43 protein-coding genes and 1 rRNA gene are annotated in these 47965 nt (G+C 37.6%); 23 read left to right on the top strand and 21 right to left on the bottom strand.

Features of this window, described 5'->3' with window-relative positions:
- The first annotated feature begins 88 nt into the window (after window positions 1–88).
- Genes thrA through thrC form a run of 3 tightly spaced genes read left to right on the top strand, consistent with a single transcriptional unit; the run spans window position 89 to window position 4832 of the window.
- Window positions 89–2536: a bifunctional aspartate kinase/homoserine dehydrogenase I gene (gene thrA / locus ACN0TV_RS10920; RefSeq protein WP_417362945.1), complete on the top strand. Its 2448-nt coding sequence runs from the start codon at window positions 89–91 to the stop codon at window positions 2534–2536.
- A gap of 18 nt (window positions 2537–2554) precedes the next feature.
- A complete protein-coding gene (locus tag ACN0TV_RS10925; protein WP_417362946.1) occupies window positions 2555–3478 on the top strand; it encodes a homoserine kinase in 924 nt (307 codons plus the stop codon).
- Window positions 3479–3527: 49 nt separating this feature from the next.
- Window positions 3528–4832 (top strand): threonine synthase, encoded by a 1305-nt coding sequence (thrC, locus tag ACN0TV_RS10930; protein WP_417362947.1) that lies wholly within the window; start codon window positions 3528–3530, stop codon window positions 4830–4832.
- 88 nt (window positions 4833–4920) lie between these two features.
- On the opposite strand, the gene ACN0TV_RS10935 is transcribed toward thrC, so the two are convergent.
- Entirely contained in the window at window positions 4921–6003 is a 1083-nt protein-coding gene (locus ACN0TV_RS10935; RefSeq protein ID WP_417362948.1) for a Gfo/Idh/MocA family protein, read from the bottom strand.
- 113 nt (window positions 6004–6116) lie between these two features.
- On the opposite strand from ACN0TV_RS10935, the gene gcvT reads away from it, so the two are divergent.
- Both gcvT and ACN0TV_RS10945 read left to right on the top strand, forming a co-directional pair.
- A complete protein-coding gene (gene gcvT, locus ACN0TV_RS10940) occupies window positions 6117–7205 on the top strand; it encodes a glycine cleavage system aminomethyltransferase GcvT (RefSeq protein ID WP_417362949.1) in 1089 nt (362 codons plus the stop codon).
- 41 nt (window positions 7206–7246) lie between these two features.
- A complete protein-coding gene (locus ACN0TV_RS10945; RefSeq protein ID WP_417362950.1) occupies window positions 7247–8059 on the top strand; it encodes a sugar nucleotide-binding protein in 813 nt (270 codons plus the stop codon).
- Between the two features lie 32 nt (window positions 8060–8091).
- Here the strand turns inward: ACN0TV_RS10945 and ACN0TV_RS10950 are convergent, their stop codons facing one another.
- The 9 genes from ACN0TV_RS10950 to ACN0TV_RS10990 form a co-directional block, all read right to left on the bottom strand.
- Window positions 8092–10068, bottom strand: coding sequence for a protein-disulfide reductase DsbD family protein (locus ACN0TV_RS10950; protein WP_417362951.1), 1977 nt, complete (start codon window positions 10066–10068; stop codon window positions 8092–8094).
- Window positions 10061–11377: a tRNA lysidine(34) synthetase TilS gene (gene tilS / locus ACN0TV_RS10955; RefSeq protein WP_417362952.1), complete on the bottom strand. Its 1317-nt coding sequence runs from the start codon at window positions 11375–11377 to the stop codon at window positions 10061–10063. Before tilS ends, ACN0TV_RS10950 begins: the two co-directional genes overlap by 8 nt.
- Before the next feature lie 14 nt (window positions 11378–11391).
- On the bottom strand, window positions 11392–13053 hold the full coding sequence (gene recN / locus ACN0TV_RS10960; RefSeq protein ID WP_417362953.1) for a DNA repair protein RecN: 1662 nt from the start codon (window positions 13051–13053) through the stop codon (window positions 11392–11394).
- 116 nt (window positions 13054–13169) lie between these two features.
- Window positions 13170–14060 carry a DUF4835 family protein gene (locus tag ACN0TV_RS10965; protein WP_417362992.1) on the bottom strand — a complete coding sequence of 297 codons (891 nt, stop codon included), beginning with the start codon at window positions 14058–14060 and terminating at the stop codon, window positions 13170–13172.
- Window positions 14053–15264 carry a bifunctional phosphopantothenoylcysteine decarboxylase/phosphopantothenate--cysteine ligase CoaBC gene (gene coaBC, locus ACN0TV_RS10970; protein WP_417362954.1) on the bottom strand — a complete coding sequence of 404 codons (1212 nt, stop codon included), beginning with the start codon at window positions 15262–15264 and terminating at the stop codon, window positions 14053–14055. Before coaBC ends, ACN0TV_RS10965 begins: the two co-directional genes overlap by 8 nt.
- A gap of 3 nt (window positions 15265–15267) precedes the next feature.
- Complete coding sequence (locus ACN0TV_RS10975) at window positions 15268–15591, bottom strand: DNA-directed RNA polymerase subunit omega (protein WP_417362955.1); 324 nt, start codon at window positions 15589–15591, stop codon at window positions 15268–15270.
- Window positions 15592–15600: 9 nt separating this feature from the next.
- A complete protein-coding gene (locus ACN0TV_RS10980) occupies window positions 15601–16434 on the bottom strand; it encodes an outer membrane protein assembly factor BamD (protein WP_417362956.1) in 834 nt (277 codons plus the stop codon).
- Between the two features lie 169 nt (window positions 16435–16603).
- Window positions 16604–17488 (bottom strand): 4-hydroxy-tetrahydrodipicolinate synthase, encoded by an 885-nt coding sequence (gene dapA / locus ACN0TV_RS10985; protein WP_417362957.1) that lies wholly within the window; start codon window positions 17486–17488, stop codon window positions 16604–16606.
- A 2-nt stretch (window positions 17489–17490) separates the two neighbouring features.
- Window positions 17491–18012 (bottom strand): DUF6913 domain-containing protein, encoded by a 522-nt coding sequence (locus ACN0TV_RS10990; protein ID WP_417362958.1) that lies wholly within the window; start codon window positions 18010–18012, stop codon window positions 17491–17493.
- Window positions 18013–18079: 67 nt separating this feature from the next.
- On the opposite strand from ACN0TV_RS10990, the gene ACN0TV_RS10995 reads away from it, so the two are divergent.
- Both ACN0TV_RS10995 and ACN0TV_RS11000 read left to right on the top strand, forming a co-directional pair.
- A complete protein-coding gene (locus ACN0TV_RS10995) occupies window positions 18080–18847 on the top strand; it encodes a 5'-nucleotidase C-terminal domain-containing protein (RefSeq protein ID WP_417362959.1) in 768 nt (255 codons plus the stop codon).
- Between the two features lie 7 nt (window positions 18848–18854).
- On the top strand, window positions 18855–19757 hold the full coding sequence (locus ACN0TV_RS11000) for a bifunctional metallophosphatase/5'-nucleotidase (protein ID WP_417362960.1): 903 nt from the start codon (window positions 18855–18857) through the stop codon (window positions 19755–19757).
- Window positions 19758–19773: 16 nt separating this feature from the next.
- Here the strand turns inward: ACN0TV_RS11000 and ligA are convergent, their stop codons facing one another.
- From ligA to ACN0TV_RS11015, 3 genes are all read right to left on the bottom strand, one after another.
- Window positions 19774–21768 (bottom strand): NAD-dependent DNA ligase LigA, encoded by a 1995-nt coding sequence (gene ligA / locus ACN0TV_RS11005; RefSeq protein WP_417362961.1) that lies wholly within the window; start codon window positions 21766–21768, stop codon window positions 19774–19776.
- A gap of 119 nt (window positions 21769–21887) precedes the next feature.
- Window positions 21888–22754: a peptide chain release factor N(5)-glutamine methyltransferase gene (prmC, locus tag ACN0TV_RS11010; protein ID WP_417362962.1), complete on the bottom strand. Its 867-nt coding sequence runs from the start codon at window positions 22752–22754 to the stop codon at window positions 21888–21890.
- Between the two features lie 12 nt (window positions 22755–22766).
- A complete protein-coding gene (locus ACN0TV_RS11015; RefSeq protein WP_417362963.1) occupies window positions 22767–23246 on the bottom strand; it encodes a GNAT family N-acetyltransferase in 480 nt (159 codons plus the stop codon).
- A 49-nt stretch (window positions 23247–23295) separates the two neighbouring features.
- Between ACN0TV_RS11015 and ribD the strand changes: the two genes are divergently transcribed.
- Complete coding sequence (gene ribD / locus ACN0TV_RS11020) at window positions 23296–24369, top strand: bifunctional diaminohydroxyphosphoribosylaminopyrimidine deaminase/5-amino-6-(5-phosphoribosylamino)uracil reductase RibD (protein ID WP_417362964.1); 1074 nt, start codon at window positions 23296–23298, stop codon at window positions 24367–24369.
- A 186-nt stretch (window positions 24370–24555) separates the two neighbouring features.
- Window positions 24556–25170, top strand: a complete 615-nt coding sequence (locus ACN0TV_RS11025; protein WP_417362965.1) for an IMPACT family protein — start codon at window positions 24556–24558, stop codon at window positions 25168–25170.
- A 5-nt stretch (window positions 25171–25175) separates the two neighbouring features.
- On the opposite strand, the gene ACN0TV_RS11030 is transcribed toward ACN0TV_RS11025, so the two are convergent.
- Window positions 25176–25571 carry an acyl-CoA thioesterase gene (locus tag ACN0TV_RS11030; RefSeq protein WP_417362966.1) on the bottom strand — a complete coding sequence of 132 codons (396 nt, stop codon included), beginning with the start codon at window positions 25569–25571 and terminating at the stop codon, window positions 25176–25178.
- Between the two features lie 200 nt (window positions 25572–25771).
- Here ACN0TV_RS11030 and dnaA point away from each other — a divergent pair, with 200 nt between their 5' ends.
- Genes dnaA through ACN0TV_RS11045 form a run of 3 tightly spaced genes read left to right on the top strand, consistent with a single transcriptional unit; the run spans window position 25772 to window position 28414 of the window.
- Entirely contained in the window at window positions 25772–27202 is a 1431-nt protein-coding gene (gene dnaA / locus ACN0TV_RS11035) for a chromosomal replication initiator protein DnaA (protein WP_417362967.1), read from the top strand.
- A complete protein-coding gene (locus ACN0TV_RS11040) occupies window positions 27199–27663 on the top strand; it encodes a low molecular weight protein-tyrosine-phosphatase (protein WP_417362968.1) in 465 nt (154 codons plus the stop codon). Before dnaA ends, ACN0TV_RS11040 begins: the two co-directional genes overlap by 4 nt.
- Before the next feature lie 28 nt (window positions 27664–27691).
- Window positions 27692–28414, top strand: a complete 723-nt coding sequence (locus ACN0TV_RS11045; RefSeq protein WP_417362969.1) for an SAM-dependent methyltransferase — start codon at window positions 27692–27694, stop codon at window positions 28412–28414.
- Between the two features lie 83 nt (window positions 28415–28497).
- Here ACN0TV_RS11045 and ACN0TV_RS11050 read toward each other — a convergent pair whose 3' ends face one another.
- The 4 genes from ACN0TV_RS11050 to dapF all read right to left on the bottom strand — a co-directional run bounded on the left by ACN0TV_RS11050 (window position 28498) and on the right by dapF (window position 31611).
- A complete protein-coding gene (locus ACN0TV_RS11050; protein WP_417362970.1) occupies window positions 28498–29148 on the bottom strand; it encodes a peptidoglycan-binding protein LysM in 651 nt (216 codons plus the stop codon).
- Window positions 29149–29267: 119 nt separating this feature from the next.
- A complete protein-coding gene (gene mltG / locus ACN0TV_RS11055) occupies window positions 29268–30311 on the bottom strand; it encodes an endolytic transglycosylase MltG (RefSeq protein WP_417362971.1) in 1044 nt (347 codons plus the stop codon).
- Window positions 30311–30835: a GNAT family N-acetyltransferase gene (locus tag ACN0TV_RS11060; protein ID WP_417362972.1), complete on the bottom strand. Its 525-nt coding sequence runs from the start codon at window positions 30833–30835 to the stop codon at window positions 30311–30313. The genes mltG and ACN0TV_RS11060 overlap by 1 nt, the downstream gene beginning before the upstream one ends.
- A complete protein-coding gene (dapF, locus tag ACN0TV_RS11065) occupies window positions 30835–31611 on the bottom strand; it encodes a diaminopimelate epimerase (RefSeq protein ID WP_417362973.1) in 777 nt (258 codons plus the stop codon). The genes ACN0TV_RS11060 and dapF overlap by 1 nt, the downstream gene beginning before the upstream one ends.
- Window positions 31612–31824: 213 nt before the next feature.
- Between dapF and ACN0TV_RS11070 the strand changes: the two genes are divergently transcribed.
- The 11 genes from ACN0TV_RS11070 to ACN0TV_RS11120 all read left to right on the top strand — a co-directional run bounded on the left by ACN0TV_RS11070 (window position 31825) and on the right by ACN0TV_RS11120 (window position 45045).
- Window positions 31825–33231 carry a trypsin-like peptidase domain-containing protein gene (locus tag ACN0TV_RS11070; protein ID WP_417362974.1) on the top strand — a complete coding sequence of 469 codons (1407 nt, stop codon included), beginning with the start codon at window positions 31825–31827 and terminating at the stop codon, window positions 33229–33231.
- Between the two features lie 132 nt (window positions 33232–33363).
- A complete protein-coding gene (locus tag ACN0TV_RS11075) occupies window positions 33364–34815 on the top strand; it encodes a glyceraldehyde-3-phosphate dehydrogenase (protein WP_417362975.1) in 1452 nt (483 codons plus the stop codon).
- Between the two features lie 382 nt (window positions 34816–35197).
- On the top strand, window positions 35198–35812 hold the full coding sequence (locus ACN0TV_RS11080; protein WP_417362976.1) for a tRNA (guanine-N1)-methyltransferase: 615 nt from the start codon (window positions 35198–35200) through the stop codon (window positions 35810–35812).
- 120 nt (window positions 35813–35932) lie between these two features.
- Window positions 35933–36619, top strand: a complete 687-nt coding sequence (gene trmD, locus ACN0TV_RS11085; protein WP_417362977.1) for a tRNA (guanosine(37)-N1)-methyltransferase TrmD — start codon at window positions 35933–35935, stop codon at window positions 36617–36619.
- A gap of 107 nt (window positions 36620–36726) precedes the next feature.
- Window positions 36727–37077, top strand: a complete 351-nt coding sequence (gene rplS / locus ACN0TV_RS11090) for a 50S ribosomal protein L19 (protein WP_417362978.1) — start codon at window positions 36727–36729, stop codon at window positions 37075–37077.
- Between the two features lie 699 nt (window positions 37078–37776).
- On the top strand, window positions 37777–40002 hold the full coding sequence (locus ACN0TV_RS11095) for an NADP-dependent isocitrate dehydrogenase (protein WP_417362979.1): 2226 nt from the start codon (window positions 37777–37779) through the stop codon (window positions 40000–40002).
- A 94-nt stretch (window positions 40003–40096) separates the two neighbouring features.
- Window positions 40097–42469 carry a TonB-dependent receptor gene (locus ACN0TV_RS11100; protein ID WP_417362980.1) on the top strand — a complete coding sequence of 791 codons (2373 nt, stop codon included), beginning with the start codon at window positions 40097–40099 and terminating at the stop codon, window positions 42467–42469.
- 1 nt (window position 42470) lies between these two features.
- The gene (locus ACN0TV_RS11105; RefSeq protein ID WP_417362981.1) at window positions 42471–43283 is read left to right on the top strand and encodes a DUF4249 domain-containing protein; all 813 of its coding nucleotides are present in this window, start codon (window positions 42471–42473) and stop codon (window positions 43281–43283) included.
- A gap of 242 nt (window positions 43284–43525) precedes the next feature.
- Entirely contained in the window at window positions 43526–43855 is a 330-nt protein-coding gene (locus ACN0TV_RS11110; protein ID WP_417362982.1) for a hypothetical protein, read from the top strand.
- 139 nt (window positions 43856–43994) lie between these two features.
- Window positions 43995–44810 carry an N-acetylmuramic acid 6-phosphate etherase gene (gene murQ, locus ACN0TV_RS11115; RefSeq protein ID WP_417362983.1) on the top strand — a complete coding sequence of 272 codons (816 nt, stop codon included), beginning with the start codon at window positions 43995–43997 and terminating at the stop codon, window positions 44808–44810.
- Window positions 44803–45045, top strand: coding sequence for a DUF6095 family protein (locus ACN0TV_RS11120; protein ID WP_417362984.1), 243 nt, complete (start codon window positions 44803–44805; stop codon window positions 45043–45045). The genes murQ and ACN0TV_RS11120 overlap by 8 nt, the downstream gene beginning before the upstream one ends.
- A 118-nt stretch (window positions 45046–45163) precedes the next feature.
- On the opposite strand, the gene ACN0TV_RS11125 is transcribed toward ACN0TV_RS11120, so the two are convergent.
- The 3 genes from ACN0TV_RS11125 to rrf all read right to left on the bottom strand — a co-directional run bounded on the left by ACN0TV_RS11125 (window position 45164) and on the right by rrf (window position 47913).
- A complete protein-coding gene (locus ACN0TV_RS11125; protein ID WP_417362985.1) occupies window positions 45164–45763 on the bottom strand; it encodes a 3-keto-disaccharide hydrolase in 600 nt (199 codons plus the stop codon).
- 124 nt (window positions 45764–45887) lie between these two features.
- On the bottom strand, window positions 45888–47681 hold the full coding sequence (locus ACN0TV_RS11130; protein WP_417362986.1) for a serine hydrolase domain-containing protein: 1794 nt from the start codon (window positions 47679–47681) through the stop codon (window positions 45888–45890).
- Window positions 47682–47805: 124 nt separating this feature from the next.
- Window positions 47806–47913, bottom strand: a 5S ribosomal RNA gene (gene rrf, locus ACN0TV_RS11135).
- Between the last annotated feature and the right edge of the window lie 52 nt (window positions 47914–47965).

The raw sequence follows: 47965 nt of genomic DNA on the forward strand, positions 1-47965 counted from the left end.
TCTAATTCATTTCATATCGTCCGTAGTCTTTTTTGTTTGATATTTAAACAAAAACAAAACCAATTACTTATTTGTAATCAATTTTCCCATGAAAGTATTAAAGTTTGGCGGCTCTTCGGTCGCTAGTTCAGATCGTATAAAAAAAGTAAAAGAGATTGTATCTCAAGCTTCACAAAAGCAAAAAATTGTTGTGGTGGTTTCTGCATTCGGAGGGGTTACCGACCTATTAGTAAAAGCCTCATTACTTGCAGCTGCCCAGGATGAGGAGTACAAGGAGATTCTTCATGAAATCGAACAACGACACCTAAACGCTATAGCGGAGCTCATTGATATCAATAGACAAAGCGGTGTTATTAGCACTGTAAAACGTGACTTAAATGTGCTTGAAACCCTTTTGGAGGGTGCTTACTTGATCGGTGAGAGCACTCCAAAATTACTCGATAAAATTGTTGGATACGGTGAGCTGCTATCCTCTTATATCATCAGTGAATATTTTATAAACGAAAATATCGACTGTGTTCATAAGGACAGCCGTCAACTGATAAAAACAGATACATGTTTTGGCAAGTCTCATGTGGACTTCAAAACAACCAATGCCCTTTGTGAAAATTATTTCGGTACCGTAACCTATAGCGTTATAGTGACTCCAGGGTTTATTGCCTCTTCAACAGATGGAAACTCAACCACTCTTGGACGTGGAGGATCAGATTATACAGCGGCAATATATGCAGCTGCTTCAGGAGCCGAAAAACTAGAAATATGGACTGATGTCAGTGGCATGTTTACAGCGAATCCGAAGCTGGTTAAACAAGCCTTTACCATCCCTAGTATTTCGTATCAAGAAGCCATGGAGCTTTCTCACTTTGGAGCCAAGGTCTTATACCCACCAACAATTCAACCGGCCTTATCTAAAAAGATACCAATTCATATAAAAAACACATTTTCACCGGAGGATGACGGCACGCTGATTTCTTCAGAAACTGAGGATAAGCCAAATGCCGTTCGAGGAATAAGCCATATTGAAAAAATATCGCTGCTTTCTCTTGAAGGTTCCGGTATGGTCGGTATACCTGGAATATCGAAACGATTTTTCGAAGTACTCTCTCATGCTGATGTTAGTGTAGTATTCATCACACAAGCCTCTTCAGAGCACTCGATATGTATTGGTGTTTCTTCTCAAGATGCGGCCAAGGCTAAAGAAGCCCTTGATTCTGCATTTGAATACGAAATAAGCCTTAAGAAAATCAATCCTGTAAGTGTGGAAGACGACCTAGCGATAATCGCATTGGTCGGTGATCATATGAAGAGCCACCAAGGACTTAGTGGCCGTATGTTTAGTGCCCTAGGAAAAAACAATGTCAACATCAGAGCAATTGCTCAAGGAGCTTCTGAAAGAAATATTTCAGCCGTTATTGATAAAGAGGATGTGAAAAAAGCCTTGAATACCTTGCACGAGCAATTTTTCGAAGACCACATCAAACAACTCAACTTGTTTGTCATGGGGGTTGGTAATGTCGGAGAGAAGTTTCTGGACCAAATCCACACCCAAAGAAAATACCTCAAAAAGCAATTAAAATTAAATATTCGAGTCGTTGGAATCTCCAACTCTAGAAAGATGGCTTTTGATGATGGCGGACTTGATTTAACAAATTGGAAATCCCAATTGGATGCCGGTGAGGACACTGGACTTGACGCCTTTTATGATAGGGTCAAAACCATGAATTTACGCAACAGTATCTTTGTGGATAATACTGCCAATGAAAACGTTGCTCAAACCTATGGGAAATATCTCAGCGATAGCATCTCTGTGGTTACCTGTAATAAAATTGCAGCTTCTTCTCCTTATGAAAAGTATATTGAACTCAAAGAGCTTTCCAGACGCTACAATGCTCCTTTCCTTTTTGAAACAAATGTAGGTGCAGGTTTACCGATTATAGACACCTTAAAACACCTCATTGCATCTGGGGATAAAATCACCAAAATTCAGGCGGTACTTTCAGGTAGTTTAAACTTTGTTTTCAATAATTTTGATCTAGAGACTCCGTTTGACCAGGTGGTGAAACAAGCCCAAGATGAAGGTTATACTGAACCCGATCCAAAAATAGACCTCAGTGGTATCGATGTGATGCGCAAAATTTTAATTTTAGCTCGTGAAAGTGGGAATGAGTTGGATATAGAACAAATTGAAAACGAAGCATTTTTACCACAGGAAAGTTTAAACACTACCAATGTTGAAGATTTCTACAAATCACTTGTGGAACATAAAGCTCATTTTGATAAGATCTATAACCAAGCCTCAGAAAAGAATTGTCGCTTAAAGTATGTTGCACAGTTCGAAGATGGTAAAGCAAAGGTAGGACTACAAGAAATACCAAAGGATCATCCATTTTACAACCTGGAAGGAAAAGATAATATCGTATTGTTTTTCACCCAGCGTTATAATGAGCAACCGTTACTGATCAAGGGTGCAGGTGCAGGTGCAGAAGTTACAGCTTCCGGAATTTTTGCAGATATCATCCGTATCGGGAACTTTTAATTTCTATATACCATTAAAATGAACGAGATAAAATTATTTTGTCCAGCAACTATAGCCAATGTATCCTGTGGATTCGATGTATTAGGGCTTTGTTTAGAAAGTACCGGTGACCAAATGCTCATTCGAAAAGTGAGTACACCTGGAGTTCGAATCACAAAGATTGAAGGACAACAACTTCCTTTAGAAGCAGAGAAGAATGTTGCAGGAGTTGCAGCACTAGCATTACTCAAAGATTTGGATCTTGATTTTGGTTTTGAAATTGAAATCATCAAAATAATTAAACCAGGAAGCGGTATTGGAAGTAGTGCCGCAAGCGCAGCAGGAGCTGTGTTTGGAATTAATAAGTTGCTAGGTATGCCTTTCAATCCTACACAATTAGTTGGATTTGCCATTCAGGGTGAGGCCCTAGCAAGTGGTACAGCTCATGCCGATAATGTGGCTCCTGCCCTATTAGGTGGCTTTACCTTGGTAAAAGGCTATACACCATTGGAAGTTATAAAGCTAAATACACCAAAGCAACTTTTTGCTACAGTTATACATCCTCAGATTGAGGTGAAAACCGCAGATGCCCGTTCGGTTTTAAAGCAGTCTATTCCGCTGAAAAAAGCAATTGTTCAGTGGGGAAATTTAGCGGGTCTTGTTAGTGCACTGTACACTGAAGACTACGAGCTACTATCGCGTTGCCTACATGATGAGATTATTGAACCTATGAGAAGTCCACTCATACCTGGATTTCACAAAGTCAAGGAGGCTGTCAATAAGGCAGGAGCACTTGGAAGTGGAATTTCTGGTTCTGGCCCTTCTATATTTGCACTCTCCAAAGGAAAGGCAATGGCAGAAAAGGTAGCAGTAGCGATGGGGGATGTTTACAAGGATTTTGGGGTGGATTATGACCTTCACATCTCTGGCATCAATACAGAGGGTGTAAAAGTTTTATCATAACAGCCATCGTATAATCTGAGAATTAAAAAATCAAAAGCTTAAAAAGAAGATGAAATATTATAGTCTAAACCAATCAAAAGATACCGCAAGCACCAGTTTCGAACAAGCTGTTGTTCAAGGGATCGCACCAGATAAAGGTCTCTATTTTCCAAATGAAATAAAACCACTGGATCCTTCCTTTATCCAAAACATAGAACAGTATTCTAATCAAGAAATCGCCTTTAAGGTGATCCAACAATTTGTCAATGGAGAAATCCCAGATGAGGAATTAAAAAACATCATCGCTGAAACCTTGTGTTTCGATTTCCCTACAGTTGCTGTTGAAAACAATGTGTATGCTCTAGAGCTTTTCCACGGACCGACTATGGCCTTTAAAGATGTAGGAGCTCGTTTTATGGCGCGTTGTTTAGGTTACTTTAATAAAAACAAACAGGACCAACAGGTTACCGTTTTGGTTGCCACCTCCGGAGATACTGGAGGAGCCGTTGCCAGCGGATTCCTTGGCGTTAAAGGTGTAGATGTCGTTATCCTATACCCTAGTGGAAAAGTGAGCGATATACAAGAAAAACAGCTAACCACTTTGGATCAAAACATCGTCGCCTTGGAGGTTGATGGAGTCTTTGACGATTGTCAAGATATGGTGAAAACTGCTTTTTTAGATTCAGCATTAAAAGGTCAGAATCTTACTTCAGCAAATTCTATCAACGTAGCGCGATGGCTTCCACAAATGTTCTACTTTTTCTTTGCATACAAACAACTAAAAGGCAAACATAAGGATCTCGTATTTTCTGTTCCAAGTGGAAACTTTGGAAACATATGTGCCGGAATCATGGCTCATAAACTTGGTTTACCTGTAAAGCATTTTATCGCAGCAACCAACATTAATGACACTGTACCTGTGTACATGGACACACAGAAATACCAGCCAAAAGCTTCGAAACAAACCATTTCAAATGCTATGGATGTTGGAAATCCAAGTAACTTTGTGAGGATTCAAAACCTATTTGACAATGATTTTAAAGCCTTGTCAGCGATGTTCTCCTCTCAAAGCTATACTGATGCTCAAACTGTTGAAGCACTTCAAGAAATCTATAAAAATTCTGGCTATATTGCAGATCCACATGGCGCAGTTGGTTACTTAGGATTTAAGAAGTATCAAAAATCCAATCCAAGGGATACAGGGGTATTTTTAGAAACCGCTCATCCGGTGAAGTTTTTAGACACTGTAGAAGAGGCCTTGGAAATTGAATTACCAATTCCAGATCAGATTAAATCAGTGATCGACAAGAAAAAAACAAGTCTTAAAATTTCCTCTTACGAGGATCTAAAAGCCTATTTGAATTCAAGAGGTTAAGCAAATAATTTACTTGTGAAAAACAGCGTGCGGGAATACACTATAAACTATTCCCGCATGCTGTTTTATGCCCTCACTTATTTTTATTCTATAAGTAAACCGTCTTTCCGCTTTTTACCGACTCATCACAAGCCAACACTACTTCCAAACTGCTCACGGCATCTTGGAGATGGTCAGACAAGTCTACATCATTTCTGATGGCATCTAAGAAATATAACTGTTCACGCATACACAATTCTAAGTGATCGGGCTCATCTTTGAAATGTATCCACTGATCCTCTTGTGTAAATTCATTTGAAGCATCTACTTCCGCATGGTGTATTTTTAAGCTTTCGGTTTTGGTATGACGATCGACGGAGTCAGTGGCACCCTGTTCCGTGGCGGAAGCTGACACAATGGAAACACTTCCCTTTGGCCCTATTACATCTTTTATAAAATGTGCCGTCTCACTGATCATTGGCCCCCATCCTGCCTCATACCATCCAATTGATCCATCTTCAAAGGTAATTTGTAGTTGACCGTAATTGTAATTGTCTGGTGAAATTTCATCCGTAAGCCGTGCCCCTATTGCAGAGACTTGTTTGGGCTTAGAACGCACCATTTGACACATCACATCAATATAATGTACCCCGCAATCCACTATCGGACTCAGACTTTTCATAAGATTTTTGTGAACATCCCACATATAGCCATGGCTTTGTTGATTTAAATTCATCCGCATCACTAAAGGTTTACCAAGTCCTTGAGCCACATCTATAAATTTCTGCCAACAAGGATGTTGTCTCAAAATATATCCGATAACAAGCTTTTTACCCGACTTATTAGCAGCCTCTACCAAAGCTTTTGCCCCCTGGACTGTAGTAGCGATTGGTTTTTCTAAAAACACCTCGCATCCGGCATCAAACGCCGCCAAGGCATATTCTTGGTGCGTATCGGGATAGGTAGAAATACAAACGGCATCAGGCTTTGATTCTTTCAATGCTACTTTATAAGAATCAAAGACAGGATAATTAGCCTTAAGTTGTTTGTTTAATTCGTGTTTACTGTCTCCTCTTGCAACCAGCCCACAGATTTCAAAATCATTTTTTAATTGATCATATGCCATAGCATGAGAAGCTCCCATATTACCACAGCCTACTATCAGTATTCTAATTCTATCATTTTTCATCATTGGTCATGTATTAAGTGTCTTTATTATTCCTCCTTTATTTTTTACCTCACTATATTTAAATAATTTTGTAGTTATAAGTAAACAGACTAGCAATTTTTTTAAATATACTAAAAATGAACAATACTGCTTTAACAAATGTCCATATTCAGTTGGGTGCAAAGATGGTGCCTTTTGCAGGATACAATATGCCAGTACAGTACGAAGGAGTTACTGCTGAACATGAAAACGTAAGAAAAAATGTAGGCGTTTTTGACGTGAGCCATATGGGCGAATTTCTTGTCTCTGGACCAAATGCTTTTGCACTACTACAAAAAGTATGTAGCAACGACATCGCCAAACTAGAAATTGGAAAGGCTCAGTACAATTACCTACCAAATAAACAAGGTGGTATCGTTGATGATTTGATTGTCTATCAGATCAAAGAAGAACAGTATCTATTGGTTGTTAATGCTTCCAACATTGACAAAGACTGGGAATGGATCTCTGGGTACAATAAAGAGTTTGGTGCTGAAATGAAAAATATATCTGATGCGTATTCTTTATTGGCCATCCAAGGACCTAAAGCTATAGAAGCTATGCAATCCCTTACAGATATTGATTTATCTGCCATCAAATTTTACCACTTTGAAGTTGGACCATTCGCAGGTATTCCTAATGTGATTATTTCTGCAACAGGATACACTGGAAGTGGTGGCTTTGAAGTTTATTGTAAAAATGAAGACGTAGGTCAACTTTGGGATAAAGTTTTTGAAGCGGGAAAAGACTTTGGTATCAAACCTATTGGATTAGCTGCTAGAGATACACTTCGTTTAGAGATGGGATATTGTCTTTACGGAAATGATATCGATGATACAACCTCACCGTTAGAAGCTGGTTTAGGCTGGGTAACTAAATTCACTAAGGATTTTGTAGCTTCAGATATCCTTAAAACACAAAAAGAAAACGGCTTAGCGAATAAACTTGTAGGATTCGAACTTCAGGAAAGAGGAATTCCTAGAACCGGTTACGATATTACCGATATGGAAGGAAATGTCATTGGAAGAGTCACCAGTGGCACCATGGCACCTTCATTAGGTACTGGTATTGGAATGGGATATGTTCCTGTAGCCTATGCTGTGCCAGGAAGTGCAGTTGGAATTCAGATTCGAAAGAATCAGGTTCCTGCTACGGTTGTTAAACTTCCTTTTTATAAAAATAAATAGGTCAAGTCTGAGTTCTCTTAATACCGATGAAAGAAAGATATTTGAAAAAGATTTTAATATTAGGAGCTAGTGGTTTTATAGGAGGTTCACTTTACAGAGAGCTCTGCTCCTATTTTGACACCTATGGAACTTATCATACGGGAAAGATTTATGCTAATAACAAGCATTTCTTTCCCTTTGATATGCAAAATGACGATCTTATAGAAATTCTCTCAAGGGTTCGACCCGATGTGATTATTTCTGCGCTGCGCGGTGAATTTGAATCTCAAATTGACACCCATATTGATGTTCTGGATTATTGTAGAGCGAGCAATAGCAAGATCATTTTTTTATCCTCGGCAAATGTATTTGATGCCTTTAGTAACTTTCCGTCTTACGAGTTTGATAAAACGCTTTCCATGAGCACCTATGGGAAGTTTAAAATCAAAATTGAAACTGCGCTAATGCAATTGCCTGAAAAGAATTATGTAATCGCGAGATTGCCTATGGTATTTGGGAGCCAATCTCCACGGATCAAAGAACTCAAATATCACCTCCAACAGGACAAGGCCTATGAGGTCTTTCCTGACTTGGTTATGAATGTGACAAACATTGCTATACTGACCAAGCAAATCCACTATATCATTAATAGGGATAAGAGAGGTATATTCCACCTTGGAAGTTCTGATCTAGTGCATCACAATGAATTCATAGAAGACATCATCAAAGTATTAGGCTACCAGAAACCACTGTTGAAAAACGTTTACACCTCAAATTTTGATCGGTTTTTAGCGGTTCTTCCTAAGGACAATAAACTTCCAAAACATCTCAATTTTGGTCATATTGAAGTGATCAATGAAATGAACATCATTTAAACTGCCAATTGATTCTTAACGGGTCCTCAGTATTACTTATCCTGAGACTCCGCAAATTTCTTCAACCCATCTTGTAGCCACTGATAATAAGTAATCGCATCGGTATATTTTTGAGGACTGCTCAACAACTCATAGTCTGATGACATTTGAATGTAATATGGCTGAGAAGCAGTTTTAAAATTAATGGTTTGAAAGGTTGCCCATTTATCACCAATAGTCTTAATACTTTTTACCCGACCATTTTCCAACTCAAAGTTAAATTGATCACCTTCTTCCAATTCCTTTCTATCATCCACATAAAGTGAAATTAAAACATACTCTTCATTGAGAAGGTTAAAGATCTCAGGCTCACTCCAAACATTCTCCTCCATCTTACGACAATTCACACACGCCCATCCAGTGAAATCTAGTAGAATAGGCTTATTATGCTCTTTCGCATAGGCCAAACCTTCATCAAAATCCTTAAAGCAAGTAAGGCCTAGTGGACAATCACTTTCCTTTTCATAGATACTATAGAAAACAGGTGGTGGAAAGCCGCTTAGTAGTTTTAAATTTGACTGTGAGGTATTGAATAATCCCGGAATTAAATAGATAACAAAACCAATTACGGCAAAACCAAAAATAAACCTGTAAAAACTCAGTTTTTTACGTGGTCCATCATGCGGGAAACGGATAAGTCCGAAAACATATAAGGCCATGAGTATAAATATCACGATCCAAATTCCGATAAACACTTCACGTTTTAAGATTCCCCAATGCTCTACCAAATCGGCATTTGAAAGGAATTTAAAGGCCATGGCTAATTCCAAGAATCCTAAAATAACCTTGGTGGTGGTCATCCATCCTCCAGACCTCGGCAATGATTTTAGCATGTTAGGAAACAGTGCAAACAGTGCAAATGGCAAGGCCAAAGCCACACCAAAACCTGTCATACCAACGGTAAGCTGAGTAGCTCCTCCGTCATTAGACAAGGAACCTGCCAAGAGTGATCCCAAAATAGGACCGGTACAAGAGAAGGAGACTATAGCTAAGGTTAAAGCCATAAAAAATATCCCTATGACTCCACCAGCACCAGAGGCGCTATCCATTTTATTTCCCCAAGAATGTGGAAGTGTTAACTCAAAATATCCAAAGAAAGAAAACGCAAAGACCACAAAAATGATAAAGAAAGTAACGTTCAACCACACATTCGTTGATATGTTATTTAAGATCTCAGGAGCAATGGAATCCAAGAAATGGAATGGCACACTAAGCGCCATGTATATACCAACAATAAATGCTCCGTAAAGTATCGCATTGGAAACCCCTTTGCTTTTGTTACTACTCTGTTTGGTAAAAAAAGAAACAGTCAAGGGTATCATCGGGAACACACAGGGGGTAAGCAAGGCGATGAGTCCTCCTAAAAATCCTAGTACGAAAAGATTAAATAAACCTTTGCCCTGAGCGTCCTCACTATGCTTATTTGCCTTTAGTAAATCAGTATTGGTAAGGGGGATTTCTAAATTTTGTGCTAGATCCAAGCTCTTAGCATCAACAACCTTATCGATAATAACAGCACTTCCATCCAAAGAAAAACCTAAGTCATATTGATCGAAAATACATTGCTTATCATCACATGCCTGGTAAGATACGTCCCCAATAACTGTTTTGAGTCCAGGATTAAGCAGCTTAATTTTTTGCTTAAAAATGGCCTTATCAGCGAAATAAGATAGTTCCTGTTCGAAAATTTTATCCATTTCCGTAATAGGTTTACCTTCCTCTATAGCACCCATACGCTCAAAATCCACTCCCTCTCCTTGAAAGTTGAAAGTTGTGGGAATGATGGCGGGTTCTTCGTCTTGCGGCTGACTTACAGCATAGAGATGCCAATTTAGTTTAATCTCAGCTTCGACGATTAAGGTATAAGTAGAATCTGAAATACGTTCAACTGAAGTATTCCATTGTACTTGATTTTGGCCAAAAATAAAATTTGTGACAAATAGTAGTAGTACAGCTATTAAATTACGCATGTAGGGATGTTATTTTTAATATTTCTGTTGTTGTTTCTGTTATCTTAAAACGATCGTCTGCACGAGCGCCAACAATCCAAATGATTTCATTGTCACCATTGCAGAGCAACCATTGATTTTCTTTTTCCAATAAAGAAAACTTTTCATCTTTGAAATACTTACTGAGCTTTTTCTTCCCTAGCATTCCAAATGGGTAAAAATAGTCACCATTTTGTCGTTTGCGAAGTATAAGCGGAAACTTTAACTTTTCTTTATCAACTAAGACTTCATCCTTAGATATCTCCGTTTTTAATTCAGTATGTTCAATATGAAGTTGGATGGGATAGTTTATGCTCTCCTGCTCCTGCGTTATGGTATATTCATACTCCAATGTATTGGATTCCAATGGGACCAATAACAATTGCTCCCGATTTCGAATCAATCGATGACTGTCAGAAATAAGTTGTTTTCCGGAAAGCGTGTCTAGGAGCTGCAATAGCTCTACTCCATTTTTAAAACCAAATGGTTTAAAAAGTTCGTATAAAAAGGCAGTCAAGGGGACAAGCTCCATCAGCTTGATTACGGGTATTTCAATAACTCCATTATTTTCAGAAAACAGTTGATCTCGCTTTTGATCAACCGTAGTTTTCACAATGCTGTTGGATTGATTTAAATGCTGCAGTGACTTGGTGAAATTCTCCAAGAAATCTGGCTTCATCTGCTTGATTAACGGAATGATATCATGTCGGTATTTATTTCTGATGTATTTAGACTCAGCGTTGCTGCTATCCTCACGCCACATTATCTGATGCGCCTTAGCGTACTGAACGATTTCAGATCTCGAAAAAGGTAGTAGTGGTCGAACAATATAATCATTGATCTCAGGAATACCTGTCAATCCTTCTAACCCACTAGCCCTACCAAGATTGATCAAGAAGGTTTCTAAATTGTCATCAGCGTGATGTGCGGTGAGTAAGTACGAAAACCCGAGTTCCTGCTTTTGCTGTAGAAACCAATCATAACGCAGATCCCTAGCTGCCATCTGAATGGATACCTTAGCCTCTTGAGCATGGGTTTTTGTGTCGAAGTTGATGGTGTGAAAATCAACGCCATAAGTTTTACATAACGCTGTTATAAATTGTAGATCCTGCAAACTCTCTTGACCTCTTAATTGAAAATTACAATGCAATACACTACAATTGAGTTTTATATTACGACACAGATCTAAGAGCACCACGCTATCGATACCCCCACTTACCGCAAGGGCAATAGGTGTATTGAATAAAAAAGGAAGCTTGCGTTCAATATGAGTTTTAAAGCGCTGTTGCATCCTACAAAGTTATGCTAATTTCGTTTGATCAGCAATTCGTTGGCATGCGCTCTTGCCGATGAACTAATATCTTTACCTCCGAGCATTTCAGCAATTTCAACTACACGTTGCTCTTGGTCTAATTTCTTCATCTGTGAAGTGGTAATACCTTGGATTTCCTCCTTATAAACCTTGTAGTGCTGATCGCCTTTAGCGGCTACCTGAGGAAGGTGAGTTATGGTAAAAACCTGCATGGTCTTACTCATTTGATACATGATATCCGCCATTTTGTTTGACACCTCGCCGGATACACCAGTATCGATCTCATCAAACATTATGGTGGGCAGATGCATATATTGTGCTAAGAGTGCTTTAATAGCCAGCATGATACGAGATAATTCCCCGCCTGAGGCTGCTTTTTTAAGTTCATTGAACTGTCCTCCTTTATTGGCAGAAAATAAGAATGACAAGCTATCCTTACCATGAGCTAGATAGTGCTCTGTCGGAATTACTTCAATATTGAATTGGGCATTGGGCATTCCCAAGCTACCCAGGGTGTCTTCCAAGTGTTTTTTGAGCGGTGGAATACCACGAGCTCGTTTTTTATGCAAATCTAGAGCAACCTTGTCCAAGGCCTCTTCCATAGTCATAAGCTTCAATTGCAGGGCTTTGATATCATTTTCAAGATTCTCAGTTTTTGAAACTTGTAGCTCTAGTTGCTCTTGTAGATCAATGAGTTCTGTAACCTCTAAAGCATTGTGTTTCTTCTGAAGATTATAGATCAATTGAAGTCGTTCATTCACCTTTTCCAATTCCGCAGGATCGGCTTCTAGATTTTCCTCCAGTGATTGTACTTCGCCATAGACATCATCAAGTTCTATTAAAACAGATTCGATTCTGTCTGACAAATCTTTGTAGGATTTGCCAAAGTCGCCCAAGCGATTGAAATTATTCTTGAGTTCTGTAAGGCTCGGCAATATTCCCATTTGCTCTCCACCTAATAACTGTAACCCCTGACCAACTTTAGTTGAGATTTCCTCAACATTATTCAATTGTTCGAAGCTAGCTTCTAAGTCGGTAAGCATCCCCGGCTTTAATTTCGCTGCCTTTAATTCTTCCAATAAAAATGAATTGTAATCGTAATCCTTATCAGCCTGCTGCTGAAACTCAATCAAGGATTTTAATTCCTTTTTAAGCACCAAATAATCCGCAAGTTTAGCCCGGTACAGACTTAGTTCTTGGCTTACATCACCAATGGCATCAATAACTTGAAACTGAAAGTCATTATCGGTTAGTTTTAAAGTCTGATGTTGTGAGTGAATATCGATAAGCCGCTCCCCCAGGGAAGACAATACATCTAGCGTAACAGGAGTGTCATTTACAAAAGCTCTAGATTTTCCACTCGGCAAAATTTCTCTTCGAATAATTGTTTGCTTCTCAAAATCCAGATCTTGCTGTTTAAAAAATTCTTCGAGATTGTAATTTTCAATGGCAAAGCTGGCTTCAATTACACATTTTTCTTCTGCATTTTTAATACTACTGAGATCGGCTCTTTTGCCCAACACCAATGACAATCCTCCTAAAAGTATAGATTTTCCAGCACCAGTCTCTCCAGTAATGGAAATTAGTCCTTTGTCAAAATCTACATTAAGATGATCGATTAAGGCGTAGTTCTTTATGATCAGATTTGTTAACAATACAATTTAATTTTTAGCATCCCAAAGGTAATTTTTATTTTGGAAGCAAACTAAGAATTTAAAAGCTGAAAAGCTAAAAGTTATCAAACCCACAGTAGTGATTCCTACTAAAACATTTAATACTTAATGCGACTCCAGGTTTTAGAGTACAATGGAGCCATGCTGTTAAGGTTTTCTTTTAATTCAGCAATTTTCACTTTAGGACCTCCCGAGAAAACATTGGCTATTTCTTCTGATTTGGCATCAAAGAACGCCTGTAAAACAAATGAGTTCGGACGGGTATTGTTGAGTTTATCCAGCAAGGCCATAGAATTCAAAATATTATCCTTGGCCGTTTGAGGTTCTGAAACCAACAAATCCATACCTAGACGATGATAATCATAGAGTGCCATACGATACTCCCTAAAAGTGTTTGAGAGTAAGTTGTCCACCAATTCCCATCGAGATCTATTCCCATCGGTTTGTTTCCATCCACTAAAACCACTTCCTTGACTTAAGTTTACGATTGCCTGTGCCTGTTCATAATATGGGCTTCCACCTTCTTTAGAGAACGTATCAGCATCAATACCTAGGATGATATAGACATAGTATGAGACCACAGCCGTCAGATTGCTCTCAAAAACATTTGGATTAAAATAAAGAGGAGCAAACTCTACATACTTAAAGGTAAACTGCTTGTCCTGATAATTAAACACAGGAGATTGATATGTAGAATTAAACACAGGTCGATTCGATTGAATTTGAATGGTGCCGCTAAAAGTACTGTTGTCATATTGCGTAATGGTCACCATCATACTACATTCAATGCGCTCATTTGCATTAAAATTACCATTGGTCCATTGTGTTTTATTTACATAGTCGTTCAGTGACTTTTGGAGTGTTGTAAAAATCTGCTTATTGGTTTGATTGACCTGATCGGAATTAACAATGACGGTACAGTTCAATTCCTGGCTATAGGTAAAGCTTAAGCAGGCACATAGTAGTAAGGTTAGGATTCGTTTAAGCATCAAGTCTGGATCGTATCTCATTAAAAATATCGATTGCCACTTCCGCTTTTGATTTTAATGGAAAAGCAATTCGATTTAACTTCTTATCTATAAATGTAACCTTATTTGTTGATTTACCAAAACCGGCACCTGTATCATTTAAAGAATTTAAAACTATGGCATCCAAGTTTTTTCTTTGAAGTTTTGATACTGCATTATCAATTTCATTCTCAGTTTCTAATGCAAATCCTACTAAAAATTGTCGCTCTTTTATCAGCCCCAGAGAGGCCAATATATCGCTAGTGGGTACTAGATCAATATGTAATGTAGCAGTTTTCTTTTTTATTTTTTGATCTGCAACCTCAGCAGGTTTGTAATCTGCTACTGCGGCAGCCAAAATAGCGATATCCACCTGGTTAAAAACCTGATGTGCTGCGTTGTACATCTCTTCTGCACTTTGAACGCGTACCAGTTTAACTAAGGAGTGGTTTAAAGTCAATGCTGTAGGCCCAGCCACTAAAAAGACCTCAGCACCCAATTTTGCAGCATGTTCAGCTAATGCAAATCCCATACGGCCACTAGAGTGGTTTCCAATGAAACGCACCGGATCGATGGCCTCATATGTTGGTCCTGCAGTAATTAAAACCCTTTTGCCATAAAGAGGCAGGGTTGATTGCAATTGATTTTCAACAAGAGAAACAATAGACTCTGGCTCCGCCATCCTTCCCTGACCTACTAATCCACTAGCAAGTTCACCGTTTTCGGCAGGAATGATAAAGTTCCCTCTTGCGATTAGCGTGCTTATATTTTCTTGGGTAGTTGGGTGACTATACATGTCTAAATCCATTGCAGGTGCAATAAACACAGGACAAGTTGCAGATAAATAGGTCGCTAATAAAAAGTTATCAGAGTTGCCCGTGGCCATCTTTGACATCGTATTAGCTGTAGTCGGAGCAATGATCATAAGGTCAGCCCACAATCCCAAATCCACGTGATTGTTCCACATCGCATTCTCCTGTTTAGGATCAGTAAATGAAGAATACACCTTGTTTTTAGACAACGTAGAAAGCGTTAAAGGAGTAACGAATTCTTTCGAATTTTCCGTCATTACCACTTTAACGCTTGCTCCGGCCTTGATGAGTAAACGCACCAAAAAAGCCGATTTGTATGCGGCTATTCCTCCTGATATTCCAAGTAAAACTTTTTTGCCGCTAAGTATGGACATGCCCTACTCTTTTTCTGTATTTCTATAATAAATTTTGTCGTTCAACCACTCTTCAATTGCAATAGCATGTGGTTTTGGAAGTCTTTCATAAAACTTAGAAACTTCGATTTGTTCCTTGTTTTCAAAAATCTCCTCCAAGCTATCAGTATAGGTTGCAAACTCCTCCAACTTCTCTATCAACTCCTTTTTGATATCACCATTAATTTGGTTGGCGCGTTTAGCAACTATTGAAATAGCCTCATAAATATTATCTGTAGGTACATCCAACTCATTTCTATCATATGTAATGGTAGAAATAGGTGCTTCAGAGTTTCTCAATTCGCTCATAATTTTTATTTAATTATTTACTGTGTATTTTTCTAGTAATTCTTCTAATTCAGTAGCATCTTCAACTAAATCGCTATTCATTTTATCAGATCTACTGATATATTTCGATTCAGGATATTCACTTTTAAAAGCATTGTATGCTTCATTGGCATTTTCGATACGCTCTTTTTTCTTATTATAAACACTATTGATAGCTAGATTATATCGAGCCAAGTAATCGTAAAACATAGCGTCTTCCTTGTATAAAGAACCTGGAAAGTTCTCAAAAAAGGTTTCGAAGGACTTTATGGAAGCATTGTAATCAGAAATTCTATTGTACTGTTTTGCAATCTCAAATGACTTTTTCTCCAACTTCCCTCTAAGGGCCTCCATCATCTTATTTGCCTCGTCTAAAAAAGCAGACTCTGAATAGGTATTGATAAAAATCTGTAACCTATCGATGGCCTTTTGAGTTTCCCCTTGTTCTAAACTATATCTTGGAGAAGTCAAATACTGACTCTTAGCCCCCATAAACGCAGCCTCTTCAGCTTTATCACTACGTGGATACGATTTGGTAAATCTCTCAAATTGATAAGCCGCTAGGTAATAGTCTTTAGACTGATAATATGAGTTGGCATAAAAAAACTGCAAACGCTCTCCCTGAGGTTTTCCAACATATTGCGGAACGATCTGCTCATAGATTCTGATAGCCCGTTTATAGTCACCTTCATTGTACAACTTCTCAGCCATGTCATATTTCTTTTTGACATCACTATCTTTTAGCACCTTTTGGTATTCACTACATCCACTCAGTAGAACTAATGCAAAAAACGCTAAATAAGTAAATCTCCACTTTTTAATCATTCGGCAAAATTAGTTAATTATCTTAAATATTAAAAACATTTTTACATCCCCAATGTAAGGCAGTAAAATAGATTAAAAGAAGACTGTCTTATATTTTATCAATTTTTTAACGCAATACAGCAAAAAACCCGATCGCAATGCCGGGTTATTCTATTTTTATATCCTCAAATTATACGGTTTGCGAAACATTAATAGAGTTTGCAATTCGCTGTTTTAAATCCGCGGTGGCCTCAACTAACGGCAGCCTTACGACATCACTACAAAGTCCTAAATATTCAAAAACAGCCTTTATGCCTGCAGGGTTTCCTTGCTCGAATATAAGTTCGATGATATCCATTAATTGGAAATGCAAGTGATTTGCTTGATCCAAATCTCCTCTCAGTCCGTGTCTAACCATAGTTGAGAACGCTTTTGGTAAGCCCTGTCCGATTACAGAGATCACCCCTGAACCTCCAGCCAAAACCATAGGTAGGGTGAGCATATCATCTCCAGAGATCACCAAAAAACCTTTAGGTTTATTTTTTATAAGTTTCATCGCTTGAACAATATCTCCGGCAGCTTCCTTGATACCGATGATATTCTCAAATTCATTTGCCAAACGAATTACTGTAGTAGGAAGCATATTTGAACTCGTCCTTCCTGGAACATTATAAAGTATAACTGGTAACGGTGAACTCTCAGCTATCGCTTTAAAATGTCTATAAATCCCCTCCTGAGTTGGCTTATTATAATAAGGAGAAACTGACAATATTGCATCAAAGACGCTTAAGTCCTCTGAGTGAAGCTCATGAACAACCTCTGCAGTATTATTACCGCCAACACCTAAAACTATAGGTAATCTCCCAGCATTTGCACTGACAATAGTTTGCTTGACAAGCTGTTTTTCTTCCTTGCTTAGGGTTGCGGACTCTGCTGTGGTCCCCAGCACTACTAAATATTCGACACCGCCATCAATTACATGATTTACAATAGCGCTTAACGCCTGTACATCTACACTCGAGTCTGACCTAAAAGGTGTGACTAGTGCTACTCCTGTCCCAAGAAATTTTGACATAATCATAATCGTTTTAATATGTTAAGGTATTTGACCAACTCTTTTGAAAACTGGTCATAATCCTTTTCATTAACCTTCAATACCAAGTTGTTAACATTCTCACTTCCTTCCGTTATACCAACTTTAAGCTCACTTTTACACAAGGTGGATACATATTTTAAAAACAAATTAGGCGTGCTGTAATAGTTTATGGCAATATCATAAGGTCGATCTAAAAACGCTTGTATATCTTCCTGTTTGACCTTCCCATTAATTCCAAAGGAATTCTGGGAGAACACTGGAATCATATAATTGACATTTTTATAAATTCTGTCGACATATCCCGCTATAAAAATATTATCATTACTAATGCGAATAGCCTTGGCAATATCCATTAATGGTTTGTAATCCACCAGGGTGTCGTAATTAATAATAATAGCCAATGAACGTACAGCTCCTGCGTCTCCACCATAATTAGCTGGTTTTAAGTTGGATGCTTTAATTGCTTTTTTTATAGAATTTTCTTTAAGACCCTTAAAAATCATGTACAATTCCTTTATTTTTGTAAAGGTAAAACTTTATAGTCTTAACGCGGTAAAATTAAAGAATCTTATGCGTATAAAAACACAACATTTTGTTATATTTACAACTTTCATGCTTTGTATCTCTTGTCAACAAAAGGATCCTAAAATTCAAGAAATTCATGGAAGAGAGATCGCGATGGTCGATAGCATCCCCGAAATTGACAGTATCAAAAAGTTTATTACACCCTATAGAACACACATTAAAGAAGTTTTAGATACGCCCTTATCGTATGCACCTAAGACAATGCAAAAGTCTGATGGAGCACTGAATTCGTCCATTGGCAATTTTATTGCTGATCTCACCTATGAAGTTTCCAACCCTGTTTTTGAAAAGCGAACAGGAAAAACAATTGATTTTGCTCTATTAAATCACGGTGGTATACGGTCAATCATATCTCAAGGAGTAGTGAGTCGAAGGACGGCCTATCAGGTGATGCCATTTGAGAATAGAGTTTTAATTCTGGAAATCAGTGGTGAAAAACTTATGGAGCTCTTAATTTATTTAGCCGAATCAAAAACTGCTCACCCAATTAGCAAACAATTACAACTACAACTCAAGGCTAACGGGGATATTGCCATGGCTACTATAAACAACCAGGCTATTGATGTAACTAAAAATTACTTTGTGGTAACTTCAGATTTTTTAGCAAATGGTGGTGACCACATGAACTTCTTTAAGAATCCCATTAGCACTACTGATATTGACTATTTGCTAAGAAATGAAATCATTGATTATTTTACGAAAATTGACACCATACGGGCCGCTGTAGACCAACGATTCACTCAACTTAAATAATTCCTCCATGAAAAGAAGATCCTTCCTTCAACAAACTCTTGCAAGCTCTATTTTTGTTAGTGCCGCTGGGTTATCTCTATCCTCTTGCTCGACAGATCAAAAAAAGCACATTACCATTCTTCACACCAATGATGTGCACAGTCATATAGATCCCTTTCCTGCTACTCACTCCAGAAATCCAAACCAAGGTGGTGTTGCGAGAAGAGCTCATCTTATAGAACAGGTTCGTATCGAAAATCCAAACACCTTGCTTTTTGATGCTGGGGATATTTTTCAGGGTACACCCTATTTTAATTTTTACGGGGGTGAAATAGAGTTTAAGTTGATGAGTATGCTGAAATACGATGCCACTACATTAGGAAATCACGATTTTGACAATGGTATTGACGGCTTGTACGGCCAATTACCCAATGCCAATTTTAAAATCCTTAATGCCAATTACGATTTTACAAATACAATAATGGATGGGCATGTAAAGCCGTATTCCATTTATGAAAAGGCAGGAATTAAGATCGGAGTGTTTGGATTAGGTATTGAACTGGAAGGTCTTGTTAACAAGCCTCTATATAAAGAAACTAGATATTTAGATCCTATTGAGCGCGCACAAGATATTTCCAGTGAATTGAAAAATCAAAATTGTGATCTCATTGTATGCCTTTCACATTTAGGTTATCAATACGAGGATAATAAAGTATCCGATATTGTACTAGCAAAGAACACTGAAAACATCGATCTTATCATCGGCGGACACACCCATACCTTTTTGGATAAACCGGTTATTGAAACCAACAGACAAGGACACAAGGTACTGATCAACCAAGTAGGCTGTTATGGACTTTACTTAGGTAGAATCGATTTCTACTTTGAGAATAGCTCAAATGAATCTGAGGGTGTAAGTATCAGTGTCTAACAGGAATTAAATAGCCTTATACCATCTCTAAAAACATGTCCTCGGTGATTATTTTAACGCCGAGGGCATCAGCTTTGTCCCTTTTACTTGGCCCCATTTTATCACCGGCAACCACATAGGATGTTTTTGAAGATATCGAGGAAGACACCTTCCCTCCATTTTTCTCGATTAATTCTTTGAGTTCAGTTCTTGATACTTTTTCAAACACACCTGAGACGACAAAAGTAAGCCCTTTTAAGGCTTCACTACTATCCTCCAATTGCGCTGCGGAAATTTCAAGTTGCAATCCGTAGCTCTTAAGGCGATTTATGATCTCGATATTCTGACTATTTTCAAAAAACTCCACAACACTTTCTGCTATCCGTATTCCGATTTCATCAACTTGTATTAAAGTATCTACTGATGCTTCCGCAAGGGTGTCAATGGATTTAAATTCTCTCGCTAACTTTTTCGCAACAGTCTGACCGACAAACCGTATTCCCAAGGCAAAAAGTACACGTTCAAACGGAATTTCCTTGGATCTTTCAATGCCTTGAATTAAATTATCAGCCGATTTTTCGGCCATTCGTTCTAAGGGAATTACTTGTCCTTTGGTCAAGGTATATAAATCAGCGTAATTTGAGACCAAGCCTTCAGCTACTAAAAGTGCGACAGTTTCAGCTCCTAATCCTTCAATATCCATAGCATTTCTGGAGATAAAATGCTGAATACGTCCAGCGATTTGCGGTTGACACCCTGAACTATTTGGACAGTAGTGTTGCGCCTCTCCTTGCTGGCGGATCAGTTGGGTATCACACTCAGGGCAGCGATCAATATAAACTACTGGCTGCGCTCCTATTGGACGTCTGTTGAGATCTACACCAACAATTTTTGGAATAATTTCACCCCCTTTTTCAACATATACGTAATCCCCGATACGAACATCGAGTTTCTCGATCTGATCGGCATTGTGTAAGGAGGCTCTTTTTACGGTCGTTCCGGCGAGTAATACGGGTTCTAAATTGGCTACCGGGGTAATCGCACCGGTACGTCCCACTTGGTAGCTTATACTAGCTAATATTGTCGAAACCTGTTCGGCTTTAAACTTATAAGCCATCGCCCACCTCGGCGCTTTGGCCGTATACCCTAATTCTTCTTGTTGATCAAAGTTATTGACCTTTATGACAACACCGTCAATCTCATAAGGTAATTCATGACGATGTACCTCCCAATAATTTACAAAATCCATAACCTCATTGGTGTTCTTACATAGACGCGCCTGCGGGGGGACTTTAAAACCCCACGCCTTAGCCTTTTGAAGACTCTCATACTGGCTCTGTACGCTAAGATTTGTTCCTACAATGTTATATAACAAACACTCTAATGGGCGCTTAGCAACCTCACTACTATCTTGTAATTTAAGGCTGCCACTAGCAGTATTTCTAGGATTCATATAAGGTACCTCACCAGCCTCTAAACGCTCTTGGTTCATTTTTTCAAACCCTTCAAAAGGGAGTACTATTTCACCTCGAATATCAAATCGTTCAGGGTAGTCTCCTTTTAATTTCAAGGGAACAGATCGAATGGTTCTGATATTATTAGTAACCTCATCCCCTTGAACTCCATCACCCCTAGTAACCGCACGCACCAAGATTCCATTTTCATAAGTCAAACTTATCGAAGCTCCGTCGTATTTTAATTCACAGGTAAAGGCTATGGCCTCATCTCCCATAATACGTTTAATTCGTCCTTCCCAATCCTCTAGATCTTCTTTTGAATAAGAATTATCCAAAGAATACATTCTAAAGTTGTGTTTTACAGTATTGAAGTTTTTGGTCACCATACCCCCCACTCGCACTGTGGGTGAATTCGGGTCGTAATATTCAGGATGTTCCGCTTCTAATTTCTGTAGGGCTTTAAGCTTCATATCAAACTCATAATCCGTAATTTCAGGGGCATCCAGCACATAATATTTGTAATTATGTTGGCTGAGTTGCTCACGAAGCGAAGTAATTTCCTTTTGAATATCCATATATAAAAACAGTTAATTAGAGGTTTTAAACAAAGGTAAGAGTTGCCCGTTTATTTTTTAAAATTTAATTCAATTTCCTGAATCAAATCTTTTGAAAATAGTGATGAGATACGTTAATCTTAAAGAACAGCTCTGAGCATTCGATCATTCTTAAAGACATCTCTATAGACTTCAACTTCCTTAAATCCAGCTTCAAGCACCAAAGCTCTGGTCTGTGGTCCCAGGTACTGATTGATTTCAAAATAAAGCCTTCCTTTTTCTTTCAAATGTCCAGCTGCAAGCTTGGTGATTTGCTCATAAAACATCAAAGGATTTTGATCTGAGACATATAAAGCACTATCAGGTTCATAGTTTAAGACGTTGTTTTTCATTGCTTTTTTTTCGCTCTCTCGTACATATGGAGGATTAGAAACAATGACATCAAATTGATCCACTTTGGTGAACAGATTGGAAAGTAAAGAGGCTTTTAAAATATCAATCTCACCAAATTTAACGACTACTTGGTTATTAATGGCATTTTCATTGGCCACTGCCAGTGCCTGTTGTGAGATATCTATCGCATATAGTTCCGCTTGCTTGAGATACTTGGCTAAACTAATAGGAATACAGCCTGTGCCAGTTCCAATATCCAGTATTCGTAGTGGAGTTGGGTGTGATTTGTAGTCTTCTATAATCATAGCAACGAGTTCTTCCGTTTCCGGACGAGGAATCAAGGTATGTTCATTAACCATAAACTCCATACCATAAAAATAACCTTTACCTAAAATCTGTTGAATCGGTTTTTCTAGCTGAAGTTCAGAAAGTGCTTTTTCAAATAACGGTAATTTTTCAGGATCTACCCCCTGGGTTACGCCAGAAATTACTTCAAAGGGTTTTAGCCCTAAATATTGCTCACATATCCAATTAAAAAAATTTCGGATCTCTTCTTTAGAGTACAAATCTCCCAAAACCTCCACATACCGCTCCCTGAGCTCTGCTAAATTCATGATTTTATATTTTTAATTCAATGCTTTGATCAACCAAACCTCACAGGAACAATGACCTGTATTACCCATGGGACGATCCAGTGGAGTAAACCCTACTTTTTTATATAAATTTTGGGCTGCTGTCATGGTTTCCATGGTTTCAATATAACAATAGGCATATTCCATGGATTTCGCGTGTGTTAAACATTCTTGAATGAGTTTAAGACCGAATCCCTTCCCTCTGATTTGCGGCAAGAAATACATCTTTTGTAATTCACAAATATTTTTTTCACCTCCCTGAAGATGCGAAATACCGGCACCTCCAACTATAACTCCATCATCCTCAATTACAAGATATACATCCCTATCGCTACTGTATGCTGTGTAAAGATCCTCAAGCGCTTTATCTTGGTAGGCTGTTCCTGTGGTGGGTATTTCCACCTCCAAAATCACCTGTCTAACAATGTCTGCCATTGCAGCCGCATCCTTTGGTTGAATTTCTCTTATTATCATTAGGTCTCAACTGTTAATTAATAGTATTTTTGCCATATACTATTGGGGCATGAAGATACATGAAATCTATATAAAAAGAGCTATTCAACTTGCTAAAAATGGACTGGGAAACACCTACCCTAACCCCATGGTTGGTTGTGTTATTGTGGCCAATAATAAAATTATCGGAGAAGGTTTCACCAGCCCCGCTGGTCAGAACCATGCCGAGGTCAATGCCATTGAAAGCGTAAAAGACAAATCACTACTTAAAGTAGCAACACTTTATGTCACCCTTGAACCATGCTCTCACTATGGAAAAACCCCTCCATGTGCAGATCTCATCGTCAACAGTAAAATTCCAACAGTGGTTATTGGAACCATGGACACCAATGTAGAAGTCTCTGGAAGAGGTGTTCAAAAATTATCTGCTGCTGGTATTGATGTCATATTGGGTACTTTGGAAGAGCAGTGTGTTGCCCTGAACAAAAGATTTTTTAGCGTTCAGGAGAAAAAAAGGCCTTTTATCATTTTAAAATGGGCACAGACATCTGATTTATATATTAGTCCTGACAAAACTCAAGGAGAGCCCGCTCCTTTTTGGATCACCAATGTGTACTCTCGTCAACTTGTCCATAAATGGCGAACTGAAGAACAAGCCATTTTAGTAGGCACCCAAACGGTGATCAGTGATAACCCAAAGCTAAGTGCCCGAGATTGGAAAGGGAATCACCCTATTCGAATTGTATTGGATGCGAATCTCCGCACACCAAGACAGCTACACCTCTGGGATGACTCTATCCCTACGATTTTTATCACCTCGGCGAATCAAGTATCGCCCAAAGAACTATACACCCAAACAAGCTTTGAACCAATTGACTTTAGTAAACATATCGCTGAGCAAATTATAACAATTCTATACAAACATAAAATCCAAAGTGTCCTTATTGAAGGAGGAACTAAAACCTTGCAAACATTTATTAACAGTGGGCTATGGGATGAAGCTAGAGTTTTCACCAGCATTGAAAATCTTGGTAAAGGAACAAAAGCACCCGTACTACAAAATTACAAATCTAGCTTACAATTCAAGCTCAATCAGGATACTGTGAACTACTACGAGCCCTTGGCGAGGGAAGACACTTTATGAGTTGATACTTCTCAACGCATTGAAATCTAGAACCAAACCTCTAATGCCTAATAATTACAGCGTCATAAACCCTTTGGATCATCACTAAAATAAATGTATCTTATCAAATTTATATGTTCATTTTTTTTTCGCAGGCATCAGAATAGAAGTGTCTAACTTTTACCTTAAGTTTGTAAAAAATCAATTTTGGACGATCAATATAGAACCATAGAAAAGCCAACAGAGGAAGTACTTTTTAAAGATAAAGGCAGCAAATTCTATGGTTACGCGTTTCCAATACAATCGGAAGATGATGCAAAAATATATGTCGAAGAATTAAAAAAACTCCATAACAGTGCGCGTCACCACTGTTATGCATGGCAACTAGGTTATCACAAGGACAAGATTCAATACCGCGTAAATGATGATGGCGAGCCCTCCAATACTGCCGGGGCCCCAATACATGGTCAAATATTGTCTTTTGGCTTGACTGATGTTTTTATTGTGGTAGTTCGTTACTTTGGAGGTGTAAAATTAGGTGTTGGAGGACTTATAAATGCCTACCGCACTACAGCACAAATGGCTCTAGAACAGGCTAGCATCATAGAGAAGACCATTGATGTGCATTTTAGACTATTATTTGAGTACAAACACATGAACGAGGTCATGCGAGTTATTAAAGAAAAAAATCTAAACATACTGGATCAAAAAATGCATCTCTCCTGTGAAATCATCATCGGCATTCGGCAATCAAAAGCCGAGGATCTTAAGGCTGCCTTCGCCCCCCTTTATGAGGTAAAACTAAAAGATGTTGACAACTAAGATTACTATAATTTTTCCAATATGTATTTAGGGCATCGAATCGGTTTAAAAGTTGCACCGTCGATAAAAGCGAGAACTGTATTTGCCTCTGCAATGATTTCTTGATCCTGATTCCATATTCGATAATCAAACTCGATTTTCACTCCTGGAGTTTTGAGTAGATGAAGCTCTACTGTTAATAAGTCATCATAACGTGCTGACTTTTTATAATTTATCTGCAAAGAGACCACAGGCAGCATAACCCCACTATCTTCAAGCTCTTTATAAGAAATACCGAGTGCACGAAGCCATTCCACCCTTGCAATTTCTAAATATTGCGCATAATTGCCGTGATACACAACTCCCATTTTGTCGGTTTCGCTATATCTAACTCTAATGTTAATTTTATTTGTTTTCTCCATTAAAAAATGTATTTTACAACTGTTAAGAAAGTGCGATAAAATAGTTAACAATCATTATAAAAAAAAAGCACAAAATCAATAGACTTTCATTTTTTTTTTCAATAATTTGTTCACATATTTGTCTAATCTTTTAGGATAGTTAATTTCAGTGTTTCTAAAAACTATCAATCCTAATAAACTATTAAAAATATAACTGAATAATGAACGTAACTGCAGAATCTGTATGGGAAAATTGTCTACATTTCATAAAGGACAACATACAACCCCAAGCTTTTAAAACTTGGTTTGAGCCCATAAAATCTGTAAAGTTAACTGATAAGGCGCTAAGTATTCAGGTTCCGAGCAAATTTTTTTATGAATGGCTAGAGGAGCACTATGTAAAATTGTTAAAGGTTGCTCTGACTCGTGAATTAGGGGAAAATGCCAAATTGGTTTATGTGATTCGAATGGAAAACACCTACGGGAATAAACAACCATTCACTGAGAGCATCCCTAGCTCCAACAGGGCTAATATGCAACCTCAGGAATTAGATGTTCCAGTAAAGCACAAAAATCCAGAGCTAAAAAACCCCTTTGTGATTCCTGGAATACGGAACATCAAGATTGAGTCTCAATTAAATCCAAATTACAGTTTTGATAACTTTTTAGAAGGAGATTCCAATCGTCTTGCACGATCGGCAGGTATGGCCGTGGCAAATAAACCCGGAGGAACTTCCTTTAATCCATTACTCATCTTTGGGGGTGTAGGACTTGGAAAAACGCACCTTGCCCACGCCATTGGTGTTGAGATTAAAGATAAATATCCAGAAAAAACAGTCTTGTATATTTCTGCAGAGAAATTTACACAACAATATATAGAGTCGGTAAAGAAGAATACTAGGAATGACTTCATTCACTTCTACCAACTCATCGACGTACTGATCATAGATGACGTTCAGTTTTTCTCCGGAAAATCTGGAACACAAGATGTCTTCTTCCACGTTTTTAATCACTTACACCAAAATGGAAAGCAAGTGATTCTAACCTCTGACAAGGCTCCTGTGGATATGCAAGACATCGAACAGCGTTTACTTTCACGTTTTAAGTGGGGACTATCAGCTGAGTTACAAAACCCAGATTATGAGACAAGAGTTTCCATTCTAAAGAATCGCCTTTACCGAGACGGTGTAGAAATGCCTGAAGAAATTGTAGATTGCATAGCGAGAAACATCAAATCAAACGTACGTGAACTTGAGGGTGCTATAATTTCTCTAATTGCACAATCCTCATTCAATAAGAAGGAGGTAACACTCGAATTGGCCAACCAGGTTGTTGATAAGTTTGTAAAGAATACCAAACGTGAAGTTTCAATTGATTATATTCAAAAAGTGATCTCAGATTACTTCCAGATGGATGTAGAAACCCTACAATCGAAGACAAGAAAACGCCATATTGTACAAGCAAGGCAATTAGCGATGTTCTTTGCAAAGAAGTACACCAAGGCTTCTCTTGCCAGTATTGGGTCACAGATTGGCAAACGCGATCACGCCACAGTATTACACGCCTGTAAAACGGTTGATAACTTAGCAGAAACTGATAAACAATTCAGGAAATATATCGACGATTTAAATCGAAAATTCGCCCAACAATGACACGTGTTTTAATGGTTTGTTTGGGAAATATATGTCGTTCCCCATTAGCCGAAGGCATTTTAAAATCAAAGGTAAACTCCAATAAAGTCACCGTAGAGTCTGCGGGTACCGCAGGCTACCACATAGGTAAGAGTCCAGATCCAAGATCCATTGCAACTGCTGCCAAATACAATATCGATATTACTGATCAACGTGCCAGACAATTTACAGTGGATGACTTTGATAAATTCGACCACATCTTTGCCATGGACAAGGAGAACTACAAGAATATCACAGCCTTGGCTAGGAACACATCTGACAGAGAAAAAGTATCACTAATGCTAGATATTTTAAACACCCCTAGAAACAAGGAGGTACCAGATCCGTATTACGGAGGTGACCAAGGTTTCGAACATGTTTATCAACTTTTAGACAAGGCCACCGACTTAGTAGTCGAAAAAGTGATACCACAATTAGATTAATCGTTAAGTCTACATAAATCGTATTGCCATGTCAACATCCAACTTATTTGGAAGATTATATCTCATCCCTACTACATTAGGTAACAATGACCCAATGGAAGTATTACCGATCTCGGTAAAACACTTGATAGACAGCACGGATTACTTTATCGTTGAAAATGAAAAAACGGTACGAAAGTTTATTAAAAAAATAAGTCCTGAGAAGTCTCAACAGAATCTCAAATTAGAAACGCTAAACAAACATACTGCCCCCGAGGCATTATTAAGCTATTTAAAGCCTTGTTTTGAAGGTTTTGACCTCGGAGTCATTTCTGAGGCGGGATGTCCAGGAGTAGCAGATCCTGGAGCTGAAATGGCGTCCCTAGCACATCAGAAAGGAATCCAGGTGGTTCCTATGGTTGGCCCTTCCTCTATTCTAATGGCACTTATGGCTAGCGGAATGAATGGACAGAGCTTTGCCTTTAACGGTTACCTTCCTATAGATAAGGCAGAAAAAAAGAAAGCGCTCAAACAATTGGAGAAACGCTCATCAGATTTAAATCAGTCGCAAATATTTATGGAAACTCCTTATAGAAATGACAAACTCCTAAAGGATTTGATTTCCATATTACAACCACAGACCCGGCTCACTGTAGCCGCTGACATCACCTTAGCAGATGAATTTATAAAAACCAAAACTATACAACAGTGGAAATCCTCGACAGTGGACTTGCACAAACGTCCTACAATTTTCGTCCTTCATTCAAACTAAATACAATCTCGCCAAATAATGAACAAAAAAAAAGCCTCGAAATTAATATCTCAAGGCTCCAGTTCTAATCGCTATATGCTATTTTATATCTTGGCTGCTTTTTCAGCTTTAATATGTGTAACATCATATCCAGCGAATTTCTTCATATAATACCGTATAGAGGCACCATTAGCATCCTCAAACCCACTGGCACCATGAGTACGCAAATAACGTTTCACATTTCCAGGGCCTGCAAGGTGAGCTGCTGCCAATATTCCTGATTCAGTAACTTTAACACCGTTGAATACCCGTCCAACGTACCATTTTATTCCTCTTCGCAATACCCATTTATTTCGTTCAAGATTAGTTATAAATGCACGCTCTTGAAGCTCAGGATCATTTAAAAAATCCGAATTGGAATGGATACCGATGGTGCGTAATGTAGAAGTTCCGAACTGATATTTCCCCATATAACCAAATTGATTAACGGTAAAATAATCACCTCTGGATTCTTTAAAGGCTAAAGCCTCTTTAAATCCGTTAAAAGATTTTCCTAAAAATGGAGGTTGTTCGAATTCTTTAATGGTTTGGTCTTCTTCCATTGACACAGTGTAGGCCAATAAACCAGTTACCTTATTCGCATCATGCAGCGTAACTTCTCGCTTTTGAATTGCAGAAAAGCCGAAACTTAGTATAAGTGTCAAAACTAAAACAGCTACTAAAACATTGAATTTTAATACTTGTTTTTTATTCATTATAACTAATTTCTTTAAGACTTACATCAACGTTTAGGATTGCTTAAAATTGAGCGGGCAAATATACGAAATTTTTAATAAACAGAAAATCAATACGTTAAAACTATCATAATTTAAAACTATCGCCTAATATCAGTGGAATTGAGCCACTTCACATAGCTTTGCTTGTTACGATTATGCTGGGATAAGGTTTTCGCGAATTTGTGATATCCGAACTTCTCAACATCCGCAACAAAATAAAGATAATCATTTTTTTCGTAATTTAATACAGCATCCACAGCTGAAATATCAGGCATAGCAATTGGTCCTGGTGGAACTCCAGAATATTTATAGGTATTATACGGAGAGTCCAATTCTAAATCTTTATATAAAACTCTTTTTATGATGGTATCAAAGTCCCCTGATTCCTTTTTAATCGCAAAAATAACTGTTGGATCTGCTTGAAGCAGCATGTTTTTATTCAGGCGATTCATGTATACTCCTGCCACCCGTGGACGTTCATCCACCTTAGCCGTCTCCTTATGCACAATTGAAGCTAGTGATACCACCTCTAAAGGCGTTAATCCTATTTCTTTAGCTTTAGCAACCCGCTGGTCATTCCAAAAACGCTTGTACTCCTTATACATACGATCTCTAAATTCTTGCGCAGAAGTATTCCAAAAGAACTCATAGCTATTGGGCACGTACATAGCCAGTGCTGTACCAAATTCAAAACCTTTAGCTTTTAAAAACTTAGCATCTTTAAATTCCGCTAATAATGATAAGCTATCAGCCTCGATCTGAGCTGAAATTCTTCCGGCAAGTCGCTCTAGTGTCTCTTGGTTGTTAAAAGATAATTGTATTGGAATATTTCTACTTCTAAGACTATTGATAATATCATTGTTATTCATCCCTTTCTCGATAGCATACTTCCCAGGCCTTACATTAGTGACATAGGATTTGCGTTTGGCTACAGCCAGAAAGGTGTTTTTATTTTCAAGTAATGGTTCCAATTGATCCAGAACAGCATTAAAGTTATCATTCGACCGTATATAGATAAAAGCTTTATCATTCTCAAAAGCCGTATTGGGAACAAAAACTGCATTATAAACAAAATAAGCAAAGGCCATGCCTGCAATGGCTCCTATTATAACAACGGCTAAAAGTATTTTTCTTATGTACATTAGTGATTGATCTTTTGATAAAGAATTTCATTTTGATATTTCCCAGAAGTATAGTGCCAATCTTTTTTAATTCCTATACGTTCAAAGCCCAAATTAGAGAACAGATAAATACTCGGCTCATTCTCCTGTGAAATATTAGCGTAGAGTTGGTGTAAATTCAAATGATTGAAGGCATAATCTATAAGAAGCGAGAGCGCTTCTTTTCCGATTCCTCTATTTCTATTGGCCTCTTCAAGTACAATGATACCTACTCCTGCTCTGTGGTGTTGAGGATTGAAGTCATATAAATCAATAAGTCCTAACAGATGGTCGTTGTAATCTGAAATAGCCAGTCGAAGTTGTTTAACCTCGAAGATGTCTTTATGACTATTGGCCAAATATTGTTTTAATATATACTTAGAGTATGGTGCTAGTGTCTCACTGACCTCCCATACATTTTCATCATTTTCCAAAGTGAATAGAAATTCGAGATCCTCTGGTTCCAGAGCTCTTAAATAAATATTTTTTCCTGATAAACTAATCATTACACCTTAATTATACCTTTAAAAACTTGAATAGCCGGTCCTACTAAATATATAGTAGTATAACCCGTTGCACTTTTTACAAAAGAAACATTTAAATCACCTCCCGGTGTTTTTAATTGTACCTGCTCTGAAGTTGTCATTCCTTTTTCATGCATCGCCAAGGCCACTGCAGTGACTCCTGTACCGCAAGATAAAGTTTCATCTTCCACACCTCTTTCATAGGTTCGAACATGAAATGTATTATCACCTAAGGGTTGTACAAAATTGATATTACTCCCTGCGCTTCCGTATTTTCCGTAGCGAAGTTTGGCACCTTCGACCTTGATATCGAGATCTTCCAATCCTTTAACCAGCTGAACATGATGCGGAGAACCTGTATTTAAAAAGCTATGTGTACTAAAACTATCAATTTTTTCCACGTCTTTCATGGCTAGACTCACCATACCATCATTAATTTTTGCTTGGTGTAAACCATCAACAGCATTAAAAGTACAGTTGTCTTGGACAATTCCTAAGAAATTAGCAAATGCCACTAAACAACGTCCTCCATTTCCACACATGGAACTTGGATTCCCATCGGAATTATAGTATACCATTTCAAAATCGAGATCTTGAGCGTCCTCCAAAAGGATAAGGCCGTCTGCACCTATTCCAAATTTACGATCACATAAAAAACGAACAAGATCCACGTTGTCCTTTGGAAAATCACCTTTGCGATTATCAATCATGATAAAGTCATTTCCTGTTCCCTGGTATTTATAAAAATTAACCTCCATATCCTCAATATAGTTCGTTCGTTTTGGTGAAGCAAATATTCAATTTCTCTTTAAACCATTAAAACAATTGTTAAAATTTAACATACTTCTAACGGAAAAACAAATATACGCTTTTAAGCCAGTTATAAGTATTGTTAAAGTGCGTTAAAGTTGTAAAGCCTAATTTTTTATAAAGTAATTTTAAATGTTAAATTTAATCATGAATCAATCGTAATGAAAAATTTTTTTACCCTTTTATTCGTATCTGTTTTAGGTGGAGCACTTACTTTAGGTATCTATAAAGTTGCTTTTGAGAGTGAAACTCCCCTACTGGAAAGTTCCAATAACAAAGCTAAATTTATTACTGCCAACTACACCCCTTCTGCCTCGAATAATATTGACGATGTCAGTTTTATCGAAGCGGCTAATAAAACGGTTCACGCCGTGGTTCACGTTAAGAATTTGACCCTAAGTAAGGGGCCAAGCACTCTTTTTGATTTCTTTTATGGCAACAGCGGACAACCACGTGCCCAAGTAGGTACAGGATCGGGAGTAATTATATCCCCTGACGGTTATATTGTTACTAACAATCACGTCATCGCAAATGCATCCAAACTTCAAGTAACCTTGAACAATAACAAATCCTATGCTGCTGAGCTCATAGGAGCAGATCCTGAGACGGATATAGCACTACTTAAAATTGAAGCAGATAATGACTTACCTTATCTGGCCTTTGGGGACTCAGACCAAATTCAACTTGGTGAGTGGGTATTGGCCGTGGGAAATCCATTCAATTTGACTTCCACTGTTACAGCAGGAATTATCAGTGCAAAAGCACGGGATCTAAATAGTCGAGATAATAACATTCAATCTTTTATTCAAACTGATGCTGCAGTAAACCCTGGTAATAGTGGTGGCGCATTAGTGAATACCCGTGGTGATTTAATTGGAATCAATACCGCAATCACTTCACAAACAGGATCCTATATTGGTTATTCCTTCGCCGTCCCTAGTAATATCGCAAAAAAAGTGGTGGATGACATTATGGAATTTGGGGATGTTCAAATGGGAAGTTTAGGTGTCCGTGTACAAGATTTAAGTACAGGACAGGGTCTTGTTGATGGAATAACAGAATCTGAAGGCGTACTCGTTGGTGAGGTCTTTAAAAAATCCGGTGCAGCTAGGGCCGGTATTAAGGCAGGAGATATCATCAAAGAAATCGACCATATAAAAATTAGTAAATTCTCAGATTTGATTGGTTATATACGCAGTAAAAGACCTAATGAAAAAGTGAATCTTCTCCTGCTAAGGGATGGCAAACCATTAAACAAGACAGTTGAATTACTAGACAACAGCTCTTATGTGTATACTATTGAAGAAATTGGAATTTCTGTCCAAGAACAAACAGAATCTATCAAGGATCTTTTTAAAGGACAAAATGGTGTGCTGATTTTTGACACCAACGCTTATAATAGTCAACTAGGATTGAAAGGAAAACTACTTATTGGCATAAATGATGAAAAGGTTAAAAATATTGAGGATGTCAAAAGTGCAGTAGCAAAGGCACAACGATCCGGTGTAATGACCCTAGTGTTTATCAATCAGAACGGCGAACGAGAGCGACTAATCTACCGCAATTAAAACATTTGATTTACATCTCTTAAAGAGCTTCATCGAAGAAGCTCTTTTTTTTAGCTATAATATTTTACGAAAACGTTTGAAATATATACTTTTGCCAACGTTAAGATATTTCAAACAAGCTAAAAAACAACAATGGTAACCACAACAAATTCGTATGAAAAAGAATTAGCTTTTCAGGCAGACCGCCGGAAAGCCAGCATCGAACTCATTAAAATCGTAAGCGATTTATGGTATGAAAATGCAATTGAATTAGTCTTATTCAGAAATCAGCTCATCGACCAAAGCGTTAGCAAGGTCATGACCTTATACAAATATGCTGGAGACTTTGTAAACAAACCCATGTCCATTTTTGAATCTGTAGATATTGCTCAAGCCATTAAGAATATGAATCTACCTCCTGCAAAAATTGATATAGGTAAGCTGACTTATGAATATCATATGAATGAAAATCATCTTTTTGATACCACTTCTTTTGTCATTGACAAACTTCGACATGCTAAAAACTCCAATGCCATTGAACCTAAAGACGTTGTATTATATGGATTTGGTCGCATCGGAAGGGTCCTGGCTAGGGAGCTTATGCAAAACACAGGCATGGGTTCACAATTGCGCTTAAGAGCCGTAGTTATTCGAGGTGAAATCGATAAAGAAGCACTACTTAAACGGGCATCCTTACTAGAACATGATTCTGTTCACGGCATGTTTCATGGTACCGTTGCCATCGATGAACAAAAGAAAGCACTCATAATCAATGGTACTAGCGTGTTTTTTATTAGCGCTACTTCTCCAGAAGCAATGGATTACACCGCCTATGGTATTGAAAAAGCGCTGCTTATCGATAATACCGGGGCATATAGGGATAAGAAATCTCTGAATAAACATCTCAAAGCAAAAGGCATAGAAAAAGTATTATTGACCGCACCGGGAAAGGATATACCCAATATCATTTATGGGGTCAATCAAAAACAATACCCCTTGGATAAACACTCTATTTTCTCTGCCGCCTCCTGTACCACCAATGCTATTGCACCAATATTAAAGGTTGTTGAAGAGAGTCTAGGCATTAAAAAAGGTCACCTACAAAGTATACACGCCTATACCAATGATCAAAACTTGGTAGACAATATGCATCATAAATACAGACGTGGAAGAGCTGCCGCAATCAATATGGTTATTACGGAAACTGGAGCTGGAAGTGCAATATCTAAGGCAATCCCAGCATTAAAAGGCAGGCTAACCTCTAATGCCATTAGGGTGCCGGTTCCTAATGGTTCATTAGCCATCATACATCTTGAATTGCAAAAGAAAACCACACTAAACACTATAAACACCATTCTCAAGAAATACGCCCTGGAGGGCGATTTGGTAGAACAAATCAAATATTCGTTAAACAACGAACTGGTATCAAGCGATATCATTGGGGCTTCTGCGCCTGCTATTTACGATAGTAGCGCTACCATAGTGTCAAGCGACGGAAAAAATATAACGCTTTACATATGGTACGATAATGAATATGGCTACAGTCATCAAGTGATGCGATTAGCCAAGCATATCGCAAAGGTAAGGCGATATACCTACTATTAATAGACAACACACCTTGGCGCATGCTAAGGTGTTGTTTATTTACATAAGTGATCAGCAACTTAAAGTAAGCATTTGCCAAACTCCGACCCAAGCGGAGGTGCGAATTACAATAAATCATTTTGAACTGAGCATTACAAGTACTATTTAAAAGCTTTCTATCTGTTTACAAGGTAATAATAGCACTATTTTAAAGGAATTTTTACATAGAAGTAATTAGGCTAATTCTAATAAAATTCACTGATTATCAATAAGATTCCTAAATCGAGGCTAAAACATTGATAAACTTTTTTATTTTTACGAACAATAACTTAATATTGTGCTCGTTTGCACATAAACATTCACGGAATAGTAACCCCAAATAAACATTATTAACGCATTGACGATGATGACGAAATTCTTTAAAGTAGCAATTCTTATTTTTTTAACCACATTTAATCTTCAGGCACAAGAGGAAGAAGCTGATGAGAAACTATCACTAACTACTGGTAGCATTGAAAATCAATTTGAGTATATTTTTCAAAAATCAAATAATTATCAGGACTACAAAGTGGTCAAAAAGAATTGGTTATACATTCTGAGAAATAACACCCTAGATTCGGTAAAACGTGTCGAAAACGAATTGCTGGTTTCTAAAAACTTATCTGCTGAACAGGAAAAGAAGATAAATGAATTAAATGCACAATTAGCTGAAAGCAACAATAATCTCGCTAATGTAACTGAAGAAAAAGATAGCATTTCATTTTTCGGTGCCTTGATCAACAAGCCTGCCTATAAAGGTATTATGTGGGGAATCGTCGTTGTATTAGTGCTCATTTTAGGCTTATTCGTTTATAGGTTCAAAAATGCCAATATCATAACACAAGAGGCTAAAAAATCTTTATCTGAGCTAGAAGCAGAATATGAAGAACATCGTAGAAAAGCTTTAGAAAGAGAACAGAAAGCGCGGCGTCAACTACAAGACGAAATCAACAAACAAAAGCTTACAAAATCTAAGTAAATAAGATTTAAGATATACCCAATTAAACTCCTTAATAGTTATTAAGGAGTTTTTTTATTTGATAGGTTTTCTTTCTATCAAGCTTAGATGTACTTTTGCAGTACTTTAAAGTACAAGGAGATGAGAATTGATATCATAACAGTATTACCAGAACTTCTAAGAAGTCCTTTTGAGGCCTCCATTTTAAAACGAGCTATCGACAAGGATCTGGTTACTGTGCATTTTCACAATTTGCGAGATTATAGCACCAACAATTATAAAACGGTTGATGATTATCAATTTGGAGGTGGTGCCGGTATGGTTATGATGATCGAACCCATTGATAAGTGCATCAGTGAATTAAAAACGCAACACGACTATGATGAAGTCATCTACATGACCCCAGACGGTGTGACCCTAAACCAAGGAGTGGCTAATACACTTTCTCTTTCCAAAAACCTTATTATTCTATGTGGACATTATAAAGGAGTGGATCAACGCGTCAGAGATCTCTTCGTTACCAAAGAAATATCCATTGGAGATTACGTATTATCAGGTGGTGAACTGGGTGCAGCCGTACTTTGTGATACCATAATAAGATTAATTCCAGGAGTTTTGGGCGACGAAACCTCTGCCCTAACGGATTCCTTTCAGGATGATCTATTAGCCCCACCTGTATATACCAGACCCGCCGAATATAAAGGACATAAAGTACCGGAAATTTTACTGAGTGGGAACTTTCCGAAAATTGAACAATGGCGCGAAGATCAAGCGTATCAGAGAACCAAAGAACGCAGACCCGATTTACTTGATAAAAATAATTTGTAAAAAATTGTATATTAACGAATAATGATTATTTTTGCAACCGATTTCAACTAAACCTCTGACGAGAATCGTGAATGTTTACTTGAATTAATCTATATAAACGTTAAGAAATGGAACCTTTAGTAAAATTTGTACAAGACGAATTTGTTGAAAGAAAGGAATTTCCTGATTTTGCAGCAGGGGATACAATTACTGTATACTACGAAATTAAAGAGGGTGAAAAAAAACGTACCCAGTTCTTTAGAGGTGTAGTTATCCAAAGAAGAGGTACTGGAGCTTCAGAAACCTTCACTATTAGAAAAATGTCCGGTACAGTAGGAGTGGAAAGAATTTTCCCTGTAAATCTACCAGCATTACAAAAGATTGAAATCAATAAAAGAGGAAAAGTTCGTAGAGCACGTATTTTCTACTTCAGAGGTCTTACTGGTAAAAAAGCAAGAATCAAAGAGATTAGAAAATAATCCAAATAAAATACAATTTAGAAACCACGTGCTACACGTGGTTTTTTTATGAACAACTGTTGATAACTCTTGTTTATAAGATGTTGATTAATAAATAGTTAAAAATTTGCATTTCTTAGCTTATTGGTTGTATATTTACAACAGTGTTTAAGAAAGCAGAAAACCAATGCTTCTAAAACGAGTTGTTCTTAAATAGGTTGCCAGCATGATTTCTAATTAGGTTTGGTGAAAGTTTGAATCTTTTTTTAAGGTCAAAAATTAGAAAAAGATCAGTGCCGAAAGCATAGTGGCTGTAGAGTTAAGATGCAAGTAGGAGTTTAGAATCAACGAATCGAAACATCAAGGTTAGATCTTGATTACATTATTGAGAGAACAAGATGTTTCAATTAGAGGTAGTAGTAGTAGTATTGTTGTTGAAGTCGAAAGAAAGAAGCAAAATTTACGAATCTATTTCTAGGAAAGCCATATCAAAGCATATATTGTATTGATATGGCTTTTTCTCTTTAGATCAAGTTATTACATCTTCAAAAATTGCTTGATAATTTACCATTTTCTTAGCTTTCATCTCTTTTTTTAAGGCTTTTCTCATTGTAGATAAAATATTACTTTTTACAGACAAATGCTTTGTTTTCTATGGTCAGAAAAGTGGATTAAATCGTATATTTGTGAAGTTTAATCAAAATTTAGTACTTCAAATAAATGTCACAATCACCTAAAATTCTTTATACAAAAACAGATGAAGCACCAGCTTTAGCTACTTATTCATGGTTAGCTGTTGTAAAGGCTTTTACTGCAACTTCAAATATAGAAATTCAAACAAAGGATATTTCTCTAGCATCCAGAATTTTAGCAGTATTCCCAGATAAATTAAAAGCGGACCAACAAGTTCCTAACGATTTATTGGAATTGGGTAAAATTGCTAAAACTCCTGAAGCTAACATTATTAAATTACCTAACATCAGTGCTTCTATTCCTCAATTGGAAACTGCAATTGAAGAACTACAAGCCAAGGGATTTGACATTCCTAGTTATCCTCACGAGCCTGGCAGTGAAGAAGAGAAGGAAATTAAATCGAGGTATGACGGTATTAAAGGAAGTGCTGTGAACCCTATTCTTCGTGAAGGGAATTCAGATAGAAGAGCTCCTAAGGCCGTTAAAAATTACGCCAAAAAACATCCACATAGCATGGGTGCTTGGAGTGCGGAATCAAAATCTCATGTGGCTACAATGACTAAAGGAGATTTTCGTTCTAACGAAAAGTCACTCACCATGCCAGCTGCTGATACGCTCAAAATTCAGTTGGTAGAAGATAACGGCAACATCACAGTTCTAAAACAAAAGTTAGAAGTTCTTCAAGGAGAAATTATAGATGCCACTGTAATGAGCAAAAAAGCATTAGTTGCTTTTTTGGAACAACAAGTGAAAGATGCTAAAGATAAAGGGGTACTATTCTCTGTACACTTGAAAGCTACCATGATGAAGGTCTCTGACCCTATTATTTTTGGACATGCCGTAAAAGTATTTTTTAAAGAGTTGTTTGAAAAACACAGTGGTTTACTCGATAAAGTTGATGTAAACGCAAACAACGGTTTAGCAGAGCTTTTAGAAAAAGTTCAACTACTTGAAGATAGTGATAGAGCTACTGTTCAAGAGACTATTGATCAAATATTAGAACAACAGCCAGATCTGGCCATGGTAAATTCTGACAAAGGTATTACCAACCTTCATGTCCCTAGTGATGTCATCATTGATGCTTCTATGCCAGCGATGATTCGTAATTCAGGACAGATGTGGAATACTCAAGGAAAATCACAGGATACCAAAGCGGTAATACCTGATAGCAGCTACGCAGCCATATATCAAGAAACTATTGATTTCTGTAAAAAACATGGGGCATTTGATCCTACAACGATGGGAACTGTTCCTAATGTTGGACTTATGGCACAAAAAGCTGAAGAATATGGTTCACATGATAAAACCTTTGAGATTCCAGTAGATGGTGTTGTAGAGGTCTTAAATAATAAGGGTGAGGTTATATTAGAACATAAGGTTGAAGCCGGCGATATCTGGAGAATGTGTCAGGTGAAAGATTTACCAATTCAAGATTGGGTAAAACTTGCGGTAAACAGAGCACGTGAATCGAACACGCCTGCAGTATTCTGGTTGGATGAAAATAGAGCTCATGATGTGGAGTTGATCAAAAAAGTAAATACTTATCTAAAAGATCACGACACTCAAGGACTAGATATTCAACTCCTGTCTCCTGCAAAAGCTACAATTTATACCCTAGCTAGAATTAAAGAAGGAAAAGACACTATTTCAGTAACAGGTAACGTACTACGAGATTTCCTAACAGATCTTTTCCCGATACTAGAGGTTGGAACTAGTGCCAAAATGCTTTCTATAGTTCCTCTTATGAATGGTGGTGGATTATTTGAAACCGGTGCTGGTGGTTCTGCTCCTAAGCACGTTCAACAGTTCTTGGAAGAAGGTCATCTGCGTTGGGATTCACTTGGTGAATTTCTTGCATTAACTGTTTCCCTTGAACATTTTGGTAATGTAAATAACAATCCAAAAGCTCTGGTTTTAGCAGATACCTTGGATCAAGCAACTGAGAAGTTCCTTGAAGAAGATAGATCCCCTTCTAGAAAAGTTGGTGAGCTTGACACAAGAGGAAGCCATTTCTTTTTAGGAATGTATTGGGCACAAGCGCTAGCTTCACAATCACAGGATGCCGAGTTAAAAGCAACCTTTGAACCTGTTGCTAAAGCCTTAACGGAGAAACAAACCGTTATTGTTGATGAAATAAACCGAACACAAGGAGCAGCAATAGATCTTGGCGGGTATTATCAACTTGATGTTGACAAGACTACCAAGGCTATGCGTCCTAGCAGTACCTTTAACGACATTTTAGATACTCTTTAATCGTCAAAAGCATAAGATACTCCTAATATTATATCAAAACCTCCATTATCTATGGAGGTTTTCTTATTTTTAAGGATAGTAATCCAATGCATATATGTGTTATAGAGACAGACTTATAGTGTTGATCCTTTTTTGCGTTGGTACGATCGGTTACTGCCAAGAAAAAATTACACTAAGCGGAGTGATCACTGATCATAACAGCAATGAAACCCTCATTGGGGTTACTGTAATAATTTCAGATCTCAACATAGGTACTACAACTAATGATTACGGATTCTACTCTATAACATTACCCAAAGGAACACATAGTATAATGGTGAGTTATCTAGGCTATCAGTCCATCATTCAAGAATTCACCTTTTCCAGAGCAACGAAACAGAATTTTAAATTACATCCCAGTACTGAATTACTACAAGAGGTGGTGTTGCAAAAAGACGTTGAAAAGCTCAATGTAAAAAGCCCCCAAATGAGTGTAAATAACCTAAGTATTGCCACTATTAAAAAAATACCAGCGGTGCTAGGAGAAACCGATATCATTAAATCCTTATTGTTATTACCAGGGGTGAGTAATGCCGGCGAGGCATCCTCAGGCTTTAATGTCAGAGGTGGTGCTACAGACCAGAACTTAATCCTTTTAGATGAGGCCACCATATTCAACTCAGACCATTTATTCGGCTTCTTTTCAGTTTTTAATTCTGATGCCGTCAAAAATGTAAAACTTTATAAAGGAGGAATTCCGGCTCGCTATGGTGGAAGGGTCTCCTCTGTGTTAGATATTTATCAAAAAGATGGTAATAGCAACAACTTTCATCTCACCGGAGGCATAGGTGTACTTTCGACTCGATTATTGGCTGAGGGCCCCATGGTTAAAGATAAAAGTTCGTTTCTAATAGGTGGAAGAAGCTCATATGCACATTTATTTTTAAAATTTGGAGACAATGATAATACAGCATTTTTCTACGATCTAAATACAAAGCTTAATTTCAAAATAAATGACAAGAATTCGATTTACCTCTCTGGTTATTTCGGCCGCGATGTTTTCGATGTTGATGAAAGTTTTAAAAATTCGTATGGAAACACTCTTGCAAATCTTCGTTGGAATCATCTGTTTTCAGACAAACTATTTTCAAATCTTTCCCTTATATATAGCGATTATTACTACGGCCTCACCCTAGATTTTGTCGGTTTTAAATGGAACAGCGGTATTCAGAATTTCAATGTGAAATACGACCTAAGACATTACCTCTCCAACGGTCTAGAGTTGCAGTATGGTTTGCAAAACATCTATTACAAATTTAACCCTGGAGAGGTTATTCCCCAGAATGAGCTCTCCCAGGTGAACTATTTAAAGTTAATCGATAAATATGCCAATGAAACCGCTGCCTATATTCAGGTGGATCAACAGTTAACGGATAGAATAACCTTGGCCTATGGGCTGCGTTTTAGTCATTTCAACCGACTTGGGCAAAGTGAATATTACACCTATGAAGATGACATGCCGGTTCGATTTAATGAGAGCATGGGTATCTACGAAAAAGCAACTCCTATAGATACGGTTTCCTCGAGCAAAAGTACTTCACTTATAACCTTTAATAACTTTGAGCCTAGGTTTGCATTATCCTATCTCATTGATGATTCTCAATCTGTAAAGGCGAGCTACAACAGGATGTCGCAATACCTACACCTGATTTCAAACACAAGCTCCCCCACTCCTTTGGACGTTTGGACGCCAAGTGGTCCCTATATAAAACCGCAAATACTCGATCAATACGCCATTGGCTATTTTAAAAACTTCAAACAGCGTTATTCCTTAGAAGCTGAATTGTTTTACAAATACATCAAAAACAGAATAAACTATATAGACGGAGCCGATCTTATTGCTAACCAAGCCATTGAACAGGTAATTTTAAATGGAAAATCACGAGCCTATGGAATGGAGATATTGTTTAAAAAAAGCTCAGGAAATCTGCAGGGATGGTTGTCCTATACCCTTTCGAGATCCGAACAGAAGACACCAGGTAGAACCCCGGATGAACCAGGGATTAACCACGGGAAGTGGTATAAGACTCCTTATGATAAAACCCATGACATTTCCCTTACCGCCAATTATAGTTTGTCCGACCATTGGAGTTTAGGAAGTACTTTTATTTTTCAAACAGGAAGACCGACGACCTATCCGGTTGGGCAATACCAATATGAGGGTACAACTTTTCCAAATTATGGATCGCGGAATGAGGATCGTCTCCCCTATTATCATCGACTAGATTTTGCTGCGACCTATATTCCACATCCCGAAAAGAAGAAAGGATGGCGAGGTGAGTGGGTCTTTAGCGTTTATAATATTTACAATCGAAAAAACGCGGCTTCTCTAACTTTTAGGGAAGACGTAGAAACCAAACAAAACGAGGCAGTAAAACTCTCTATCTTTGGTATTATACCTTCTATAACTTATAATTTTAGATTTTAATATGAGATCCTTTTGTTATATAATCGGTTTAATTCTCTCCTTGGCGTGTTGGTCCTGCGAAGAGGTTGTGGAGGTTGATGTAGATACTGCACCCCCCAGACTTGTTGCTGAGGCCTCTATTAATTGGACCACAGATACTGACGGAAGACTGCAACGTATTACCCTAACCCAAACGACTCCATATTTTGAGTCTTTACCATCCCCTGCCACTGGCGCAACAGTATATATAGAAAACACAGAAGGTCAGCGTTATGATTTTATTGAAGATGGAACATCTGGGATTTACACCAGTGATGAGTTCACTGCACAACTTGACATGTCTTACACCTTGTCTATTCAATATCAAGAAGAATTATACCAAGCTACAGAAAGCATGGTCACCGTAACCGATCTCGCCTATATCACCCAGAATGATGGTTCCGTATTTTCCAATGACTATATCGAGCTTAAGGCTTATTTTAAGGATCCTGTTGAAGAGGAAAACTATTATTTCTATAAATTTGAAGCACCAAACGATCATACCATCAATGTAACGGAAGATCGATTGCTCAACGGAAATGAAATGTTTGGCATATTTGTAAGCGAAGAAATTAAAAAAGGAGACCAAGTAAAGGTAAGTCTCTATGGTGTTTCAAAACAGTACTACAATTATATGTATACACTCATATCTCAATCCGGTGAGAGTATGGGGCCCTTTATAACACAGCCAGCCACCGTAAAAGGAAATATTTTGAATATCAGTAATCCAGAAAATTTTGCCTTAGGTTTTTTCAGGGTCTCTCAAGAAGACACCTATACCTATGTGGTGGATTAGGAGTCCGCCTTATAGAACCTAGTTACTTACTGATTCCTTTTAATATACTCTGGGCCATAAAATTACGTGCAGAATCAATTAATTTAGAATTTTAATTAGGATATTGCACGCGTTCATTCCATAAATCGCATCAGGGATAAACTCGGCACAATCTGTAAAGTATTAACTAATAATCTTTACTTTTGCCAGATAAACTACCCAACCTCGCATAGGGATGGAATGGGTTTTAAACCTGAATAAATATGAATAATAGTGCAACACATAGCAGTAGATTTTCTGACGCGGTTTACAGCGCGTTCAAGGGTAGCTATGAGAGATGTATTAAGATCTGCATCATTATCGCTTCAACAATTGTAACGCTTAAAGCACTAAGTAGTTCGTTTACCGATTTGTTTAGACGCAACACAGGTTTAACTAGTATATCGAGGGTCAACAACTACAACAGGGACATGATAAAGCAATCTGACTTTAATGAAAATCTTTTCTTGCCATTCCATCTCAGAAATGGTATTACCAGAGGCATTAGCTTCCCCATATGGGTTGAAGGCGCAATATGGCCTGCTGTTCGGTAGGCAAAAACTAAATTTTAAATGTTAATTTCATATTGCAAGATTGATTTATAATTACAGAACAAAAAAAGAAAGTTATTAACAAAGGGAACGCTGCTTCCCTCCCATCCACTTAGGTAGAATGGGTTTCCACATGATATTTATGAAATTTACAAGAACTACAGAACAAGAATCACATTACAACAACTTGGAAAAAATGTCGATTCTAGAATTGCTCCAGAATATAAATAAGGAGGATCAAACTGTTCCACAGATAGTAAAACAGTCTATACCACAGATTGAAAAACTAGTGGAGGCCATTGTTCCAAAATTAAAAAACGGCGGGAGATTGTTCTATATTGGTGCAGGTACAAGTGGCCGATTAGGTGTGGTTGACGCATCGGAATGTCCACCTACATTTGGTGTTTCTGAAGATTTGGTTATTGCACTAATTGCAGGTGGAGATAAAGCCATTCGCAAGGCAGTAGAAAATGCAGAAGATAGTAAAGATCAAGGTTGGGAAGATTTATTGAAACATAAAATTTCATCAAATGATGCTGTTATCGGGATTGCGGCTTCAGGAACAACTCCATATGTCATAGGCGCGCTTGAAAAATGTAATCAACAAAACATCATTACAGGCTGTATTAGCTGTAACCAGAATAGCCCCATGTCTTTGGTGTCACAGTATCCGATTGAAGTTATTGTAGGTCCGGAGTTTGTAACAGGAAGTTCCCGAATGAAGGCTGGTACAGCACAAAAACTAGTGCTTAACATGATTTCAACTTCCTTAATGATTCAATTAGGACGTGTAAAAGGGAATAAGATGGTGGATATGCAGCTGAGTAACCACAAATTAGTAAATCGTGGAATCCAAATGATTGTAGATGAAATTGGAGTATCTCAGCAGCTAGCAAAGCAGCTATTAGAATCCAATGGTAGTGTACGTAAAGCTGTAAATGCATACCGAAATGAATAATAATACGCATAAAACAGATAGAGCCTTATTCCTAACTAGTTTAAAGTACTTTGCATATACAGTAATGTTGATGTTTAGTGCACCTGTGGTCATCTATCAGGCATTTAAAAATCAAGGGCATCCGTGGTACTGGCCTGTGCTTATATTTGGTATAATCCTAGCAATAGCGGCTATTATAATGGGATTCTACAGCTTGAAGGTCATTATGAAATCATTCTTTGGTCCCAAAAAATAACAAAGAATTTTCTTTATTCAAATCCTCTAAAGGCCAAAGTGACTAAATTCAAAAAGTGCCGAATCTAAATGGATATAGACTCAGCACTTTTCGTGTAATAATCAAGAAATTTAATTGACTATAACTCCTTGATTTTTATATTTTTCCAAAACACTTTAATCCCACCACCGTCATGGATTTGTAAGGCTATTTTACCTGAAGCTTCTCCAATTTTCTCATCTGTGAAATCAACCATTTCTTTTCCGTTTAACCAGGTTGTTACGTGATCGCCAACAACTCTAACTTTCATTGTATTCCACTCACCAAATTTCAAATACTGATCTTTCTCTTTAGCAGGCTTGATCAACCATCCACGTCCGTAAGATTCGTATACCCCACCTGTATCGTGATTCGGTGGTGCAACTTCTGCTTGCCATCCTGAAATTTTCGTTCCCTCAATATCTGATCTAAAGAAAATTCCACTATTACCGTTATCCTCTTGCTTGAACTCGGCAGTGATTTCGAAATCTTTAAATGTCTTATCAGTTGCCAAATATCCGTACTGCTTATCTGGACCACTCTCAGACACTAATAATCCTTCATCATTGACATACCATTTCTCAGTACCGTAAACTTGCCACCCATCAAGATTTTTACCATTAAAAAGTGATGAAGTGGATTGACAAGATGTCGATACTCCAAGAAGTAATAATCCTATCATTGTGATTGCTATTCTCATAAAATTAATTTAGATAATAATGTTAATAATTCGATTTGCGCAACCAAGATAAGGATTTATAGTAACAATACAACATGATATAACTTTCATTTTCTTGTGTTAGTTGCACTATCAGTTGCTTTTTTTAATTTACGCTTTTTGCCTTATAAAAGACACGTTGTAATGAAGGCCTGACATTTAATTTATAAATATTAGAGTGTGAACGGTTTGGATACACCCTATTGGATAGAAATATAAAAAGAATATTGTGCACGGGATCTGCCCAAATATAAGTGCCCGTAAACCCACCATGTCCAAAACTTTCTGGGCTAACTTCTGGTGCCGGGGACGCTTTTGAGATATCCAGTTCCGCATTTCCAAGCAAAGGTTTATCAAAACCTAACCCCCTTTTATTATCATTCTCCGGATATTGAACCGAGGTAAACTCCTTTAAAGTCTTTTCTGAAATAAAACGCTTTCCTGCATATACACCCATTGATTGGTACATAAACATAAGCTTGGCCAGGTCTTCAGCTGTTCCAAAAAGGCCTGCATTACCCGATACCCCCCCTAAAAGACCAGCATTCTCATCGTGAACCCAGGATTTTACAAGTGTATTTCGAAAAATGGTATCAACTTCCGTGGGTACAATTAGTGAATCAGGGTATTTTCCCTTGGGGTTAAACATTAAATTCGTTGCACCTAATGGTTTATATATAGAATCTAATAGATAATCCTCATACGAGATACCAGTCATTTCCTGAATCATTTTAGGGTACAACATAAAGCTAAGTCCTGAGTATTTATATTTCTTAATCGGAGATACTTTGGAGCGATTCAATATTCTATACATCTTCTTAGGAAAGTTTTTGTTGATGTATAGTCCATCATAAATCTGGGTCGGAAATCGTCTACTTGGTTCAGTGCGTACAAACCTTCTCTTGAATTTGCCGTCCTTCATAACTTCATTGACAAAGACATAATACGGTTGCAAACCAGCCTGATGTGCAAGAACCTCACGAACAGTTAATTTTTTTTTGTCCTCCCTATGGCGCCAATCCTTCCAATAGGTACTAAACTTTTCATCCAGGTCTATTTTCCCTTGATCAACCAATTGCATTAGAATTGGTAGAGGTCCACTAATTTTAGTTACTGATGCTAAATCGTATAAGTCGTTATTAGTCACTGCATGAAGGCTGTCATAGGTATAAAACCCGAAGGACTTGTGGTAAATAATGGAATTATTTTTAGCGACCAATAATTGAGCACCAGGAAAGGCTTGTTCTGCTATAGCCGTGTTCATAATGGAGTCCACTTTTTTATTAATGTACTCAGAATTAAGTCCTTCCATTTCCGGCAGTGCATATCCAAGGCGAACAGGATCTACAATTTTTAGTCCACTTCCTTTATCAAAAATAGATGAAACAGGATTTTTTAAGGTACCAGAACAGCTACTTCCACCAAAAATAAGTGAACCCGCCTGTAATTGATTGGCTAGCGTATTATTTTCTAACTGAAACAATACATCTGAATCAAACAAATAATCATTGAAACTATAGTGTTCTAATGCTTCAAAACTCACTGCAATCACATGGGTATCCACAGATAACTTAGTCAATTCATAGAGCAACTCCCAATTGATATTGTGACCTGATAAGGCATAGATTATATAATTATAAGCTTTAAGCCTTGAAATATTAAAGTTGTCATTATTCAAAATGGTAATCGTCGTATACTTCTGTAAGGTATTTTGAAAGGCATCCAAGTTTTGATCACTTAAGTTGATATAAGCAATACGAGCATCTTCTAAATTTTCAATTGGAATCGTCCCAGCATCATTATTTAGCAGGACACATGATGAAGAATCGCTACGCTGTCCTAAGAGAGTAAATGAACAAAACAATAAACAAATTAAGCTAAATGCGGTAGATACTTTCATTTGATAAAACAGTTTAAACTGCAATTTATAAAATAGAAAGTTGGCATGCTGTCTTTTGCAGGTTTATGCTTGAGAAAAGGGCAAAAAAAAATCCTGATGCTTTAAAAACATCAGGATCTTTAAAAGAAGGCGGCGACCTACTCTCCCACTTACGTAGTACCATCGGCGCTGGCGGGCTTAACTTCTCTGTTCGAGATGGGAAGAGGTGAGCCCCGTCGCTATAACCACCTTAAATTTTAACTGTACTTATAGTACAGTGTTCCATTAAAGGAACTAATAAGTTA

Source organism: Galbibacter sp. (assembly GCF_048266365.1).
Taxonomy (GTDB): Bacteria; Bacteroidota; Bacteroidia; order Flavobacteriales; family Flavobacteriaceae; genus Galbibacter.

Bases quoted from the DNA above. Each gene is read 5' to 3' on its own strand.
- ACN0TV_RS10950 (WP_417362951.1), bottom strand. From the start codon at position 10,068: ATGCGTAATTTAATAGCTGTACTACTACTATTTGTCACAAATTTTATT.
- ACN0TV_RS11100 (WP_417362980.1), top strand. From the start codon at position 40,097: ATGTGTTATAGAGACAGACTTATAGTGTTGATCCTTTTTTGCGTTGGT.
- dapA (WP_417362957.1), bottom strand. From the start codon at position 17,488: ATGTCAAAATTTCTTGGGACAGGAGTAGCACTAGTCACACCTTTTAGG.
- ACN0TV_RS11045 (WP_417362969.1), top strand. From the start codon at position 27,692: ATGTCAACATCCAACTTATTTGGAAGATTATATCTCATCCCTACTACA.
- ACN0TV_RS11060 (WP_417362972.1), bottom strand. From the start codon at position 30,835: ATGATTAGTTTATCAGGAAAAAATATTTATTTAAGAGCTCTGGAACCA.
- ACN0TV_RS10965 (WP_417362992.1), bottom strand. From the start codon at position 14,060: ATGCTTAAACGAATCCTAACCTTACTACTATGTGCCTGCTTAAGCTTT.
- ACN0TV_RS10995 (WP_417362959.1), top strand. From the start codon at position 18,080: ATGCGTATAAAAACACAACATTTTGTTATATTTACAACTTTCATGCTT.
- ACN0TV_RS10935 (WP_417362948.1), bottom strand. From the start codon at position 6,003: ATGATGAAAAATGATAGAATTAGAATACTGATAGTAGGCTGTGGTAAT.
- ACN0TV_RS10990 (WP_417362958.1), bottom strand. From the start codon at position 18,012: ATGATTTTTAAGGGTCTTAAAGAAAATTCTATAAAAAAAGCAATTAAA.
- thrC (WP_417362947.1), top strand. From the start codon at position 3,528: ATGAAATATTATAGTCTAAACCAATCAAAAGATACCGCAAGCACCAGT.
- prmC (WP_417362962.1), bottom strand. From the start codon at position 22,754: ATGAATTTAGCAGAGCTCAGGGAGCGGTATGTGGAGGTTTTGGGAGAT.
- ACN0TV_RS11110 (WP_417362982.1), top strand. From the start codon at position 43,526: ATGAATAATAGTGCAACACATAGCAGTAGATTTTCTGACGCGGTTTAC.
- ACN0TV_RS10975 (WP_417362955.1), bottom strand. From the start codon at position 15,591: ATGAGCGAATTGAGAAACTCTGAAGCACCTATTTCTACCATTACATAT.
- ACN0TV_RS11095 (WP_417362979.1), top strand. From the start codon at position 37,777: ATGTCACAATCACCTAAAATTCTTTATACAAAAACAGATGAAGCACCA.
- ACN0TV_RS11040 (WP_417362968.1), top strand. From the start codon at position 27,199: ATGACACGTGTTTTAATGGTTTGTTTGGGAAATATATGTCGTTCCCCA.
- mltG (WP_417362971.1), bottom strand. From the start codon at position 30,311: ATGTACATAAGAAAAATACTTTTAGCCGTTGTTATAATAGGAGCCATT.
- ACN0TV_RS11130 (WP_417362986.1), bottom strand. From the start codon at position 47,681: ATGAAAGTATCTACCGCATTTAGCTTAATTTGTTTATTGTTTTGTTCA.
- gcvT (WP_417362949.1), top strand. From the start codon at position 6,117: ATGAACAATACTGCTTTAACAAATGTCCATATTCAGTTGGGTGCAAAG.
- ACN0TV_RS11075 (WP_417362975.1), top strand. From the start codon at position 33,364: ATGGTAACCACAACAAATTCGTATGAAAAAGAATTAGCTTTTCAGGCA.
- murQ (WP_417362983.1), top strand. From the start codon at position 43,995: ATGAAATTTACAAGAACTACAGAACAAGAATCACATTACAACAACTTG.
- ACN0TV_RS11050 (WP_417362970.1), bottom strand. From the start codon at position 29,148: ATGAATAAAAAACAAGTATTAAAATTCAATGTTTTAGTAGCTGTTTTA.
- rplS (WP_417362978.1), top strand. From the start codon at position 36,727: ATGGAACCTTTAGTAAAATTTGTACAAGACGAATTTGTTGAAAGAAAG.
- coaBC (WP_417362954.1), bottom strand. From the start codon at position 15,264: ATGTCCATACTTAGCGGCAAAAAAGTTTTACTTGGAATATCAGGAGGA.
- ACN0TV_RS11125 (WP_417362985.1), bottom strand. From the start codon at position 45,763: ATGAGAATAGCAATCACAATGATAGGATTATTACTTCTTGGAGTATCG.
- tilS (WP_417362952.1), bottom strand. From the start codon at position 11,377: ATGCAACAGCGCTTTAAAACTCATATTGAACGCAAGCTTCCTTTTTTA.
- ACN0TV_RS10980 (WP_417362956.1), bottom strand. From the start codon at position 16,434: ATGATTAAAAAGTGGAGATTTACTTATTTAGCGTTTTTTGCATTAGTT.
- ligA (WP_417362961.1), bottom strand. From the start codon at position 21,768: ATGGATATTCAAAAGGAAATTACTTCGCTTCGTGAGCAACTCAGCCAA.
- ACN0TV_RS10925 (WP_417362946.1), top strand. From the start codon at position 2,555: ATGAACGAGATAAAATTATTTTGTCCAGCAACTATAGCCAATGTATCC.
- trmD (WP_417362977.1), top strand. From the start codon at position 35,933: ATGAGAATTGATATCATAACAGTATTACCAGAACTTCTAAGAAGTCCT.
- ACN0TV_RS11105 (WP_417362981.1), top strand. From the start codon at position 42,471: ATGAGATCCTTTTGTTATATAATCGGTTTAATTCTCTCCTTGGCGTGT.
- ACN0TV_RS11000 (WP_417362960.1), top strand. From the start codon at position 18,855: ATGAAAAGAAGATCCTTCCTTCAACAAACTCTTGCAAGCTCTATTTTT.
- dnaA (WP_417362967.1), top strand. From the start codon at position 25,772: ATGAACGTAACTGCAGAATCTGTATGGGAAAATTGTCTACATTTCATA.
- ACN0TV_RS11030 (WP_417362966.1), bottom strand. From the start codon at position 25,571: ATGGAGAAAACAAATAAAATTAACATTAGAGTTAGATATAGCGAAACC.
- ACN0TV_RS11070 (WP_417362974.1), top strand. From the start codon at position 31,825: ATGAAAAATTTTTTTACCCTTTTATTCGTATCTGTTTTAGGTGGAGCA.
- ACN0TV_RS11120 (WP_417362984.1), top strand. From the start codon at position 44,803: ATGAATAATAATACGCATAAAACAGATAGAGCCTTATTCCTAACTAGT.
- ACN0TV_RS11080 (WP_417362976.1), top strand. From the start codon at position 35,198: ATGATGACGAAATTCTTTAAAGTAGCAATTCTTATTTTTTTAACCACA.
- ribD (WP_417362964.1), top strand. From the start codon at position 23,296: ATGAAGATACATGAAATCTATATAAAAAGAGCTATTCAACTTGCTAAA.
- dapF (WP_417362973.1), bottom strand. From the start codon at position 31,611: ATGGAGGTTAATTTTTATAAATACCAGGGAACAGGAAATGACTTTATC.
- ACN0TV_RS11015 (WP_417362963.1), bottom strand. From the start codon at position 23,246: ATGATAATAAGAGAAATTCAACCAAAGGATGCGGCTGCAATGGCAGAC.
- thrA (WP_417362945.1), top strand. From the start codon at position 89: ATGAAAGTATTAAAGTTTGGCGGCTCTTCGGTCGCTAGTTCAGATCGT.